This window comes from Roseomonas nitratireducens, from assembly GCF_017813355.1.
Lineage (GTDB): Bacteria > Pseudomonadota > Alphaproteobacteria > Acetobacterales > Acetobacteraceae > Neoroseomonas > Neoroseomonas nitratireducens.
Genome location: NZ_JAGIYZ010000007.1, coordinates 1 through 54,512 on the forward strand (window position 1 = coordinate 1; position 54,512 = coordinate 54,512).

55 protein-coding genes and 1 tRNA gene (1 of these 56 running past the window's edge) are annotated in these 54,512 nt (G+C 71.7%); 28 read left to right on the top strand and 28 right to left on the bottom strand.

Annotated features, from left to right (window positions below; all coding sequences use genetic code 11):
* Window positions 1–312: 312 nt before the first annotated feature.
* The 6 genes from J5Y09_RS08695 to J5Y09_RS08720 are packed head-to-tail and all read right to left on the bottom strand — an operon-like array spanning window position 313 to window position 5,703.
* Window positions 313–1,464 (bottom strand): Gfo/Idh/MocA family protein, encoded by a 1,152-nt coding sequence (locus J5Y09_RS08695; RefSeq protein WP_209351366.1) that lies wholly within the window; start codon window positions 1,462–1,464, stop codon window positions 313–315.
* A gap of 19 nt (window positions 1,465–1,483) precedes the next feature.
* Window positions 1,484–2,137, bottom strand: coding sequence for a cysteine hydrolase family protein (locus tag J5Y09_RS08700; protein ID WP_209351367.1), 654 nt, complete (start codon window positions 2,135–2,137; stop codon window positions 1,484–1,486).
* Window positions 2,137–2,970, bottom strand: a complete 834-nt coding sequence (locus tag J5Y09_RS08705) for an ABC transporter ATP-binding protein (RefSeq protein WP_209351368.1) — start codon at window positions 2,968–2,970, stop codon at window positions 2,137–2,139. Before J5Y09_RS08705 ends, J5Y09_RS08700 begins: the two co-directional genes overlap by 1 nt.
* A gap of 2 nt (window positions 2,971–2,972) precedes the next feature.
* Window positions 2,973–4,013, bottom strand: a complete 1,041-nt coding sequence (locus J5Y09_RS08710) for an ABC transporter substrate-binding protein (RefSeq protein ID WP_209351369.1) — start codon at window positions 4,011–4,013, stop codon at window positions 2,973–2,975.
* Between the two features lie 20 nt (window positions 4,014–4,033).
* Complete coding sequence (locus tag J5Y09_RS24300) at window positions 4,034–4,828, bottom strand: ABC transporter permease (RefSeq protein ID WP_209351370.1); 795 nt, start codon at window positions 4,826–4,828, stop codon at window positions 4,034–4,036.
* A complete protein-coding gene (locus tag J5Y09_RS08720) occupies window positions 4,825–5,703 on the bottom strand; it encodes an amidohydrolase family protein (protein WP_209351371.1) in 879 nt (292 codons plus the stop codon). Before J5Y09_RS08720 ends, J5Y09_RS24300 begins: the two co-directional genes overlap by 4 nt.
* Before the next feature lie 157 nt (window positions 5,704–5,860).
* Here J5Y09_RS08720 and J5Y09_RS08725 point away from each other — a divergent pair, with 157 nt between their 5' ends.
* The 4 genes from J5Y09_RS08725 to J5Y09_RS08740 are packed head-to-tail and all read left to right on the top strand — an operon-like array spanning window position 5,861 to window position 9,832.
* Window positions 5,861–6,637 carry an SDR family NAD(P)-dependent oxidoreductase gene (locus J5Y09_RS08725; protein ID WP_342451440.1) on the top strand — a complete coding sequence of 259 codons (777 nt, stop codon included), beginning with the start codon at window positions 5,861–5,863 and terminating at the stop codon, window positions 6,635–6,637.
* Complete coding sequence (locus J5Y09_RS08730; protein ID WP_245216972.1) at window positions 6,630–7,379, top strand: SDR family NAD(P)-dependent oxidoreductase; 750 nt, start codon at window positions 6,630–6,632, stop codon at window positions 7,377–7,379. The genes J5Y09_RS08725 and J5Y09_RS08730 overlap by 8 nt, the downstream gene beginning before the upstream one ends.
* Window positions 7,380–7,396: 17 nt before the next feature.
* Window positions 7,397–8,215 carry a polysaccharide deacetylase family protein gene (locus J5Y09_RS08735; RefSeq protein WP_209351373.1) on the top strand — a complete coding sequence of 273 codons (819 nt, stop codon included), beginning with the start codon at window positions 7,397–7,399 and terminating at the stop codon, window positions 8,213–8,215.
* Window positions 8,216–8,236: 21 nt separating this feature from the next.
* Window positions 8,237–9,832, top strand: coding sequence for an ABC transporter substrate-binding protein (locus tag J5Y09_RS08740; protein WP_209351374.1), 1,596 nt, complete (start codon window positions 8,237–8,239; stop codon window positions 9,830–9,832).
* Between the two features lie 330 nt (window positions 9,833–10,162).
* Here the strand turns inward: J5Y09_RS08740 and J5Y09_RS08745 are convergent, their stop codons facing one another.
* Together J5Y09_RS08745 and J5Y09_RS08750 are read right to left on the bottom strand one after the other, a co-directional pair.
* Window positions 10,163–10,549, bottom strand: a complete 387-nt coding sequence (locus J5Y09_RS08745) for a carboxymuconolactone decarboxylase family protein (protein ID WP_209351375.1) — start codon at window positions 10,547–10,549, stop codon at window positions 10,163–10,165.
* Between the two features lie 88 nt (window positions 10,550–10,637).
* The gene (locus J5Y09_RS08750) at window positions 10,638–11,666 is read right to left on the bottom strand and encodes a TRAP transporter substrate-binding protein (RefSeq protein WP_209351376.1); all 1,029 of its coding nucleotides are present in this window, start codon (window positions 11,664–11,666) and stop codon (window positions 10,638–10,640) included.
* 77 nt (window positions 11,667–11,743) lie between these two features.
* On the opposite strand from J5Y09_RS08750, the gene J5Y09_RS08755 reads away from it, so the two are divergent.
* Window positions 11,744–12,784 (top strand): uroporphyrinogen decarboxylase family protein, encoded by a 1,041-nt coding sequence (locus J5Y09_RS08755; protein WP_209351377.1) that lies wholly within the window; start codon window positions 11,744–11,746, stop codon window positions 12,782–12,784.
* Entirely contained in the window at window positions 12,784–13,641 is an 858-nt protein-coding gene (locus J5Y09_RS08760) for an amidohydrolase family protein (RefSeq protein WP_209351378.1), read from the top strand. Before J5Y09_RS08755 ends, J5Y09_RS08760 begins: the two co-directional genes overlap by 1 nt.
* On the opposite strand, the gene J5Y09_RS08765 is transcribed toward J5Y09_RS08760, so the two are convergent.
* The 5 genes from J5Y09_RS08765 to J5Y09_RS08785 all read right to left on the bottom strand — a co-directional run bounded on the left by J5Y09_RS08765 (window position 13,642) and on the right by J5Y09_RS08785 (window position 18,081).
* Window positions 13,642–14,922, bottom strand: a complete 1,281-nt coding sequence (locus J5Y09_RS08765) for a TRAP transporter large permease (protein WP_209351379.1) — start codon at window positions 14,920–14,922, stop codon at window positions 13,642–13,644.
* Window positions 14,919–15,395, bottom strand: coding sequence for a TRAP transporter small permease (locus J5Y09_RS08770; protein WP_209351380.1), 477 nt, complete (start codon window positions 15,393–15,395; stop codon window positions 14,919–14,921). Before J5Y09_RS08770 ends, J5Y09_RS08765 begins: the two co-directional genes overlap by 4 nt.
* Window positions 15,392–16,387, bottom strand: a complete 996-nt coding sequence (locus tag J5Y09_RS08775) for a TRAP transporter substrate-binding protein (RefSeq protein WP_209351381.1) — start codon at window positions 16,385–16,387, stop codon at window positions 15,392–15,394. Before J5Y09_RS08775 ends, J5Y09_RS08770 begins: the two co-directional genes overlap by 4 nt.
* Window positions 16,388–16,468: 81 nt before the next feature.
* Entirely contained in the window at window positions 16,469–17,191 is a 723-nt protein-coding gene (locus J5Y09_RS08780; protein WP_209351382.1) for a maleate cis-trans isomerase family protein, read from the bottom strand.
* Window positions 17,188–18,081 carry an ABC transporter substrate-binding protein gene (locus J5Y09_RS08785; RefSeq protein WP_209351383.1) on the bottom strand — a complete coding sequence of 298 codons (894 nt, stop codon included), beginning with the start codon at window positions 18,079–18,081 and terminating at the stop codon, window positions 17,188–17,190. The genes J5Y09_RS08780 and J5Y09_RS08785 overlap by 4 nt, the downstream gene beginning before the upstream one ends.
* A gap of 93 nt (window positions 18,082–18,174) precedes the next feature.
* Between J5Y09_RS08785 and J5Y09_RS08790 the strand changes: the two genes are divergently transcribed.
* Window positions 18,175–19,341 (top strand): acyl-CoA dehydrogenase family protein, encoded by a 1,167-nt coding sequence (locus tag J5Y09_RS08790; protein ID WP_209351384.1) that lies wholly within the window; start codon window positions 18,175–18,177, stop codon window positions 19,339–19,341.
* Between the two features lie 12 nt (window positions 19,342–19,353).
* Window positions 19,354–19,755, top strand: coding sequence for a DUF2237 family protein (locus J5Y09_RS08795; RefSeq protein ID WP_209351385.1), 402 nt, complete (start codon window positions 19,354–19,356; stop codon window positions 19,753–19,755).
* 28 nt (window positions 19,756–19,783) lie between these two features.
* Here the strand turns inward: J5Y09_RS08795 and J5Y09_RS08800 are convergent, their stop codons facing one another.
* Entirely contained in the window at window positions 19,784–20,419 is a 636-nt protein-coding gene (locus J5Y09_RS08800; protein WP_209351386.1) for a fumarate hydratase C-terminal domain-containing protein, read from the bottom strand.
* Window positions 20,416–21,285, bottom strand: coding sequence for a fumarate hydratase (locus tag J5Y09_RS08805; protein WP_209351387.1), 870 nt, complete (start codon window positions 21,283–21,285; stop codon window positions 20,416–20,418). Before J5Y09_RS08805 ends, J5Y09_RS08800 begins: the two co-directional genes overlap by 4 nt.
* Before the next feature lie 133 nt (window positions 21,286–21,418).
* Here J5Y09_RS08805 and J5Y09_RS08810 point away from each other — a divergent pair, with 133 nt between their 5' ends.
* From J5Y09_RS08810 to J5Y09_RS08850, 9 genes are all read left to right on the top strand, one after another.
* Window positions 21,419–22,042 (top strand): glutathione S-transferase family protein, encoded by a 624-nt coding sequence (locus J5Y09_RS08810; RefSeq protein WP_342451441.1) that lies wholly within the window; start codon window positions 21,419–21,421, stop codon window positions 22,040–22,042.
* A gap of 2 nt (window positions 22,043–22,044) precedes the next feature.
* Complete coding sequence (locus tag J5Y09_RS08815) at window positions 22,045–23,253, top strand: CaiB/BaiF CoA transferase family protein (protein WP_209351388.1); 1,209 nt, start codon at window positions 22,045–22,047, stop codon at window positions 23,251–23,253.
* Window positions 23,253–23,852: a carboxymuconolactone decarboxylase family protein gene (locus J5Y09_RS08820; protein WP_209351389.1), complete on the top strand. Its 600-nt coding sequence runs from the start codon at window positions 23,253–23,255 to the stop codon at window positions 23,850–23,852. Before J5Y09_RS08815 ends, J5Y09_RS08820 begins: the two co-directional genes overlap by 1 nt.
* Window positions 23,853–23,917: 65 nt before the next feature.
* Entirely contained in the window at window positions 23,918–24,886 is a 969-nt protein-coding gene (locus tag J5Y09_RS08825) for a Bug family tripartite tricarboxylate transporter substrate binding protein (RefSeq protein ID WP_209351390.1), read from the top strand.
* Window positions 24,887–24,891: 5 nt separating this feature from the next.
* Window positions 24,892–25,857, top strand: a complete 966-nt coding sequence (locus J5Y09_RS08830; RefSeq protein WP_209351391.1) for a Bug family tripartite tricarboxylate transporter substrate binding protein — start codon at window positions 24,892–24,894, stop codon at window positions 25,855–25,857.
* A complete protein-coding gene (locus J5Y09_RS08835; protein WP_209351392.1) occupies window positions 25,854–26,816 on the top strand; it encodes a Bug family tripartite tricarboxylate transporter substrate binding protein in 963 nt (320 codons plus the stop codon). The genes J5Y09_RS08830 and J5Y09_RS08835 overlap by 4 nt, the downstream gene beginning before the upstream one ends.
* Window positions 26,813–27,592, top strand: a complete 780-nt coding sequence (locus J5Y09_RS08840; protein ID WP_209351393.1) for an enoyl-CoA hydratase/isomerase family protein — start codon at window positions 26,813–26,815, stop codon at window positions 27,590–27,592. Before J5Y09_RS08835 ends, J5Y09_RS08840 begins: the two co-directional genes overlap by 4 nt.
* 7 nt (window positions 27,593–27,599) lie before the next feature.
* Window positions 27,600–28,526, top strand: a complete 927-nt coding sequence (locus tag J5Y09_RS08845; RefSeq protein ID WP_209351394.1) for an NAD(P)-dependent oxidoreductase — start codon at window positions 27,600–27,602, stop codon at window positions 28,524–28,526.
* Between the two features lie 10 nt (window positions 28,527–28,536).
* A complete protein-coding gene (locus J5Y09_RS08850; RefSeq protein ID WP_209351395.1) occupies window positions 28,537–29,304 on the top strand; it encodes a GntR family transcriptional regulator in 768 nt (255 codons plus the stop codon).
* 40 nt (window positions 29,305–29,344) lie between these two features.
* Here the strand turns inward: J5Y09_RS08850 and J5Y09_RS08855 are convergent, their stop codons facing one another.
* Complete coding sequence (locus J5Y09_RS08855; protein ID WP_209351396.1) at window positions 29,345–30,157, bottom strand: alpha/beta fold hydrolase; 813 nt, start codon at window positions 30,155–30,157, stop codon at window positions 29,345–29,347.
* Between the two features lie 212 nt (window positions 30,158–30,369).
* Between J5Y09_RS08855 and J5Y09_RS08860 the strand changes: the two genes are divergently transcribed.
* Complete coding sequence (locus J5Y09_RS08860; RefSeq protein ID WP_209351397.1) at window positions 30,370–31,086, top strand: dioxygenase family protein; 717 nt, start codon at window positions 30,370–30,372, stop codon at window positions 31,084–31,086.
* Window positions 31,083–31,706, top strand: coding sequence for a protocatechuate 3,4-dioxygenase subunit alpha (gene pcaG, locus J5Y09_RS08865; protein ID WP_209351398.1), 624 nt, complete (start codon window positions 31,083–31,085; stop codon window positions 31,704–31,706). The genes J5Y09_RS08860 and pcaG overlap by 4 nt, the downstream gene beginning before the upstream one ends.
* Before the next feature lie 75 nt (window positions 31,707–31,781).
* Here pcaG and J5Y09_RS08870 read toward each other — a convergent pair whose 3' ends face one another.
* On the bottom strand, window positions 31,782–33,221 hold the full coding sequence (locus J5Y09_RS08870; RefSeq protein WP_209351399.1) for an amidase: 1,440 nt from the start codon (window positions 33,219–33,221) through the stop codon (window positions 31,782–31,784).
* Between the two features lie 82 nt (window positions 33,222–33,303).
* Here J5Y09_RS08870 and J5Y09_RS08875 point away from each other — a divergent pair, with 82 nt between their 5' ends.
* The gene (locus J5Y09_RS08875; RefSeq protein ID WP_209351400.1) at window positions 33,304–34,536 is read left to right on the top strand and encodes an aminotransferase class III-fold pyridoxal phosphate-dependent enzyme; all 1,233 of its coding nucleotides are present in this window, start codon (window positions 33,304–33,306) and stop codon (window positions 34,534–34,536) included.
* Between the two features lie 4 nt (window positions 34,537–34,540).
* Here the strand turns inward: J5Y09_RS08875 and J5Y09_RS08880 are convergent, their stop codons facing one another.
* The 5 genes from J5Y09_RS08880 to J5Y09_RS08900 all read right to left on the bottom strand — a co-directional run bounded on the left by J5Y09_RS08880 (window position 34,541) and on the right by J5Y09_RS08900 (window position 42,841).
* Window positions 34,541–36,829, bottom strand: coding sequence for a penicillin acylase family protein (locus J5Y09_RS08880; protein WP_209351401.1), 2,289 nt, complete (start codon window positions 36,827–36,829; stop codon window positions 34,541–34,543).
* Entirely contained in the window at window positions 36,826–38,403 is a 1,578-nt protein-coding gene (locus J5Y09_RS08885; protein WP_209351402.1) for an ABC transporter substrate-binding protein, read from the bottom strand. The genes J5Y09_RS08880 and J5Y09_RS08885 overlap by 4 nt, the downstream gene beginning before the upstream one ends.
* A gap of 116 nt (window positions 38,404–38,519) precedes the next feature.
* Window positions 38,520–39,701, bottom strand: a complete 1,182-nt coding sequence (gene prpF, locus J5Y09_RS08890) for a 2-methylaconitate cis-trans isomerase PrpF (protein ID WP_209351403.1) — start codon at window positions 39,699–39,701, stop codon at window positions 38,520–38,522.
* 78 nt (window positions 39,702–39,779) lie between these two features.
* The gene (gene acnD, locus J5Y09_RS08895) at window positions 39,780–42,392 is read right to left on the bottom strand and encodes a Fe/S-dependent 2-methylisocitrate dehydratase AcnD (protein ID WP_209351404.1); all 2,613 of its coding nucleotides are present in this window, start codon (window positions 42,390–42,392) and stop codon (window positions 39,780–39,782) included.
* Between the two features lie 372 nt (window positions 42,393–42,764).
* A tRNA-Arg gene (locus J5Y09_RS08900) sits at window positions 42,765–42,841 on the bottom strand.
* Between the two features lie 111 nt (window positions 42,842–42,952).
* On the opposite strand from J5Y09_RS08900, the gene J5Y09_RS08905 reads away from it, so the two are divergent.
* Both J5Y09_RS08905 and J5Y09_RS08910 read left to right on the top strand, forming a co-directional pair.
* Window positions 42,953–43,483 carry a GNAT family N-acetyltransferase gene (locus J5Y09_RS08905; protein WP_209351405.1) on the top strand — a complete coding sequence of 177 codons (531 nt, stop codon included), beginning with the start codon at window positions 42,953–42,955 and terminating at the stop codon, window positions 43,481–43,483.
* Window positions 43,484–43,514: 31 nt separating this feature from the next.
* Window positions 43,515–45,221 carry a cation:proton antiporter gene (locus J5Y09_RS08910; protein WP_209351406.1) on the top strand — a complete coding sequence of 569 codons (1,707 nt, stop codon included), beginning with the start codon at window positions 43,515–43,517 and terminating at the stop codon, window positions 45,219–45,221.
* Window positions 45,222–45,304: 83 nt separating this feature from the next.
* Here the strand turns inward: J5Y09_RS08910 and J5Y09_RS08915 are convergent, their stop codons facing one another.
* The 4 genes from J5Y09_RS08915 to J5Y09_RS08930 are packed head-to-tail and all read right to left on the bottom strand — an operon-like array spanning window position 45,305 to window position 46,981.
* Complete coding sequence (locus J5Y09_RS08915) at window positions 45,305–45,685, bottom strand: rhodanese-like domain-containing protein (RefSeq protein ID WP_209351407.1); 381 nt, start codon at window positions 45,683–45,685, stop codon at window positions 45,305–45,307.
* Window positions 45,686–45,718: 33 nt separating this feature from the next.
* Complete coding sequence (locus J5Y09_RS08920) at window positions 45,719–46,111, bottom strand: MAPEG family protein (protein WP_209351408.1); 393 nt, start codon at window positions 46,109–46,111, stop codon at window positions 45,719–45,721.
* Entirely contained in the window at window positions 46,111–46,578 is a 468-nt protein-coding gene (locus J5Y09_RS08925; RefSeq protein ID WP_209351409.1) for a YbaK/EbsC family protein, read from the bottom strand. Before J5Y09_RS08925 ends, J5Y09_RS08920 begins: the two co-directional genes overlap by 1 nt.
* Before the next feature lie 10 nt (window positions 46,579–46,588).
* A complete protein-coding gene (locus J5Y09_RS08930) occupies window positions 46,589–46,981 on the bottom strand; it encodes an MAPEG family protein (RefSeq protein WP_209351410.1) in 393 nt (130 codons plus the stop codon).
* Window positions 46,982–47,019: 38 nt separating this feature from the next.
* Here J5Y09_RS08930 and hemW point away from each other — a divergent pair, with 38 nt between their 5' ends.
* Entirely contained in the window at window positions 47,020–48,183 is a 1,164-nt protein-coding gene (gene hemW, locus J5Y09_RS08935; RefSeq protein WP_209351411.1) for a radical SAM family heme chaperone HemW, read from the top strand.
* A 111-nt stretch (window positions 48,184–48,294) separates the two neighbouring features.
* Here hemW and J5Y09_RS08940 read toward each other — a convergent pair whose 3' ends face one another.
* A complete protein-coding gene (locus J5Y09_RS08940) occupies window positions 48,295–48,948 on the bottom strand; it encodes a hypothetical protein (protein WP_209351412.1) in 654 nt (217 codons plus the stop codon).
* 421 nt (window positions 48,949–49,369) lie between these two features.
* Here J5Y09_RS08940 and J5Y09_RS08945 point away from each other — a divergent pair, with 421 nt between their 5' ends.
* Genes J5Y09_RS08945 through J5Y09_RS08955 form a run of 3 tightly spaced genes read left to right on the top strand, consistent with a single transcriptional unit; the run spans window position 49,370 to window position 51,770 of the window.
* A complete protein-coding gene (locus J5Y09_RS08945) occupies window positions 49,370–50,221 on the top strand; it encodes a SirB1 family protein (protein WP_209351413.1) in 852 nt (283 codons plus the stop codon).
* A gap of 53 nt (window positions 50,222–50,274) precedes the next feature.
* On the top strand, window positions 50,275–51,048 hold the full coding sequence (locus J5Y09_RS08950) for a (Fe-S)-binding protein (protein ID WP_209351414.1): 774 nt from the start codon (window positions 50,275–50,277) through the stop codon (window positions 51,046–51,048).
* Entirely contained in the window at window positions 51,045–51,770 is a 726-nt protein-coding gene (locus J5Y09_RS08955; protein WP_209351415.1) for a 2OG-Fe dioxygenase family protein, read from the top strand. The genes J5Y09_RS08950 and J5Y09_RS08955 overlap by 4 nt, the downstream gene beginning before the upstream one ends.
* 24 nt (window positions 51,771–51,794) lie before the next feature.
* Here J5Y09_RS08955 and J5Y09_RS08960 read toward each other — a convergent pair whose 3' ends face one another.
* Window positions 51,795–52,307 (bottom strand): fasciclin domain-containing protein, encoded by a 513-nt coding sequence (locus J5Y09_RS08960; RefSeq protein ID WP_209351416.1) that lies wholly within the window; start codon window positions 52,305–52,307, stop codon window positions 51,795–51,797.
* Window positions 52,308–52,470: 163 nt separating this feature from the next.
* On the opposite strand from J5Y09_RS08960, the gene J5Y09_RS08965 reads away from it, so the two are divergent.
* Both J5Y09_RS08965 and J5Y09_RS08970 read left to right on the top strand, forming a co-directional pair.
* On the top strand, window positions 52,471–53,895 hold the full coding sequence (locus J5Y09_RS08965) for a LutB/LldF family L-lactate oxidation iron-sulfur protein (protein WP_209351417.1): 1,425 nt from the start codon (window positions 52,471–52,473) through the stop codon (window positions 53,893–53,895).
* A 3-nt stretch (window positions 53,896–53,898) separates the two neighbouring features.
* A protein-coding gene (locus J5Y09_RS08970) for a LutC/YkgG family protein (RefSeq protein ID WP_209351418.1) crosses the window boundary here: on the top strand, window positions 53,899–54,512 show its 5' portion. It continues 82 nt past the right edge of the window; 614 of the gene's 696 nt are visible here — the first part of the coding sequence; it begins with the start codon at window positions 53,899–53,901; its stop codon lies beyond the right edge, outside the window.

A 54,512-nucleotide genomic window follows, 5' to 3' on the forward strand; every position in this document is an offset into this window, starting at 1 on the left:
CAGCGGCGCCATCCGCTCCCACGCCGTGTCGCTCAGCACCAAACGATCCAAGACGCCCAAGGCCAGCTCCCCAAAGGCAGCCTTGAATCACGTCACGCCGCCTTCGGGAATCCCAAGAGTCCATACGACCTAAGGCAGCCGCCTGACCGCAGCCCAGCTCCACGGGCCTACTCCAGCCAGAGAGCCGCTCGCGAGCCGCCCGAATGCCACGCCGCATCGTCTCGGCGCTGCCTGTTGGACCAACAAGGCGAGAGAGACAGCGGGCAGGGCGCATGTCATTCGCGCGGGCGATATCCGGTCCGACCGGGCGCATCATCCGCCAAGATCGGGAAGGTCGATCCACCGGCGCTCGCGGTGGCTGGCATGGCACGCCTCGATCAGCTGCAGGCCCTTCGCGGCCTCGATCAGGCTGGCGCGGTTCGGGCCGTCTTCCGCGACATGGCGCAGGAAGGCTTCCCAGGCCATGCGATAGGAGTTCTTCAGCGGCAGCAGGTCCGGCACCGGCGCCCACTGCGCGTAGAGATCCTGGGCCGCCGGTACGTCCACGTTCCACACCGGCTTCGGCGTGGTCGAAAGCGGCTGCACGACGCAGCGATGCAGCCCCGCCACCGCGCTGCCCAGCGTGCCTTCGGCGGTGATGGTGAGGAGGTCGTCGCGCCGCACGCGGTTCGCCCAGGAGGCGTTGATCTCGGCCACCACGCCGTCCTCGAGCTCGAGCAGCGCGCGCGCCTCGTCCTCGACGTCCACCGTATAGGGCCTGCCGCGCTCGTCGCGCCGGTGCGGCTGCGCCGTGCGGATGTGGCAGGTGACCGAGGTCGGGCGTCCGAACAACCCTTCCATGATGTAGCGCCAGTGCGGAAACATATCGAGCACGAGCCCGCCGCCATCGGCCAGGCGGTAGTTCCAGGATGAGCGCTGCGCCGGCACCTGCTCGCCGTCGAAGACCCACCAGCCGAAATCGATGCGCACCGAGAGCAGGCGACCGAAGAAGCCCTGGTCCTTCAGCAGCCTCAGCTTGGCGAGACCGGGCAGGAACAGCTTGTCCTGGACCACGGCGTGCTTGACGCCCGCGGCCTCGGCGGCGCGCCGGAGGTCGAGCACCTCCTCGAGCGTGGGCGCGACCGGCTTCTCCAGGTAGATGTGCTTGCCCGCCGCGATCGCGCGGCGCGCGAGGGCGGGGCGCGTGGCCGTGTAGGCGCTGTCGAAGAAGATCTCGTCCTGCGGGTCGGCGAGCGCGGCGTCCAGGTCGGTCGTCCAGCGCTCGATGCCCGTCGTCGCCGCCAGCGCCTGGAGCTTCTCGACGTTGCGCCCGACCAGGATGGGATCGGGCATCAGCCGGTCGCCGTTCGACAGCGGCAACCCGCCCTCCCGGCGGATCGCCAGGATGGAGTTCACCAGATGCTGGTTGGTCCCGATCCGGCCGGTGACCCCGTGCATGACGATGCCGATGCGGCGGTGGGCCATGGAATTCCTCTCCCTGAAGTCAGCGCGCGCAGGCGGCGATGATGTCGTCCGATGGCACGAGCCAGCCGAGCGCTGCCTCGATGAGCGTCAATGCCGCGCTGTGGTAGCCGGGCCCGTTCATGCTGGCGCAGGCATCGGGCACCAGGATGACGCGGAGGTCGCGGTTGAAGGCCTCGAAGCAGGTGCACAGGACGCAGTTGTTCGTGTTGACGCCGCCGATGACCAGCGTGTCGACATCGAGGTTCTTCAGCAGCAGCTCGAGGTCCGTGTTGTGGAAGGGGCTGTAGCGGTGCTTGAACACGGTGTGCTCGCCCGGCCGCGGCGCGAGCTGGGGCACCACCTCCGTCACCGGCGAACCTTCCACGGCGAGCGTCTTGCGCGGCTTCGACAAGCCGGGGATCGGGTTGGCGTGCTGCGCCATCCAGAAGGGGTTGCGGTTGTCGATCACCTCCCCGGTCGCCGGGTTCCAGCGGTGGTGGGTGCGCACGAAGATCACCGGGCGGCCCGCGGCGGCCCAGGCGTCGCGAAGCTTCACCGCCGTCGCGATGATGCGGTCGGCATCTTCCTTCGCCACCAGCAGATGGCCGATGGAATGGTCGAGGTGGCTGCGGTTCATGTCGACCAGCAGCAGGGCCGCGCGGTCGAGCAGCGCGGGGGTCAGGTCAGGTCGCATCAGGCGGCGAGCATCCGGTAGAGATCGCGGTTCAGCGCCGCGACGAGGTGGGCGAATTCGTCGGTCAGGCGCATCTCCGGCGTGCGCGGGCGGGGCAGCGGGACCTGCAGGATGCGCGCGATCCGTCCCGGCCGCGGCGTCATCAGCACCACGGCGTCCGAGAGGAAGACCGCCTCGGCGAGGGAATGGGTCACAAACAGCACCGTCTTGCCGAACTGCGACCAGATGCGCATCAGCTCGATCCCCATGCGGTCGCGGGTGATCTCGTCCAGCGCCGCGAAGGGTTCGTCCATCAGCAGCACCGTCGGGTCGAGTGCCAGCGCGCGCGCCAGCGCCGCGCGCGACTGCATGCCGCCCGAAAGCTGCGAAGGATACTTGCGCCCGAAGCCATCGAGCCCGACGAGCCGCAGCAGCGCGGGCACGTCCGGCGCGGCCGCGGCGACACCGCGATCCGCGACCAGGCGGTGCAGCAGGCGGACATTGTCCTCGATGCGCAGCCACGGCATCAGGTTGGGCTGCTGGAACACCATCCCGATGCGGCCCTGGCGGCGCAGGTCGGAGGCCGGGACGCCGCCGATGGAAATGCCGCCCGCGCTGGGCTGCAGGAGGTCGGCGACGCATTTCAGCAGCGTCGACTTGCCGCAGCCCGACGGGCCGACCAGGGAGACGAAGGCGCCCTCCGGCACGCGCAGCGCGATGTCCGACAGCGCCGTGACCGGCTCCGCGCCCTGCGGTCCGTAGGTGACGCCGACGCCCTCGACCGAGATGAAGGCGGGCGTGTGCTCCGCCCCCGGAGGGCCGGCGAAGCCGGATGCGGGGGCGGTGGCGTCCATGGTCAGGATGCGGGGCGGCCGTGAACCAGGGCGGAGAGCTGCTTCGCTTCCTCGATCCGGTCCACGAACTGGTGTGTGTAGAGCTCGCGCGCCGTCGGCTTGCGCTGCAGGTCGCCGCCTTCGGCAAGGTACTCCACCGAGGACGCCCACTTCGCTTCGTCGAAGCGGCCGAAGCGTTCGGCGAAGTCGGGGCTGCGGTACATCTCGTAGATGATGCGCAGCTTGCGCACCTCGAGCGCATGGGACCGGTCCGGCGCCACCTCTACGACGTAGTTCATCGCCGTGTCCATGTTCGCATGCGTCCAGATCAGCGACTTCATCGTCGCGCGGACGAAGCGCTCCGTCAGGTCGCCGCGGCCGGCCTCGCGCTCGTTCGCAACGATGGAGGTGCCGCAGAACTTCACGCCGAAATCCTTGAGCGCCATGACGTTGCAGGGGAAGCCGCGTTCTTCCAGCGTCAGCGGCTGGCCGTAGGAGAAGCCGAAGCCGGCATCCGCCTGGCCGGCGGCGACCATCTGCACCTCGGCGCCGCGGCTCACCGTCAGGAAGGTGATGTCGTTGCGCGTCAGCCCGCCCGATTGCAGCAGCGGGTCGAGCAGCCCCTTCACCTGGCTCTGGAACCAGGTGATCCGCTTGCCGCGCAGGTGCTCGGGCCGGGAGATGTTCGTCGTCCGCAGCGCGAAGACGGAAAAGGGCGTGTCCGGCTGGTCGGCCATCACGGCCACCACCGGCAGGCCCGCGGCGCGCGACTTGATGTAGCCGTCCGCATTCGCCACCAGGAACTGCTCGCGCCCCGCGGCGATGAAGACCTCGTTCTGCTGGCCCGCGGCGGCCGGGCGGATCTCGAGGTTGATGCCCTCGGCGCGATAGATGTTCTGGCGCAGCCCCGCATAGTACTGCGCGTGCATGCCCCATGGCGTGAAGTTCAGCCGCAGGATCGCATCCTGCAGGCGACCCTGCGCGCGGGCGGGGCGCAGCCCCTCCGGCACCGCGGCGGCCAGGGCGCCCAGCGCCACGAAGGTCCGTCGTCCAAGCGTCGCCATGCTTCGTCTCCCTGTGGTTGTCAGGCCTGGGCGCGCGTCGCGCCATCTTCCGCGCGCTGCCAGGACAGCGCACGCTCCATGGCACCCATCGCTCCGAAGAAGCTCATGCCGATCACCGCGAGCAGGATGATCGCGGCGAAGGACCTCGCCGTGTTGAAGTTGAAGCTGCCCGAGAGAACGAGGTAGCCGATGCCGTCCGTCGCCGCGAGCCATTCGGCGACGATGGCGCCGAGCACCGCCAGCGTCGTCGCGATGCGCAGCCCGGCGAAGATGTAGGGCACCGCATAGGGCAGCCGCAGCCGGAAGAAGGTCTGCCGGCTCGTCGCATCCACGCTGGCGAAGACATCGAGCAGCCCGCGGTCGACCTGCTTGAAGCCGGCCATGGTGTTGATCACCACCGGGAAGAACGCGATCGAGGCCACCACCAGGACCTTCGAGCCCGCTCCCGCGCCGACCCACAGCAGGATCAGCGGCGCGATCGCGATCTTCGGCACCGACTGGCTCGCGACGAAGAGCGGCATGATCATGCGCTCGACCAGCGGCCAGCGGATCATCGCCATGCTCGCCGCCAGCGCGAAGGTCACCGCCGCGGCATAGCCGGCGAGGATGCCCCACACGGTCTGCACCGCATGGCCGAAGATCAGGCGCCAGTCCTTGATGAATTCCGCCGCCACGTCGCTCGGTGCCGGCAGCAGGAAACGCGGGATGTCGAACCCCCGTACGCCGGCCTCCCACAGCACCAGCAGCGCGGCGAGCGTCAGCGCCGCCGCCCCCGGCCCGGCGGCCCAGCGGAGGAGCGGCGCCGCCGGGTTCACGTCGCAAGCCCCGCCGCGGCCAGCAGCGCCGCCGGATCCTGCAGGCTCATGTCGAAGGGGCTGTCCGTGCCGAACAGGATGCGATCCGGGCCGACCATGCGCGCGAGGAAGGCCAGGGGCTCCGGCTCGAACACCACCGTGTCGTAGAGGAAGCGCCGCGCGGCGAGCGAAGGTCGCTCCGGCGCGCGGCCATGCTCCGCCGCCTCCCAGGCGCGGTCCATGCGGCCGAGCAGGAAGGGCAGCGCGCCGCCGCCATGCGCCAGCATCAGGCGCAGCGCGGGATGCCGCTGGAGGGTGCCGTCCTCGATCAGCCGCGCGGCGGCGACCGCGGTCTCGAACGGATTGCCGAGCGGGTTGCCGAGCCGCCTATCGTCGAGGCGCGCGCGGTCGCGCACCTGCCAGGGATGCAGCATCACGAGCCCGCCGCCCTCGGCGAGCGCGGCCCAGAGCTCGTCGGGGATGGCCTTGTCGAGGTCCGTGCCGGCGACATGGCTGCCGATCGCGATGTCGCGGATGCCATGGCGATCGGCGCAGCGGCGCAGTTCCGCCAGCGCGGCGGCAGGGTCGCCGAGCGGCAGCACCGCCATCGCGGACAGCCGCGTTCCCGCGACCAGCCCGGCCAGCCAGTCGTTCAGCCCGGCGATCCGCGCCGCCTGCTCGGCAGGGGGCAGCTCGTACAGGTAGAGGATCGGCGGCACCGAGACGATGCGCCGCTCGATACCCTGCGCATCCATCTGCGCGTGATGGCCGGCGACGTCGAACAGCAGTGCCGGCGGGTCCTTGGGGAAGGGCATGAAGCGCCGCGCCATCGCTTCCGCCAGCGCGTCGCGAGGCGCGACATGCCCGTGATGATCGACGAGGGCACCCAGCTTCATTTTTCCACCCATGGGGCGATGCTAGCGGTGCGACGACGACCGTCAATGTGCACCGCGCGCGGTTTGACACCCGCGGGGGGCGTGCATAGCGTTCCTTGGCGGTTCGGCGTGCAGACATTCGCGCACATGCCCGATCCGCGCGCTTCGGCGACAGGAGGTGGCTCTGACGACCACCGCAGATGCGGCCCGGTTCGGCGGGCGCGTGGGCCTCGTGACCGGCGCGGGGTCGGGCCTCGGTCGCGACGTGGCGCTGCGCCTCGCGCGGGAAGGCGCGAGGCTCGTGCTGCTGGATCGGAACGCCGAGGCGCTGGCCGCCGTCGCCCGGGACTGCCCGGGCGCTGAGTCCGTTGTCGGCGACGTCGCGGTCGCGGCGGATGTTGCCCGCGCGGCCGCCGCGCTCGATAGGCTCGGCCCCGCGCGGCTGCTGGTGACCGCCGCCGGCATCCTGGGCCCCACCGTTCCGCTGCCGGAGGTGAGCGAGGCCGAATGGGACCGGCTGTTCGCCATCAACGTGAAGGGCACCTGGCTGGCGCTGAAGCACGTGGTGCCGCGCATGGAAGCGGCGGGCGGCGGGGCGATCGTCACCTTCGCCTCCGGCGCCGGGCTCGTCGGCAATCCGGTCTTCCCCGCCTATTCCGCCAGCAAGGGCGCGGTGGTGATGATGACGCGCAGCCTGGTGGCGGGCCACACGGCGAAGGGCATCCGGGCGAACATCGTCTGCCCCGGCCCGATCGAGACGCCGATGCTGCGCGACAGTTTTGCGCAGGCCGGCGATGGCGCGGCGGCGCGTGAGGACTACACCCGCGCCCGCAACCCGATGGGCCGCTTCGGGACCCCTGCGGAGGTGGCCGAGACGGTGCTGTTCCTGCTGAGCGACGCCGCGTCCTACGTGAATGGCGTTGCGATGCCGGTCGATGGAGGACGGCTTGCCTGACCTCGCGGAGCGCGCGGCGATCGTCACCGGCGCCGCGCGTGGCATCGGGGAAGCGGTGGCCGCGCGGATGCTGCGCGACGGCGCCCGCGTCCTGCTCGCGGATCGCGATGAGGAGGTGCTGCGGACGGCGGCCCGCCTGGGTGGCGAGGCGCTGGTTCTGGACGTCGCCGGGCCCGGCGCGGGGACAAGGCTGGCGCGGGCCGCGCTCGACGCCTTCGGTCGCATCGACATCCTGGTCAACAATGCCGGCATCGGCGGATCGAAGCCGCTGGCGGAATCCGATGACTCGCTGATCGCGCGCTTCATCGAGGTGAACCTGTCCGCCGTCCTGCGCGTGACGCGGGATATCCTGCCGCATCTGGCGCGGCCGGGCGGACGCATCGTCAATGTCAGCTCGGTCTTCGGCATCGCCGGGCATCCCGGCACGACGGCCTATGCGGTCGCCAAGGGCGGCATCGCGCAGTTCACACGCCAGCTCGCGGGCGAGGTCGCGCCGGACGGCATCACGGTGAACGCCGTAGCACCCGGCGTGATCGAGACGGCGATGACGGAAGGCCACCTGCGCAACGCCTATTATCGCCGCGCCGTGCTGGACCCGACGCCGCTGCGCCGCGCCGGAAGGCCGGAGGAGGTCGCGGCCGTCGTCGCTTTCCTCGCCTCGGAGGATGCTTCCTACGTCGCGGGCCAGGTGATCGCGGTGGATGGCGGCTGGCTCGCGGCGCGACACCCCCCGCGCGAATGACGCAAGGAGAACCGGGCATGGACATGAGCGTGAAGTGGCCGAACGGCGCCCGCATCGCGGTGACGCTGACCTTCGACTTCGACGCGGAGACGCTGTGGCTGTCCCGCGACCCCGCCAACGCGCAGCGCCCGGGCACGCTCAGCCAGGGGACCTACGGCGCGCGGGTGGGCGTGCCCAAGATCCTCGAGACGCTGCACGACGCCGGCGTGCCCGCTACCTTCTTCATCCCCGGCTGGACGGTGGAGAACCACGCCGACCGCGCGGAGATGGTCCTGAAGGCCGGGCACGAGATCGGCCATCACAGCCACACGCATGCCTGGATCGACCCCGCCTTCCCGGAGCAGGAGGTCGAGGAGATGGAACGCGGCCTCGCCGCCCTGAAGCGCGTGCTCGGCGTGGTGCCGAAGGGCTATCGGTCGCCCGCGGGGGAGACGAGCGACAACACCGTCCGCCTGCTGGCGAAGCATGGCTTCCTCTACGACAGCTCGATGATGGCGGACATCAACCCCTATCGCATCGCCGGACCGGACGGCGCCTCCATCATCGAACTGCCCTGGCACTGGAGCCTGGACGACGCGCCCTTCCTGCTGTTCTCGATCAAGACGCCGCGGCCGATCTTCACGAACAGCCACATCCGAGAGGTGTGGCAGGACGAGTTCCGCGAGATCCATCGCTGGGGCGGGTACTACAACCTCGTGATGCATCCCCAGTTCTCCGGCCGCCCGAGCCGCATCGCGCTGCTGCGCGAGATGATCGCCTTCATGCGCGGCTTCGAGGGCGTCTGGTTCGCCACCTGCAGCCAGGTCGCCGAGGCCTGGGCATCCACGCAGTCCTGAACCCCCGATAGGAGAAGGCAGATGATGTTCACGCGCAGACAGGGTCTCGCCGCCGCGGGTGTCTCGCTGGCGATGCCACGCCTGGCCATCGCGCAGGGGCGCGAGCGCCCCTTCCGCTTCGTGGTGAATGTCGGGTTGCAGAACCTCGACCCGATCTCCGGCCCGTCCTTCGTGACGCGCAACTTCGCCTACCTGGTCTTCGACACGCTGGTGTCGATGGACGGCCAGGGGCGCTACCGGCCGCAGATGCTGCAGGGGTGGGAGGTGAGCGCGGACAAGCTCACCTGGACATTCCGCCTGCGCCCTGGCCTCGCCTTCCACGACGGGTCGCCGGTGACGTCGGAGGATGCGGTCGCCTCGCTGCGCCGCTGGGGTGCGCGGGATTCCATCGGCCGGCGGCTGCTGGCGGCCACGGCGGACCTCAGTACGGCCGGCACGGACAGCTTCGTGCTGAAGCTGTCGCGCCCCTATGGCGGCGTGATCGAGGCGCTGGGCAAGCCATCGGTCCACGTTCCCTTCATCATGCCCGCCCGCATCGCCTCCGCCACACCGCCGACGCAGCAGGTGCGCGAGATCATGGGCTCGGGCCCCTTCGTCTTCCTGCGCGAGGAGTGGGTGCCGGGCGAGCGCACCTTCTTCCGTCGGAACGAACGCTACGTGCCGCGCGACGAGCCGGCCGACGGGCTCGCCGGCGGCAAGGTCGCGAAGGTCGAACGCGTCGAGATGATCACCATGCCCGACATCGCGCTGCGTGCGACGTCGCTCCAGCAGGGCGAGGTGGACTACCTGGAATACGCGCCGATCGACAACCTGCCGCGCATGCGGACCAACCGGAACATCGTCATCTCCCAGGCCAGCGGCCAGGCGGAGATGATGTACGCCGTCAGCATCAACCACCACCAACCGCCCTTCGACAACGTGCTGGTGCGGCGTGCGCTCCAGCAATGCCTCGACCGGGCGGAGATCCTGGCTGGCGCAGGCTTCGCGGAGGTGGGGCGGCCGGATTGCGCGGCGATGTTCATGTGCGGCACCGCGCTCGGCAGCGACCGCGGCAGCGAGGCGATCGCGCGACCCAGCATCGACCGCGCCAAGGAATTGCTGCGCGAGGCCGGCTACAACAACGAGCGCGTCGTGCTGATGCATCCGGTCGATTCCGCGCTGCTCAATCCCTTCGGCCTGATGCTGATCGACCGGATGCGCCGCGCCGGGTTCAATCTCGACATCCAGGCCTCGGACTGGTCGTCGATCGCGCAGCGCTGGGTGCAGCGCCAGCCGCTCGACCGCGGTGGCTGGTCGGTGGTGCCCGTCGTCTACACCGGCTTCGACATGGCGGATCCGCTGTCGAATCTCGGCGTCGGCTTCAACTGCACCGGCAACCAGCCCTGGGGATATTGCGAGGCGTCGATGACGCCCTTGATCGAGCGCTTCGAGGCGGAGAGCGATCCGGCGCGGCGCCGCGAGCTGGCGGCGGAACTCAACCGCGTGGCGATCGACCGCGCGACCTTCCCGATTGCCGGGCAGTTCCGTGCGCCCGCGGCGTGGCGTGCGGAGCTGCGGGGCGTGATCGATTTCGGCTTCCCGATCATCTGGAACATCGAGCGCGGCGGGCGAGGTTAGCGGAGCGCGGCAGGCGGGCGTCGGTCGATCGGACAGCCGGCGCCCCCCAGGCCGGTCACCAGTCTTCACCACGTCTAGGGCGTGACCGCTCGATGGATCCGCACATCATCGGGTCTGCGCGCCGCGGGATGGACTTCGTCCCGCTGCGGCGCGCGCGGTGGGCGTGGCCCCCGCGATTCGAAGGGGCCGGATGTAGGGACGCCTCACAATTCGACTCGCCGACGACAAGGACGACGATCGCGCGGCCGTCCACCTTGGTGGTGCGAAATGCGTTCACCCCACAGCCGGCCTGCGCGCGACCGGGGTATCGGGCCCCGACCACGCATGCGCTCAGCGCGCCGCGAACTCCGGCTCCTCGAACACTTCCTTCGCGACCTTGAAGGCTTCGCCCGCCGCCGGCACGCCGCAATAGATGCAGGCCTGGAGGAAGATCTCCTGGATTTCCTGCCGCGTCACGCCGTTGGTCAGCGCGCCGCGCACATGGATCTTCAACTCGTTCGGCTTGCCGAGCGCGACCAGCATGCCGAGATTGACCATGCTCCGCGCCTTCCGGTCGAGCCCCGGTCGACCCCAGACCTCCCCCCAGCAGTAGCGCAGCGCGAGTTCCTGGAAGGGCAGGTCGAATTCGGTCGCGTTCGTCATCGCGGCATCGTGCCGCGCCTGTCCGATCACCTCGGCGCGCAGTCGCTTGCCGGTCTCAAGGAGGTCGTCGCTCATCCTGGATGCATCCTTCGCCTGGCCCTGGGGGCGCCCCGGGATGCGGGGCGCCCGCCCTTCTAGCAGGGCGCGACCTGCGCGCCGCGCCTCAGCGCGGCAGCGCCGCGCGATAGGCGTCCAGCACCTGCTGGCCCTCGGGGCCCGCGCGCTGCACCCATTCCTGGGTCTGCCGGGCACCGACCTCCCGCAGCTGCGCCATGAAGGCGGCGGAGGGCTCGCGCACCTGCATGCCGCGGCTGCGCAGCCGTTCCACCATCTCGCCTTCCGCGGCACGGGCGAATTCGAGCCCGCGCGTCGCCGCCCGGCCGGCGGCCTCGGTCAGCGCGGTCCGCGTCGCCTCGTCCAGCGCGCGGAAGGCGCGGGCGTTAACCAGCACGAGGTTGCGCGCGCGCATGCCGCCCACATCGGTGAAGTAGCGGGCATAGTCCCAGGCGCTGGTATCCACGCCGGTCTGCGCGGAGGTGAACATCGCCGCGATCACGCCCGTGGCGAAGGCCTGCGGAATCTCGGCCACCTGCACGGTCACCGGCACGGCGCCGAGCAGTTCCGCCATGCGCTGCGTCAGCACGTTGTAGGTTCGGAAGCGCAGGCCGCGCAGATCCTCCGCCGTGCGGACCTCGGCGCGCGTGTAGAAGGCCTGGCTCGGCCAGGGCACCATGTAGAGCGGCAGCACGCCCTGCCGGTCCAGCCTTGCGCGGATGAAGGGTTGCGAGACGCGGTCGAGCGCGGCCGTCGCCTCCCAGGTGTCGGCGAGGAAGGGCACGCTGTCGAGCTCGAAGAACGGATCCTCGTTGCCGTGCACGGACAGCAGCACCTCGCCCAGCTGGATCTGCCCGGTCTGCACGCCGCGCTTGATGTTGGGCATGGTCAGCAGCGAGGCCGCGGGATGCAGCTGGATCTGCAGCCGCCCGGATGTCGCCTGCTGCACGTCCTCGATGAAGGCGCGGATATTGCGCGTATGGAAGTTGCCCTCGGCATACGCCGTCGCCATGGTCCAGCGGGTCTGGGCCTCGGCCGTGCCGAAGCCGATGGCCAGCATGGCGGCGGCCAGCGCCGTCCTTCGCAGCATCATGGAATCCTCCCTGGCGATCTCGCTGTCGCGCCGCCAGCATCGCATGGCGGTGCCTCCTGGCAAGGCGGGGTCCCTGGCCATGCCGGCGGCACGCGGCTAGCCTCGCACCTGGAGGAAACGCCATGACTCAGAAGCTGCTGCCGACATCGCTCGTCGGCTCCTATCCCCAGCCCGAGTGGCTGATCGACCGGAAGCGGCTCGCCGGGCGCTTTCCGCCGCGCGTGCGGGCGCGCGAATTGTGGCGTGTGGCGCCGGACGCGCTCGAACAGGCGCAGGAGGATGCGACGCTGCTCGCCATCCGCGCGCAGGAGAAGGCGGGGCTCGACATCATCACCGACGGGGAGATGCGGCGGGAATCCTATTCCAACCGCTTCGCCACGGCGCTCGATGGCGTCGACATCGACAATCCCGGCATGGCGCTCGACCGCAGTGGGCATCCGAACCCGGTGCCGCGCGTGGTGGGCCGCATCAGCCGCCGCCACGCTGTCGAGACGCAGGACGTCGCCTTCCTGCGCGCCAACACCGACCGGATGATCAAGATCACGGTGCCCGGCCCCTTCACCATGGCGCAGCAGGCGCAGAACGACTTCTACGCGGATGAGGCGGAGATGGCGATGGACTACGCCGTCGCGGTGAACGCGGAGATCCGCGACCTGTTCGCCGCCGGCGCCGACATCGTCCAGATCGACGAGCCCTACATGCAGGCACGGCCCGAGAAGGCGCGGCAATACGGCCTCGCCGCCGTGAACCGGGCGCTCGAGGGCATCACCGGAACCACGGCGCTGCACATCTGCTTCGGCTACGCCGCCATCATCCATGCGCGGCCGACCGGCTATTCCTTCCTGCCCGAACTCTGCAACTGCCGCGTCCGGCAGATCTCGATCGAGACGGCGCAGTCCAACCTCGATACCTCCGTGCTGAAACAGCTGCCGGACCAGACGATCATCCTCGGCGTGATCGACCTCGCCGACATGAAGGTCGAGAGCGCGGAGACGGTCGCGGCGCGCATCCGGCGCGCGCTGCCGCATGTCGACCCGGCGCGCGTCATCGTCGCACCCGATTGCGGCATGAAGTACCTGCCGCGCGAGGTCGCGGACGGAAAGATGCGCGCCATGGTCGAAGGTGCCGCGATCGTGCGGCGCGAACTGGCGGGGGCCGCGTGATGAAACCCTGCCTTCCCCCGCTCGACGTCGTCCCGAACCCGTCCTGGAAGGCGCCGCCGCTGTCCTGCGACTGCCATTTCCACATCTTCGGGCCCTATGACCGCTTCCCGCTCGACGCTGGGCGGCACTACGACCCGCAGGCGGCGTTGATCCCGGCCTATCTCCGCATGGCCGAAGCCCTTGGCATCGGGCGGATGGTGATCGTGCAGCCATCGGTCTACGGCACGGACAATTCCTGCTCGCTCGATGCCGCGGCGCGGTTCGGGCTGGATCGGGCCCGCGTCGTCGCGGTGGTGGACGACAGCTTCGACGAGGCGGCGCTGCGCGACCTGCACGCGAAGGGCACGCGCGGCGTGCGCTTCAACGCCGTGTCGGGCAACGGCACGCCGCTCGACCAGCTGGAGGCGCTGGCGCGCCGCATCGCGCCGCTCGGCTGGCATCTGCAATTGTATGCGGAAGGACACCAGTTGCCGGACCTGGCGCCACGGCTCGCCGCCCTGCCGGTGCCGGTGGTGGTGGACCACATGGGCGGCGTGCGCACGGCCGACGGCGTGAACGATGCCGGCTTCCAGGCGCTGCTGCGCATCCTGGACAGCGGGCGCGCCTGGGTGAAGCTGTGCGGCTACCGCATCTCCTCCTCCGGCCCGCCCTTCCGCGATGTGGCGCCCTTCGCGCGCGCGCTGCTCGATGCCGCGCCTGATCGCTGTGTGTGGGGGACGGACTGGCCGCACCCGTCGCTGTCCGCCTGGATGCCGGAGGACGGTGCGCTGCTCGACCTGCTCGGCGAATGGGCCCCGTCGGCGGCCGAGCGCCGGCGCGTGCTGGTCGACAACCCCGCCGCGCTCTACGGCTTCTGATCAGCGCGCGGCAGGCTGGAACATCAGCGCGAAGCCGGGGATGTAGGTGGTGAGGAACAGCACCACCAGCATCCAGGCGATCTGCGGCCAGATCGCCCGGCTGATGCGCGCGAGCGACAGCCCGCTGATTGCCATGCCGATGAACAGGCAGTAGCCGATCGGCGGCGCCGCCATGCCGATCGACACGTTCGTCACGATGATGGCGCCGAAATGGATCGGGTCCACGCCGAAGCGGTTGGCGATGGCGATCAGCATGGGGCCGAGGATCACCATGATGGCGATCTCGTCCATCACGGCGGCCAGCAGGAAGAAGGCGATGTTGAGCGCGGCGAGGGCGAGCCACTTCTCGCTGACCGTCGAGGCGAGCCAGCCGGCGAACTGCGTCGCGATCTGCTCCTGCGCCACCAGGATGCCGAAGCCCGTCGAGACCGCGATGATGGCGGTGACGATCGCGCTGGTGCGCATGGCGTTGACGAAGATGCCGGGCAGCGCGCGCAGCGTCAGCTGGCGTTCGATCAGCAGCCCCACCAGCAGCGCATAGACGCAGGAGATCGCTGCCGCCTCCGTCGGCGTGAAGATGCCGCCGTAGATGCCGCCCAGCACGACGAGCGGGGAGGCGAGCGCCCAGCGCCCGCGCGCGAAGGCCGCCCCGGCTTCGCGCAGCGTCGCGCGTGGCAGCATCGGCACGTCGTTGCGCTTCGCATGCCCCCAGCAGATGACGAGCAGCCCTGCGGCGAGCACGAGGCCGGGCACGATGCCGGACAGGAACAGCCGCCCGATCGACTGTTCGGCCACGATCCCCCAGATGACGAAGGCGATCGAGGGCGGGATCAGCGGCCCGAGCACGCCGGCGCTCACCGCGATCGAGGCCGCGAAGCCTTTATCGTAGCCCGCCTTCGCCATCGCCGGGATCATGATGGCGCCGATCGCCGCCGTGGTCGCCGGCGCCGAGCCCGAGATGGCCGAGAAGATCAGCGCCGCCAGCACCGTCACCATCGCAAGCCCGCCGCGCAGGTGCCGCACCAGCGTGGAAGCGAAATCGACCAGGCGCTGCGACAGCCCGCCTGCCGACATCAATTCCCCCGCCAGCATGAACAGCGGGATGGCGAGCAGGCTGAACTGCTGCGACCCGCTGACGACCGATTGCGCGAGGAAGGCCGGCTCGATGTCCGCCGCGATCAGCGCTCCGGTGATGGCGAGCGCGATGGCGATGGCGAAGGGAACGCCGAGGACCACCAGCAGGCCGAAGCCCGCGGTGAGGAACCAGCCGATCTCGCTCATGCCGGCACGCCGCCGGGCCGGAGGGCGCGTTCCAGGCCGAACAGCGCCATCAGCGCCCCGCAGATGATCGCGAGCGCATTGAGGATCTCGGTCGGATAACCCATGGCGGCCGAGACGGATCCGCCCGTGATGTCGAGGAAGCGCCACCCCGACCAGGCCAGGAAGGCGCCGAGCGCGGCCGTCACGGCATCCAGCGCGCGCTCGGCGACGATCCGCCCGCCGCGAGGCAGCCGGTCCGGCAGCAGCGTCAGGCGCACATGGAAGCCCTCATGCACGCCGAGGGCGAGGCCGCCGAGCACGCTCCAGGAGAACAGCAGCACCGCCATCTCCTCGCTCCAGGAGGAGGCCGAGCCGACGACGTAGCGCATCACCACCTGGTAGGCGATGCAGCCCACCATGCCGGCGGCCGTCAGCGCGATGGACAGCCGCGTCGCCGCCGCTGCGGCCTGCGCGGCGGCGGCGAGCGTCCTCACTGCACCGCGGCGAGCGCGTCGCGCACGATGTCGGCGCCGATCTGGCCGCGGAAGCTCTCGTACATGGGCAGCACGCCGCGGCGGAAGGCGGCCTTGTCCGGCACCTCATTGATCTGCATGCCCTGCCGGCGGAGGCTTTCGAGGAATCCGGTATTGGCCGCGGCGTTCGCCGTGCGCTGCGCGCGCGTCGCCTCGGCGGCAGCTTCCTGCACCGGGCCGCGCAGGTCGGCGGGCAGGCGGTCGAAGGTGCGCTTGGCCATCAGCAGGCCGATCATCGAATAGATGTGGCCGGTCAGCGACAGGTACTTCGTCACCTCGAAATACTTGTTCTGGTCGATGATGCCGAGCGGGATCTCGAGCCCATCCACAGCGCCCTGCTGCACGGCGGTGAAGGTCTCGCCCCAGGCCATCGGCACCGCGTTGCCGCCGAGGCTGCGGAACATCTCGATGTAGATCGGGCTCTGCAGCACGCGAAACTTGATGCCGCGCAGGTCTTCCGGCCGCACGATGGGCCGGACATTGTTGATCATGTGGCGGAAGCCGCCCTCCATGTAGCCAAGCGGCACGACGCCGCGCGCCTCGAGCCGTTGGCGCAGCGCCGCGCCGACCTGGCCGTCGAGCACGCGATGGCCCTGCTCCTCGCTGGAGAACAGGAAGGGCATGTCGTTGACCTGGAAAGCGGGTTCGACCTGCGCGATCACCGCGTTGGTGATGACACCCATATCCACCGTGCCGAGCCGCATCCCGTCCAGCATCGGCCGCTCGTCGCCCAGCGCGCGATTGGGGAAGAGCTGCACGTCGACGCGTTCGCCGACGCGCCGTTCCAGACCCTGCTTGAACAGTCGCGCGCCGCTGGCATAGGGGTCCTGCGCGCCGTCGCCGCTGGTCCAGCCGATGCGCAGCACGGTGCGGCCCTGCCCGTGCAGCAGGGCGGGCGCGGATGCGATGGCGAAAGCTGCGGCGCCGAGGGCGCGGCGGGTGAGCTTCGGCATGGACTGTCTCCTCCGGTTGCCCGATGCGTGCCGGGCCGTTGCGCGCGATGATAGGGGAGCGGCGCGCCGCGGCAAGGCGGCTCAGCCCATCGCCATGAGGCGGCCGAAGCCGGGCACGGCATCGGCGATGCCGCAGCGCCGCAGCGCATGCCAGGCCATCACTTGGTTGCTGGTGATAACCGGCAGGCCGAGTTCGGCCTCGAGCGCCGCGATCAGCGGCGCGGACCGGATCGCGGTGCAGGAGACGAAGCAGGCCTCGGCGCCGCCCGTCGCGGCATCGCGGACGGCGGTGGCGATGCGCTCCGGCGGGATCAGCGCCATCTCGGCATTCGTGTTCACGCCCATCATGGCGCCGCCGACCGTCTCGATGCCGTGCGCGGCCAGGAAGGCGACCTCCCGCTCATGCACCGGCGCGATGTAGGGCGTGACGAGCAGCACGCGGCGCGCGCGCAGCGCGGCCAACGCGGCGAGGATCGCCTCCGCCGTGCCGGTCGCAGGCAGGCCGGTCGCCGCCCCGATGCGGGCCGTGATGCCCCCGGCCATCTCCGGCGCGAAGGTCGAGACGGCGGTGCAGTGGAAGGCGATCAGCGCCGGCCGCGCATCGGCCAGCAGCCGTGCCGCCGCCTCCAGCCCATCGATCATGCGAAGGAGCTCGGGCTCCGAACTGCCCCGCAGCTCGAGCCGCGTGACATGCGCCGCGACGCCCGGCGGCATCATGGCGTGCAGTTCCGCCTCGCAGACCTGGTTGCCCGACGGCACCATCAGCCCGATGCGGGCCCGGTCGCCATAGTCGATGGCGGTCACAGCGAGGCCCGCGCCTCGGCCAGCCAGCTGCGGTCGATGTAGTCCTCTGCGCGGGTCCGTGCGCGGCTCGGCAGGTCGCGGATCAGCGCGCTGGTCTCGATCAGGTTCTGCACGCCGGCGGCGCTTGCTTCCCCGTCGCGGGGGAAGATCTCCGCCTGCACGTACTCCTCCCAGGCGCGGTCGGCGTAGCGGGGCTCGATGCCGCTTTCCTTCACCGCGACCTCGCGCGTCAGGTCGCGGTCGGTGAAGAAACGTTCATGCGCGCGGAGGAAACCGCGCAGGAAGCGCAGCACAAGGTCCCGGTGCGAGGCGGCCCAGCCGGCATCGACGTCGAGGCTGGTGAACTGGAAGTCCTGCCGCGGTTCGGCCAGCGAGACGAAGCCCTGGTCGAGCGCGATGTGGTTCAGCGGCGCGCCCTGCAGCCCGGCATCGATCCCGCCGGAGCGCAGCAGCTCCCACCGCGCGAGGATCGGCCCGCAGGGGATGATCTCGTAGTCGTCGGGATGGTGCAGCCCGTGCGCGGCGAGCATCTTCATCACCAGGGAGGAAGACCCGGCGCGCAGCGAGGAGACGCCGATCCGCTTGCCGCGCAACCCCTCGATGCCCTCGATCCCCGGTCGTGCGACCAGCGAGAAGGGCAGCCGGTTCACGTTGCCGCCGATGATGACCTGCCGGCCACCGGTCTCGGCATCGAGGATGACGTGCTCCGTCACGCCATAGGCGAGCTGCGCCCGTCCGTCCCGGACGCGGTCGTTCACCTCCTCGATCCCCTCGATATGGTCGATCGTGAGGTCGATTCCCTCGGCCGCGAACAGGCCCGCATGCAGGCCGAGCCAGGCGGGCATGTTGAAATAGTTCCGCGAGACGACGGCGAGCGTCAGCTTGTCCATGGCGTTCCTCCGCCCGGCACCCTGCGCGGGCGGCGTGCGCTTGCCAAGGGCCGGCGCGGGCACGATCCTCCGGCGCCTTGACGGGAGGGATGCATGGATTTCGGCCTGACGCCCGAGCAGGAGGCGATCGTTGAGGGCGTCACCGCCATCGCGCGGCGCTTCGGCGACGAGTACTGGCGCGCCTGCGACGACGAGGCGCGATTCCCGCGCGAGTTCCACGGCGCGATGGCGCAGGCGGGCTTCCTCGGCATCACCATGCCGGAAGCGCATGGCGGCGCCGGCCTCGGCGTGACCGAGGCGGCGCTGATGATGGCGGCCGTCGCCCGCCATGGCGGCGGCATGGCCGCGGCCTCCGCGCTGCACATCAACATGTTCGGCCCGCACCCGATCGTCGTGCACGGCACGCCGGAGCAGCAGGCGCGCTGGATCCCGCCACTCGTCGCCGGCACCGACCAGGCATGCTTCGGCTTCACCGAGCCGAATGCCGGACTCGACACCACGAGCATCACGACCTTCGCCACGAAGGTGCCGGGTGGCTACCGCGTGAATGGGCGGAAGATCTGGACATCGACCGCCCAGGTCGCGAACAAGGTCATGCTGCTGACGCGCACGACGCGGAAGGAGGATGCGCGGCGCCCATCCGACGGCATCACGCTGTTCTACACCGACCTCGACCGCAGCCGCGTCGAGGTGAAGCGGATCCCCAAGATGGGCCGCGCCGCGGTCGATTCGAACATGGTCTTCATCGACGACCTGTTCGTGCCGGAGGAGGATCGCATCGGCGAGGAAGGCCGCGGCTTCCGCTACGTGCTCGACAGCCTGAACCCCGAGCGCATCCTGATCGCGGCCGAGGCGATCGCGATCGGGCAGGACGCGCTCGAGCGCGCGGCGCGCTACGCGCGGGACCGCAGCGTCTTCGGCCGGCCGATCGGCCAGAACCAGGCGATCCAGCATCCGCTCGCGGAATGCTGGGCGGCGCTCGAGGCCGCCTGGATGATGACGATGAAGGCGGCCTGGCTCTACGACAGTGGCCGGCCCTGCGGGGCGGAGGCGAATGCCGCGAAGCTGCTCGGCGGCCGCGCGGGCCACCAGGCCTGCCTGCAGGCGATGATGACCCATGGTGGCATGGGCTATGCCAAGGAATACGTCGTCGAGCGCCTGCTGCGGGAGGTGATGATCACGCGCCTCGCCCCCGTGTCGGAGCAGCTGATCCTGTCCTTCATCGCCGAGCGCGTTCTCGGCCAGCCGAAATCCTACTGAGAGGTGCCGCCGATGGCCGACCTGCATGACCGTGGCGGCGGCCGCCCGCAGGCGCGCAACGTGCTCGGCGGCGCGTTGCTGCCCTGTTCCGTCGCGCCGCTGACAGGCTTCTACCGAGACGGATGCTGCAACACCGGCCCGGGCGATGTCGGCCTGCACGTGGTCTGCGCGGAGGTGACGGAGGAGTTCCTCGCCTTCAGCCGCGCCGCGGGCAACGACCTTTCCACGCCACGCCCCGAATACGGCTTCGCTGGGCTGAAGCCCGGCGACCGCTGGTGCCTCTGCGCCGCGCGGTGGGAGGAAGCGCGCCGCGCCGGCGTCGCGCCCCCGGTGCTGCTGGAGGCGACGCATGAGGCGGCGCTGCAGGTCAGCGAGCGGGCGCATCTGCTTGCCCATGCGCTGGATGCCGATTGAGGGAAATGGCGGAGCCTGGCGGGTCGGCTCATCCGCCTTTCGCGTCCTGACGACTGGCCGCCAGCGTCGCGAGGATGCCTTCCATCCGATCCCGCGCCTGCGCCTGGAGCGTCTCGAACAGGCTGTTGCCATGAGCGTCGATGCCGACGGTCACCGGCCCGAGGCCTTCCACCGCAAGCCGCACGAGGCGGTAATGCGCGACGAGGTCCGGATACGCCACCTCGCGCACCGCCCGGATCGCGGCCGAATGCAGCGGCGCGCCGCCGCCGAGGAACGACAGGTAGACGCAGCCCACCTCACGCATCGCCGCCGCGCAGGCGGTGTCGAGGCCGCCCTTGCCGCCGACCGCGGTCAGGCCGAAATGGCGGATCAGCCGCGGCATCAGCGGGTTGAAGCGCGTGCTGGTGGTCGGGTTCATGTACAGGATCTCGAGCCCGCCAGCCGGCATTTCCTGCGAGTAGGAGCCGAGGTGGAACAGCGAGCCGCCGGCCAGCGCGATCGGCGGGTCCCGGCCTTCCTCCGCGCAGGCGACCAGCCGCTGGATGGTCGGCAGGCCGGCGGTGATGACGATCTCCCCTTCGAGCAGCACCATGTCGCCGGCGCGCAGGCTGCGCGCATCCTCGCGCGACATCGGCATGCGCAGGGTGCGGAACGCGTCGCTCATTCGAAGCGCTCCACGCTGCCATCCGCATGCAGCCGGGCGCGCGTGCGGCGATTGATCCAGCAGTTGAAGCAGACCGCGACCGGCGTGTAGCCATGGCCCGAAGCGTAGTCGACATGCACCGCCAGCGCGGTCGTGTCGCCGCCCGTGCCCATCGGCCCGAAGCCCGTCGCGTTCACCGCGCGCAGCAGGCGCTCCTCCATCGCCGCCAGCACCGGTTCGGGATTCGTGGTGCCGATGGCGCGCATCGTCGCCTTGCTCGCGATGCGCGCCGCGACGTCGAACGACCCGCCGATGCCCACGCCGATGATCACCGGTGGGCAATGCTGCGACCCCGCCTGCATCACCACCTTCATGACATAGGCCTCGATCTCGGCGAGGGAGGGGAAGGAGAAGGTCTCCAGCGCCGCCCAGCGGCCCGAGCCGAGCGCCTTGGGCTGGCACAGGATCTCGACCCAGTCGGCGCCGCCTGCGACGTCCCAGGTCACGAGCGGCATGTCGCGGCCCTTGTAGCCGCGCTCATTGGTCAGCGGGTTGGTCACATGCTTCAGCAAGGGCGGGCTGATGGTCGCCACCAGCTCGTCGAAGCCGTCGCTGATGGCGGCCTTGATGTCGCCCTCGAGCCGCGCCGCGGTGCCGATCGTCACGTGATAGACCGGCACGCCGGCATCCGAGCAGACATAGCGCTGCTCCGCCTCGGCCTTGCGCGCGGAACCGAGCATCATCTGCAGGACCTTGCGCGCGCCGTCATGCGTCTCGGTCGCGAGCGCACGGGCGAGGCCATCGAGCGTGTCGGCGGGCACGGCGCGCAGCGACCAGTCGTAGAGCTGCGCGGAGAGGGATTTCACGGCCTGGTAGGTGATCGGCATCCTGGACCCGCTTCCTTCGACCGCGACCGGCGCTCCCATGGCGGGGCGAATGGGGCTGGACGCCGGTCGCCGATCGGGTTTAAGCCATATAACTGACCTTTTTGCCTAAACTCAAGGGAGGCGCCGTCATGGCGTGTTCGCGGCGATGATGAAGCTGCACTGGTCCCCGCGCTCACCCTTCGTGCGCAAGGTCATGGTCGCGGCGCACGAACTCGGCCTCGCCGACCGCATCCGGACGGTGCGCACGGTCGTCGCCATGATCAAGCCCGCGCGGGAACTGCTGCCGGAGAACCCGCTCGGCAAGATCCCGACCCTGGTGCTGGAGGACGGCACCATCCTCTACGACAGCCTGGTGATCATCGAGTATCTCGACAGCCTCGCCGGCGGCGGGCGGCTGATCCCGTCCTCCGGCATGGCGCGCTTCACAGAACTGCGCCGCCATGCGCTGGCTAACGGTTTCCTCGACATGCTCATCCTCTGGCGCAACGAACGCGATAAGCCGCAGCCGCTGCCCGCGCTTCTGGACGCCTTCGCGCTCAAGACCGACGCCGTCCTCGCCGCGCTCGAGGCCGAGATCGGGGCGATCGCGCAGGGCCCGACCGGGATCGCGCAGATCACTCTCGCGATCGCCGGGGATTACATGGACTTCCGCTTCCCCGACCTCGGCTGGCGGGCGCGCTGCCCCAGGCTCGATGCCTGGCAGCGCGAATTCGCCGACCGCGCCTCGATGCGGGCCAACGCGATCGTCGACGCCTGACCATGGCGGGGCCGCTGTCGCATCTGCGCGTGCTCGACCTCGGCCGCATCATGGCCGCGCCCTGGGCGACGCAGATCCTCGCCGACCTCGGCGCCGACGTGATCAAGATCGAGCGCCCGGGCGCGGGCGATGACACGCGCGCCTGGGGCCCGCCCTTCCTCGCGGCCGAGGACGGCACGCCGACGCGGGAGGCCGGGTACTTCCTCTCGGTCAACCGCGGCAAGCGTTCCGTCACGATCGACATCGCGAAGCCCGAAGGCCAGGCGATGCTGCGCGACCTCGCGCGGCGCTGCGACGTGGTGGTGGAGAACTTCAAGGCCGGCGCCCTGGCGAAGTACGGTCTCGATGCGGTCAGCCTGCGCGCGCTCAAGCCCTCGCTCATCTGCTGCTCCGTCACCGGCTTCGGGCAGGACGGGCCGCGGCGCGACCAGGCGGCCTACGACTTCATGATCCAGGCCATGGGCGGGCTGATGAGCCTGACTGGCGAGCGCGACGGCGCGCCGCAGAAGGTTGGCGTGCCCATCGTGGACCTGATGACCGGGATGTACGCCGCCGTCGCGATCCTCGCCGCCGTTGCCAACCGCGAACGGACCGGCCAGGGGGAGACGATCGACCTCGCCATGCTCGACGTGCAGGCGGCCTTCCTCGCCAACCAGGCGATGAACTGGCTTGTCGGCGGCAAGGTGCCGCACCGCGCCGGCAACCGTCACCCGAACATCCAGCCGCAGGATGTCTTCCCCGCGCGGGACGGACATGTCGTCCTCGCCGTCGGCAATGACGGCCAGTTCGCGAAGCTGTGCGAGGCGATCGGCCGGCCAGCCTGGGCCGCCGATCCGCGCTTCATCCGCAATGCCGACCGCGTGCGCAACGAGGCGGAGCTGACGCCGCTGCTGGCCGAGCGTTTCCGTGACTTCACGCGCGCCGAGCTCACCGCGCTGCTGGACGAGGCGGGCGTGCCCTGCGGGCCCATCAACACCGTGCCGGACGTCTTCGCCGATCCGCAGCTGCGGCACCGGGAAATGCTGCGGCACCTGCCGCATCCGCTGGCCGGCACGGTGCCGCAGGTGGTCAGCCCGATCCGCATGCGGGATGCGCCGCTGTCCTTCGACCGCGGACCGCCGACGCTCGGCCAGCACACGGCGGAAGTGCTCGCCGAACTCGGCATCGATGATGACGAGCGCAATACGCTGGCCGCGAAGGGAGTGATCTGATGGCGCCGCGCATTCCCCTTCCCGGGCGCGAGGAGCTGGACGCCGCCCAGCGCGAGGTCTGGGACCGCGTCGTCGCCGGGCCGCGCGGGACCGTCATCGGCCCGCTGCGCGCCGCCATCCACAATCCGGAACTCGCCGCCCGGTGGTCGGCGATGGGCGAGGCGCTGCGCTTCGGAACCTCGCTGCCCAAGCGCCTGTCGGAACTCGCGATCTGCGTCACCGGTCGGCGCTGGAGCAGCCAGGTGGAATGGTGGGTGCACGCCCGCACCGCCGCCGAGGCCGGCATCGCCCCCGCGATCCTCGAGGCCATCCGCGACGGCCGTCCGCCCGTCTTCGCCGATGCGCAGGAGGCCCTGGTCTACGACTTCGCGCGCGAATTGCAGCAGGGCGGCCGCGTGCCGGATGCGGCCTACGCCGCGGCGCGCGACGCCTTCGGCGTGAAGGGCGTGGTCGAGCTGACCGCGCTGATCGGCTACTACACCATGGTGTCGATGACGCTGAACGCGCACGGGATCCCGCTGCCCGACGGCGAGGTGGATCCGCTGGAGCCGCCCGCCACGGGCCTGTTCGAGCTGCCGCCCGCGGCGCGCATCGCCTGACGACCGGGGGACCCGGCAATGCAGGCCGGGCTCCATGCACGATACGACGCAGGGAGGACAAGGACATGATCAGACGCAGGACGGCGCTTGCCGGGCTGATGCTGCCGGCGCTCGCGGGCCGCGCGCGGGCGCAGGGGTTCCCGGACCAGCCGGTGCGGATGATCGTGCCCTTCGCCGCCGGCGGGCCCGCCGACATCATCGCCCGCGTCGTCGGCCGCGTGATGGGCGAGCGGCTCGGCAGGCCGGTGGTGGTGGAATCCCGCCCCGGCGCGGGCGGGACCATCGGCGTGGACGCCGTCGCCAAGGCCCGGCCGGACGGCCACACGCTGGTGATGGCCAGCAGCGGCGCCATCGTGATCCTGCCGCATATGCGCGCGAACATGCCCTACGACCCGTTGCGCGACCTGGCGCCGGTCAGCCAGGTGCTCGGCGTGCCGCAGATCGTCTCGGTCGCGCCCGGCCTCGGCGTCCGCTCGCTGCAGGAGTTGGTCGCGATGGCGCGCGCGCGGCCCGGCCAGCTCGCCTTCGGCTCGGCCGGCATCGGTTCCTCGCTGCACATGGCGGGGGAGCTGCTGAAGCTGCGCACCGGCATCGACATCACCCACGTGCCCTATCCGGGCGCCGCACCCGCGGTGACCGACCTGCTGGCGGGGCGCATCCAGATCCTGCTCGCCGACGTGCCGGCGCTGCTCGGCCAGGTGCGGGCGGGCGCGCTGCCGGCCTTGGCCGTGACGGCGGAACAGCGCATCGCCCTGCTGCCCGAGGTGCCGACGGCGATCGAGGCCGGCGTTCCCGGCCTGGTCAGCGAGACCTGGTACGGCGTGCTGGGCCCGGCCGGCATCCCGGCCGACCGGATCGCCACGCTGAACGCCGCCGTGCGCGCGGCGACCGAGGAGGGCGAGGCGCGCCGGGTGCTGGCGGACCAGGGCGGGCGCATCGTCGGCAGCTCGCCCGAGGCCTTCGCCGCCTTCATCCGCCAGACCCACGGCGCCTGGGGCGAGGTGGTCCGCGCCACCGGTGCGCGACTCGAATAGCGGCGATGCGCCGGCGTTTCCTGCTCTCCGCCGCCGTCCTGCTGCGTGCCGCGCCGGCCCGCGCGCAGCCGGCCTGGGCGCCGACGCGGCCCGTGCGCATCGTCGTGCCGCTGGCGCCGGGCGGCACGGCGGACACGATCGCGCGGCTGATCGCCGATCCGCTCGGCGCGCAGCTGGGCCAGCCGGTGATCGTCGAGAACCGGCCCGGCGGCACCAATACGGTCGGCGCGGTGCAGGTCGCGCGCGCGCCGGCCGATGGGCACACGCTGCTCTACGCGCCGCCGCCGGTGCAGATCCTGAACCCGCTGATGATGCGCAGCATGCCCTATGACGCGCTGGCGGATTTCGCCCCTGTCGTCGCGCTGATGCGCGCGCCGAAGCTGCTCGTGGTGCGGCCGGACTTTCCCGCGGCCGATGTGGCGGAATTCATCGCCGTCGCGCGCGCCCGGCCGGGCGGCGTGACCTATGCCAGCTCCGGCATCGGTTCCTCCGCGCATCTCGCCGGTGCGATGCTGGCGCAGATGGCGGGGATCGAGATGCTGCACGTGCCCTATCGCGGCACCGCGCCGGGCGTGCAGGACCTGATGGCCGGCCGCGTCGACATGACGCTCGACACCGCCGCCGCGCTGCTGCCGCTGGTGCGGGAGGGGCGTATCAGGGCACTCGCGGTCAGCACGCGCGACCCGGCCGAGGCGGCACCCGGCCTGCCGCCCATCGCGCGCACCCTGCCCGGCTTCCACGACGCCTCCTTCAACTACCTGCTCGCCCCGGCGCGCACGCCGCCGGAGTCCATCGCCGCGCTGAACGCGGCGACGAACCGCGTGCTGGCCGATCCCACCATCCGCGCGCGCTACGCGGGGCTTGGCGCCGAGCCGGTCGGCGGCACCTCGGAGGACCTGGCCGCGATGGTGCGGGAGGAGATCGAGCGCTGGCGCGGCGTCATCGTCGCGCAGAGGATCACCATCGAATGAAGACGCATCGCCGATCCATCCTCGCCGCCGCGCTCGCCCTGCCGGCGCCCGCCCTGGCGCAGGGCTTCCCGAGCCGGCCGATCCGCCTGGTCTGCCCCTTCGCCGCCGGCGGCTCGGCCGATGCCAGTGCGCGGCAACTCGCCGAGCCGCTCTCTGCCGCCCTCGGCCAGCCCGTGGTGGTGGAAAACCGGCCGGGCGGTGGCGCCACGCTCGGCGCGCAGCTCGTCGCGCGCGCGGCGCCGGATGGCCACACGCTGCTCTACGGCACGCCGGGGCCGCAGAGCGTGAACCCGCACCTGATGCGCAGCGTGCCGTACGATCCGGTGCGGGATTTCGCGCCGGTCTCCGGCTACAAGCGCGCGCCGAACCTGCTCGCGGTCCATCCATCCCTGCCGGCGCAGGACCTTGCGCAGCTGATCGCGCTGGCGAAGGCGCGGCCGGGGACCTTGACCTTCGCCTCCTCGGGCGTCGGCTCCTCCTCCCACCTCGCGGGGGAGATGCTGAAGTTCCTGGGCGGCGTGGACATCACCCATGTGCCCTATCGCGGCACCGGGCCGGCGATGACGGACCTGCTGTCGGGAACCGTGGCCATGGCGCTCGACACGCTGTCCATCCTGCTGCCGCCCGCGCGCGCTGGATCGCTGCGCGCGCTCGGCGTCACCACGCCGCAGCGCTCGCGCCTGGTGCCGGAGCTGCCCGCGCTGGCCGAGACCCTGCCGGGCTTCGACGCCGCACCCTTCAACTACATCGCCGCGACCGGCGGCACGCCGCCCGCGATCGTCGCCCGCCTGAACCAGGCGATCGTGGGCATCCTGAACGAGCCGGCCTATCGTGCGCGCATGGAAGCGCTCGGCGAGGAGGCCACGCCCTCCTCGCCCGAGGAGCTGGCGGAGACGATCGCGCGCGAGAGCGCGCGGTGGAAGCAGGTGATCGAGGCAGCGGGGATACGGGTGGAATGAGCGAGACCTACGAGACTCTGAAGCTGGAGGTCGCCGACCTTGTCGCGACCGTCACGCTGGACCGCCCGCCGGTCAACGCGCAGAACCGCGCGATGAAGGAGGAGCTGATCGCGGTCTTCGACGCGCTGCACGACCGCGAGGATGTGCGCGCGGTGGTGCTGACCGGCGCCGGCCGTGCCTTCTGCGCCGGCGCCGACCTCAAGGAACGGCCGAACATCGCCGGCGTCCCGGGCGCCTATCCGCGGCACAACCGCCTTACGCGCGCGTCCTTCGACTGCATCATGGAGTGCGGCAAGCCGGTGATCGCGGCGGTGAACGGGCTCGCGATCGGCGCGGGCGCTGTGCTCGCGCTCTGCGCCGACATCATCCTGGTGGCGGAGGACGCCTACCTGTCGATGACCGAGGTGGATGTCGGCCTCGCCGGCGGCGTGAAGCATGTACGCCGCCACTTCGGCGAATCCGACGCGCGGCTGATGATCTACACGGCGCGCCGCGTCCCTGGGCCGGAACTGCTGCGGATGAACGTCGCCTCCGCCTGCCTGCCGCGCGATGCGCTGCTGGCCGAGGCGCAGCGGATCGGGGCCGAGATCGCCGGCAAGGTGCCGCTCGCCGTGCAGGCCGCCAAGCGCAGCTTCCAGGTGACCGAGTACATGCCGCTGCACGAGGGCTACGTCTTCGAGCAGTCCCAGACCGCCGCGCTGTCGCGCACCGAGGACACGCAGGAAGCGTGGCGCGCCTTCGCCGAGAAGCGCAAGCCGGTCTTCAAGGGGAGGTAGGCGCGCGATGCGCGAGCCCGTGCTGCTGCTCTGCCCCGTTCCCGCGGACCTGCGTGCCGCGCTTGCGGAGCGCTACGACCTGGCGGAACTCCAGCCGGCGGAACAGCCGCGCCCCGGCTTCCGGATTGCCGTGACCACCGCCATGCACGGCGCGACCGCGGCGCTGCTCGACCGGCTGCCGGATCTCAGGCTGCTCTCCAGCCAGGGCACGGGGCTCGAGCGCATCGACCTCGCCGCCGCGGCGCGGCGCGGCGTCGCCGTGGCCTATACACCCGGCGTGATGACCGAGGATGTCGCGGACGCGGCGATCGGCCTGATGTACGGCGCCGCGCGGCTGGTCGCCGAGGCCGACCGCTTCGTCCGCGCCGGGCGCTGGGGGAAGGAGCGGATGCGCCTGGGCATCGGCCTGCACGGCAAGATGGCGGGCATCGTCGGCATGGGGCGCATCGGCCAGGCCATTGCGCGCCGCTGCGCCGGCCTGGGCATGCGTGTCGCGTGGACCGGGCCGCGCGCGAAGCCGGACCTGCCCTGGCCACGCCTCGGCAGCCTCATCGAACTCGCCGAGGCGGCGGACGTGCTCATCCTGGCGCTGGCCGCCGGGCCGGAGACCGACAGGATGGTGGATGCGCGGGTGCTGCGCGCCCTCGGGCCGCGCGGCGTGCTGGTCAACATCGCCCGCGGGTCCATGGTGGACGAGCCGGCGCTGATCGCCGCGCTGCAGGACGGCACCATCGCCGGCGCGGGGCTCGATGTCTTCGCGACGGAGCCGGCGCTCGATCCGCGCTTCCTCGATCTCGGCAATGTCGTGCTGGCGCCGCACAGCGCCTCCCTCACGCACGAGACTCGCGCGGCGCTGATCGCGCGCATGCTGTCGGACATCGAGGCATTCCGCGACGGGCGCGATTTCCTGGACGCCGCCGCGGGCGCCGGCTAACGGTCGCGCCATGCCCTCGGCCACGAAGTCCGCCCGACCCGCCGCGCCGGCCATTGACCTCAACCGCAGCGCGGTCTCGCGCTACATCCAGCTCGCCACCCTTTTCCGTCGCCGCATCGAGCAGGGGACCTGGCGCAATGGCGACCAGATCCCGACGGTGGACGAACTTGCCGCCGAATGCGGCGTGGCCCGCGCGACCATCCGCCAGGCGCTCGACCAGCTGGAAGCCGAGGGGCTGATCGAGCGGTTCCGCGCGAAGGGCACCTTCGTGCGCACGGCACCGGCCGCGAACCGTCTCTGGTGCGAGGTGGAGACCGACTGGACGGGCCTGCTGCGGTCCCGCGAGGGGGCCGAGATCGAGGTGCTCGGCGAGACGCCGGGTGTCACGGAAACGCCCGCGCCGCCGGTCGAGATGGGCACCAAGGCGCCGCGCTACACCCATATCCGCCGCCGGCACTGGCGCGATGGCCAGCCCTTCCTGGTGGCCGATCTGTACCTCGACGAACGGCTCCGGTCGAAGGTCACGGCCGAGGACCTCCGCGGCAAGACCGCGCTGAAGCTGGCGGCCAGCATTCCAGGCGTGCGCATCAGCGATGCGCGGCAGACGCTGACGATCGGCACCGCCGACATCGAGACGGCGACGGCGCTGCAATTGCCGCTGAACGCGCCGATCGCGCATGTGCGCCGCGCCGCGGTGGACCAGCGCGGCGTGCTCATCCTCGTCGCGGACGGCATCTATCGCGGCGACGTGGTGCGGATCGACATCAAGCTGCGCTGAAGGCGAAGCCGCGTCGCGCCCCCTTGCCGCGCTCCGGCCCTCAGCCCCAGAGGTCGCGGGCGAAGGCGATGAGCGCCGCCGCCACCGCCGCGGGCTGTTCGGGCAGCAGGGCGTGGCCGGCGCGCGCGACCACCGCGCACCGAGCCAGCGGACCGAGCAGCGCCTGCACTTCCGCCTCGGAAGGCGGCGGCGCGATCGCATCCTCCTCGGCCGCAAGGTAGAGCAGCGGCTTCGCCTCCGCCGCCCGCAGCCAGGCGCGGTCCTGCGTCGCCGTGCGGGCGGCGCGCTGCGCGCGCGCGACCTCGGGATGCCAGCCCGCAAGCCAGACGCTCGCATCGTGGCCGGGCGCGAAATAGGCGCGCTGCAGGTGGCGCAGCCGTTCCGCGTCGGGCAGCGCGGAGTCGAAGCTCGAGGTGATCGCGCGGCTGATCTCCGGCGTGACCTCCGTGCCCGTCACGGCGGCCAGCATGGCGATGCCGCGCACGAGGTCGGGGCGATCATGGCCGAGCATCCGCGCGACCCAATTGCCGGCGGCATGACCCGCGACGAGGGCCGGGCCGCCGGCGAAGCGCTCCATCGCCACGGCCACGTCCGCGGCCATGTCGTGCAGCGTGGCACCCGGCGTCAGCGGCGCGGAGCGTCCGATCCCGCGCGGCTCCGGCCGGATCAGCCGCAGGCCTGCCGCGACCAGCGTCGGCGCGATCGCGTCGTAATCCTCCTGGCCGCGGCCGAGCGAGGGGATCAGGACGATCGGATGGCCGTCGCCGGCAACCTCGACCTCGAGCGGGCCGCCGGGGAGGTCCAGCAGATATGTGCTGGCGCCGTGGCCGGCGGTCTGCGCTGCGTCTGCCATGCGGTGTCCTCGCGGTTCGCCGGGGTGGGGAGTGGTGCACGCCCGGCGGCTATCCTGAAAGAGCGAATAGGCCAGATCATTGACATTTTTCGCATGCCTTGGCCACTCTCCCAGGCAAGAAGGCGGGACCGGCTTCACCCCGGACGAATGAGTCCCCGGCGCCGCATCATCCGTTCACCATGGATGGCGGGCCTTTCCGAAGGGAGGACAGGATGAGTTCCACGGATGCGCCGGATCGCTTCGATCCCTGGCCGCCGGGCATCGAGCCCGATGTACCGATCCACGGCTACCCCAACACCTGGACCTTCACGCCCGCGCAGCCGCTGCTGCGCCGGCCCGTGACGCGCACCGAGGCGACCGGCCCGCTCGAGTTGCAGCGCAAGCTGCCCTGCGGCGATGCGAATCTCGCGCAGCCCGCGCCCGGCCGCATCGCCATTGGCCAACTGATGCACATCTCGGGCCGCATCCTGGACGAGGACGGGCGGCCGGTGCGCGGCGCGATCGTCGAGCTCTGGCAGGCCAATGCGGCCGGGCGCTACTTCCACCCGATCGACCAGCGGGCCGCGCCGCTCGATCCGAACTTCGTCGGCAATGGGCGCGTGCGGACGGATGAGGAGGGCCGCTACGCCTTCTTCACCATCAAGCCCGGCGCCTATCCCGTGCCGGTGAAGGACACCTGGTGGCGTCCGCCGCACCTGCATTTCTCGGTGCTCGGCCCGTCCTCGCTCTCGCGGCTCGTCACCCAGATGTATTTCAGCGGCGATCCGCTGAACGCGCTCGACCGCATCCTGAACTCGATCCCGGATGCTGCCGCGCGGGACCGCCTCATCGCGCGTGACCTGCCGCCGGCGGAGGTGGGCGACCAATGGCTGGGCTACACCCACGACATCGTGCTGCGCGGCCGCGACGCGACGCCGGTGACGCCATGACCGGCGCTTCCGCCCCCGGCGCGCCGCTGCCGCCGACCTCGCAGCACACGATCGGTCCCTTCTTCCCCCGCACCTTCTTCCAGCCGGGCGACAACGACCTGACCATCGTCGCCCACGGCGCGGCCCCGACGCGGCGGGGCGAGGTGATCCTGCTGCGCGGCACGGTCACGCGGGCCGAAGGACTCCCTTGCGTCAACCAGATCCTCGAGGCCTGGCAGGCGGATGCCGGCGGTCGCTTCAACCATCCGCTCGACCCGGAGCGGCACCTGGCGGATCCTGATTTCCTCGGCTGGGGGCGGGCCTGGACCGATGCGGAGGGGCAGTACGAATTCCGCACCGTCCTGCCGGGCGGATATGCCGAGGCCGGAGGTCACCGGGCGCCGCACATGAACATCACGGTGATGGGCGCGGGGCTGATGCGCCGCGCGCTGACCACGGTGTTCTTTCCCGACTTCGCCGCCGAGAACGCGGTCGATCCGGTCCTGACCATCGTGGCGCCGTCGCAGCGTGCGAGGCTTCTCGCGGTGCCGGACGGCATGGCGGATGGCGTGCGCGTCTTCCGCTTCGACATCCGCCTGCGCGGCGATGCGGAGGAGGAGACGCCCTTCTTCGAGGATTGAACGCTTCGAGCGCGACGGTCCGGGAGAAGCGCGAACCGTACAGTTGGCACGCGACGCCCCCGCTGCCCTGCGCCTCTAGAGGGTCTTGGGTCTGTGCTGCGACCAGGGCCTGGCCCGTTCCAGCAGCGCGCCGAGCCGCAGCACATCCGCCTCCGCGCCCCAGCGCCCGACGACCTGCACGGCCGTGGGCAAGCCATCGGCGCCGAAGCCGGAGGGCAAGGACACCGCGGGGTGGCCCGTCAGGTTGAAGGGGTATTGCGGCGAGGTCCAACCTTGCCGCGTGATGCCGCAGGGCACGCCGTCCACCATGACGTCGTCATTCGCCGCGTCGAACACCGCCGGCAGCGCGGTGCGCGTCATCGTCGGCATCACCAGCAGGTCGTACCGATCGAACAGCGCCTGCACCGCGCGGAACAGCCGCGTGCGGGCGAATTGTGCGTTGCGGAAGTCGGCCAGCGTGAACTGCGCACCGCGTTCCATGAAGGCGAGCGTCACCGGGTCCATGCGGTCCCGCCATTCCGGCAGGAAGGGCGCGCAGAAGACGGCGAAGTTGGCCTGGTACAGCACGCGGCCTTCGTACTCGATCCAGTCGATCGCCTCGTCCACCTCCTCGACCTCGGCGCCCATCTCCGCCCACGCATCAAGCGCGCCGCGCGTGTTCGTCGCGACATCCACCGCGACCCGCGGATTGGCGCAGCGCGGCACATGCCCGATCCGAAGTCCCGACAGGTCCTCGCCCAGCAGCACTGGCGAGACAGGACGCGCCGCCGACGTCCCCCCCAGGCTCCAGGGGTCCTGCCCGGCCGGCCCCGCCAGCACGGCGTGCATCAACGCTGCATCCGTGACGCTACGCGCAAGCGGCCCGGCATAGGTGTTGTTGCCGAAGGCGTCGCGCGCGGCGTCCGCCGGCACCGCGCCCAGCGTCGGCTTCAGCCCGACCACGCCGCAGCAGGCCGCCGGCCCGCGGATCGACCCTGCGCCATCGGTGCCCAGTCCGAGCGGCGCAAGCCCCGCCGCGACCGCCGCGGCGGCGCCGCCCGACGACCCGCCGGAGGTGCGCTCCAGGTTCCACGGATTGCGCGTGATGCCGAAGGCCGGCCCGTCGGTCAGCCCCTTGACGCCGAATTCCGGCGTCGTGGTCTTGCCGATGATGATCGCGCCGGCCGCCCGCAGCCTCGCGACGAGCACGTCGTCCTTCGTGGCCGGCTTCGCCTGCGCATGGATCGCCGAACCATGCGTCGTGGGCATCCCCGCGACATCCACCAAATCCTTGATGTGGATCGGCACGCCGTGCAGCGGGCCGAGCGGTGCGCCTTCCATCACCGCGCGCTCGGCCTGCGCCGCGTCGCGGCGCGCCGCTTCCTCCGCCACCGTGACGAAGCAGTTCAGCCGCGGCTGCGCGCGCGCGACTTCCGCCAGCACCGCATCGACATACTCGACCGGGGAGAGGCGGCGGCTTCGGATCAGCGCGGCGGCGCGCGTGGCGGACATGAACAGCAGGTCGTCGGTGGCCATGGGTTCCTCCGGTGCGCCGGCGCGGCGTGGCGCCGGCGCGCGCGCGCCATTACAACGCAGCATTCAGACAGCGAGACCCGCCATGCCGCAAGACCGCGCCAACAGCATCGACGCCGCGCTGCGCGGGCGCGCCCGTCGCGTCATTCCCGGCGGGCTCTGGGGGCATCTGAACGCGGCGAACCTGCCTGAGGGCTACCCGCAATTCTTCGCCTCCGGCGAGGGCTGCCGGCTGCGCGACGCAGATGGCAGGGAGTTCGTCGACCTGATGTGCGCCTGGGGCCCGATGGTGGTCGGCTATCGCCACCCGGCGGTCGAGGAAGCGGCGCGTCGCCAGGCCGAACGCGGCGACGCGATGAACGGCCCCGCCCCGGTGCTCGTGGAACTCGCCGAGACGCTGGTCGAGATGATCCCGCACGCCGATTGGTGCCTGTTCGAGAAGAACGGCACCGATGCGACCACGGCCTGCGTGACCATCGCGCGCGCCGGCACGGGGCGGCGCAAGGTGCTGGTCGCGCGCGGGTCTTATCATGGCGCGGCGCCGTGGTGCACGCCTTCGTTGGCTGGCGTCACAGCGGAGGATCGCGCGCATATCCTACACTTCGACTACAACGACGCGGCGTCGCTCCAGGCGGCGGCCGAGGACGCGAAGGGCGACCTGGCCGCGGTGATCGTCACCGCCTTTCGCCACGACATGGGGCGCGACCTGGAACTGCCCGACCCGGACTTCGCCCGCACCGCGCGCGAGATCTGCAACGCGACCGGCGCGGCGCTGATCCTGGACGACGTGCGGGCCGGCTTCCGGCTGCATCTCGGCGGCTCCTGGGAGACGATCGGGGTACGCCCCGATCTCGCCGCCTACAGCAAGGCGATCGCCAACGGCCACGCGTTGTCAGCGGTGACCGGCGGGGATGCGTTCCGCGACGCGGCGATGCGCATCTACACGACGGGATCCTTCTGGTGCGCGGCGGTGCCGATGGCCGCGGCGATGGCGACGCTGGCCGAGCTGCGGCGCGTCGACGGCCCCGCGCATATGCGCGCGATGGGCGATCGCCTGCGCCTGGGCCTCGATGCGCTGGCGGCGCGGCACGGCATCGGCATCCGCCAGAGCGGCCCGCCGCAGATGCCGCTGCTGCTGTTCGAAGGCGACAGTGATTGGCAACGCGGCGCCGCCTTCTGTGCCGCGGCGCTGCGCGCGGGCGCGTATTTCCACCCCCGGCACAACATGTTCCTGTCCTGCGCGCACGCGCCGTCCGACATCGACCTTGCGCTGCAGGCGGCGGATGAAGGCTTCGCCGCCGTGGCACGCATGGGCTGACGCGTCAGCCCGGCTCCAGCGGCTGCCGCGCGCTGGCGGAGGCCGCGATGCCTTCCCAGCCGTAGCGCATCGGCGTCAGCCGCGCCTCGGCCCAGGCCGCGTGCTGGTCGGCATAGTGCGGACTGCCCGGATGGCCGGAGGCCCCGTGGAAGACGGTCCAGCGCGAATTCTCCCAGGCGCCGACATCGAACACGTAGCGCGCGAGTGCGCCATAGGTCGCGCGCGGTCCGCCCGAGGGCAGCAGCCCGTTGGCGAAGACAGTGTCGCCATCGCCGCCGATCGCCTGCGCAGGCGGGTCGAGCAGCGGCGCGACATCCGGGAACAGTGCGCCGAGCGGATGGGCGAAGCGCGGCCGGTGCGCCTCCCCCCAAGGCTGCGCCGCGATGGGATCGACCGCGGCGACCTTCAGCGCCGCCTGCAACGCCTGCGCCCAACTCCAGCCGCCGAGCAGCGTGGCGTCATCGGCGCGCAGCAGCGTCGGCAGCGTCCACCACAGCTGGTTCAGCGGCACGACCCCGGGCGGGACCGCGAGCAGCGGATCGCCCGCGAGCCTGCCAAGACCGCTGCGCTCGGCCAGGATGCGCGTCAGCGCGAGACGCGAGGCGAAATAGCCGCTGGCCGCGAGGCTGTCCGCGGCCATGCGACCATCCCAGCCGAGCAGCCTTTCGCGCAGTGCCGCCGCCGCCGCATCGTCCGGCGCTGGCAGCGCGGTCAGGCGATCGCGCAGCAGCAGCGCATTGGCCGAGAGCGTGTCGCCATGGATCGCCTCGGCCGCCATGCCGGGCTGCGCGAGCAGGCTGCCGATCCGCCGCGCGCGGGTGGGCGGATGGCAGTCGGTGCAGAGGTAGTCCGCCCCGCCATCGGCGACGACGCGGTTGTTCGCCGTGACGATCGCGCCGTCCGCCGGGTCGATCTGCCGTGGCATGGCCTCGAAGGGGATCCAGCCCTGCCATTCATGCGCACCAGTCCAACCGGGCACTGGCAGCCATCCATTCGCGCGTGGCCGCCGCGGCACCATGGCGCGCAACAGGTGGCCGATCCGTCCCGCCGTATCCGCAGCGACCAGGTTATGGTCGATCAGGCCCCAGCCGCGCGTCGCCTCGAACAGCGCCGGTACGCCATCCGCCCGCAGCATGCGCGGCAGGCAGTCGAAGGAAAGGTCGGTCTCGGCGAATTGCACGGAGCGCAGCGCGATCGCGGTGCCGGAGGCCGGATCGCCGACGACCACCGGGCCGTGCGCCGTCTCGATCACCTCGATCTCGCGCGCCTTGTCGCCGCGCACGGCGATGGTCTCGCGCCGGCGGCGTACCGGCAGCCAGGCGTCGCGGAACAGGTGGTGCGAGGCATCGGCATCGAAGCGTTCGACGAACAGGTCGTGGATGTCGACGAAGGCGTGCGTCACGCACCAGGCGACGCGCCCGTTGTGCGCGAAATGGGGAAAGCCCGGCACGCCGGGCACGGTCAGCCCGACCACGTCGAAGGCCTCGCAGGCGATGTGCCCCTGCGCGTACATGTTCGGGATCTCGAAGAGGCGATGCGGATCGCCGGCGAGCAGCGGCCGGCCCGTCGCGCTGCGCGCGGCCGACAGCGCCCAGTTGTTGCTGCCGCCACCTGTCGCATCGGGCGCCGCGCGGTCGAGCAGCGCGGCGACCGCGGGCGCAAGGTCGCCCAGCGTCGCGGTCCAGCGCGCCGCCTCGACGCCGGGCGGGATGCACAGCAGGTCGATACCGCCATCCTCGTAGCGCAGCTTCGCCGCCTGCTCGGTGCCCAGCGCCGGCAGCGCCGCGGCGCGCCACAGCTTGAACCAGACCGAGCCCATCAGCAGGCCGAGCCGGCGCATCACCGCGATCGGGTGCCAGGCTTCCCAGCGCAGGGGCGCAGCGCCGAGCAACGCATGCTCCGCCGATGGCGGCGCGCCGGAGCCGAGGAAGGCGTTCACCCCCGCGACATAGGCCTGCAGCATTCCCCGCGCCTCGTCGCCGAGGGCGGCGTAGTCCCGCCGGCAGGTCGCCTCCATGCCGAGCCGCCGGCACAGCGCGTCCATCTCGGCGGCCGGCGCGCCGAGCCATTCCGCGCTGCGCCCGAGCGCGCGGCGCAGGTTGAGCTCCATCTGGAACAGCCGGTCCTGCGCATGCACGAAGCCTTGCGCCACGAAGGCGTCATGCTGGCTGCGCGCCCGGATGTGCGGGATGCCCTCGGGGTCGCGGAATACGTTAACGGCTTCGGACAGGCCGGCGACGCGCAGCGCGCCGGTCAGGGGCGGCAGCGCCGCGCGCAGCGTCTCGGGCGTCATCCGGCGAGGTCCACCTCCCAGAACATCGGGTAGGAGGATTGGATCATGTTGTTCAGGTTCGTGCGGTAGCCGGCGGGAATGGTGAACTGCCCCCACATCACCGCGGGCGTGAGGTCATAGGCGATGGTCTGGATCTCGGCGGCGACGCGCGCGCGCGCGGCGTCGTCCTCGGCGCGCGCGAAGGATTGCAGCAGGGCGGGAATGCGGTCGTCGCAGGACCAGCCGGGGAAGTCGGCACAAGTCGACGCCACGTAGAAATGCGTGAGCGGGGAGAACATGTCCGTGCCGTTCGAATAGACCGAGAACATCGACCAGCCGTCGCGCCGCACGCGCCGCGCCAGCACGGTGCCCCAGTCCATCACCTGCTGGTCGACGGTGAAGCCGGCCGCCTTCATGTTCTGCACCAGCACCATCGACGCGGTCTGGCTGATCGACCCGGCCACCTCCATGGCGATCACCGGTTCGCCGCGATAGCCGGCGGCCCGCAGTTCCGCGCGCGCGCCCTCGATGTCGACCCGCGCGCCGGCGGCGCCCGCCGTGCTGGAATACGGCGCGTCGCACATCCAGAAGGACGGGCATTGCGGCGCGCGGAAGCGTTCAGGCACGCCGATCGCGGTCAGCACCGCCTGCTGGTCCGCGAGCTTCCAAAGCACGCGGCGGATCGCCGGGTTGTCGAAGGGCGCGACCGCGTGGTTGAGCCGGAAATTGCCCTGGAACTGGTGCAGCCCGCCCAGGCCGAGCAGCCGCACGCCCCGCGCGCGCTCGAGCCGTGGCAGCAGGTCGAAGGGCAGGTACTGCATGTAGTGGATCTCGCCCTGCATCAGGGCCGCCGCGCCGGTCACCTGGTCGGGCATGACGCGCAGGTTCAGCTGGTCGATCTTCACGCGCTTGCCGCCCGCCAGGAAATCCGGCGGCTCGGCGCGCGGCACGTATTCGGCGAAGCGTTCCAGCACCATGACGTTGCCCGGGCGCCAGAGATCCGCGCGGAAGCGGAAGGGGCCGGATCCGACGATCTCGGTGACGCGCTGCGTGTTTGGCACGCGCGCCAGGCGCTCGGGCATCATCACCGGAAGCGGCGCGTTGGGCTTTCCCAGCACCTGCAGCAGCAGCGGGAAGGGTTCCTTCAGCACCAGCGTGAAGGTCCGCGCGTCGGTCGCTTCCAGCGACGCGGTCGCGGCCTGCAGCATCCGCCCGAGCGGATCGCGCGGCGCCCAGCGGTTCAGCGACAGGACGCACTCCGCCGCCGTGACCGGCGCGCCATCGTGCCACTTCAACCCGTCGCGCAGGCGGAAGCGCCAGGTGAGCCGGTCGGCCGAACTCTCCCACGCCTCGACCATCTGCGGCCGGATCTGGCCGCGATCGTCCATGGCGAAGAGCGTGTCGAAGACATGCGTCGCGAAGGTGCGCGTGATGGCGGCGGTGATCACATGCGGGTCGAGGATGACGACCTCGGATTCCAGCACGACATCCAGGGCCCGCGCGGCGCGCGCTTCCGGCGGGCGGATGATGCCCGAGGCGGCGAGCGCGGCCCCGCCTGCCAGGATGCTTCTGCGGCCCGTCGTTGCGTGCGCCATCACCGCTTCCTCCGCCCTTGTCGGGCGAAGCCTAGCAGCCTGCCGATGGCGCGCCAGCCCGGCGACGGGCGGTCCGCCGGCCGCCGGGCGTCTGGCCCGTCCGCGTCCGGCGGGCGCTACCCGGCGAAGGGAACGTGCACGCGTCCCTGCATCAGCACGCGCGCGCTGCGGCTCATGATGGCCTTGGTCACCTTCCACTGGCCGTCCACCTCCAGCGCCTGGGAACCGACGCGCAGCGTGCCGGAAGGGTGGCCGAAGCAGACGGATTCGCGCGCGCCGCCGCCGGCCGCGAGGTTGACCAGCGTGCCCGGTATGGCGGCGGCCGTCGCGATGGCGACGGAGGCCGTTCCCATCATGGCGTGGTGCAGCTTGCCCATCGACATCGCCCGCACCAGCAAGTCGACATCGCCGACGCCGATCCGCTTGCCGCTGGAGGCCACATAGGCCTTGGGCCGCGACACCCAGGCGACCTTGGGCGTATGCTGGCGCTGCGCGGCATCGGCGATCGACTTGATCAGGCCCATGCGCAGCGCGCCGTGCGCGCGGATCGTCTCCAGGCGCGCCAGCGTCGCGGCATCGCCGTTGACGTCGTCCTGCAGCTCGGCGCCGTGGAAGCCGAGTGCATCGGCCTCCAGGAAGATGGTCGGTATGCCCGAATTGATCATCGTCGCGCGGAAGGTGCCCACGCCCGGCACCTCCAGCGCATCCACCAGATTGCCGGTGGGGAACATCGCCCCACCCTCGCCTTCCTCGGCCGGATCCATGAATTCGAGCCGGACCTCGGCCGCCGGGAAGGTCACGCCGTCGAGCTCGAAATCGCCGGTTTCCTGCACCTCGCCGGCGGTCATCGGGACGTGGGAGATGATGGTCTTGCCGATATTGGCCTGCCAGATACGGACGACGGCGACGCCGTCGCGAGGCACGCGGGCAGGATCGATCAGGCCGTTGCTGATCGCGAAGGGACCGACCGCGGCGGACAGGTTGCCGCAATTGCCCGACCAGTCGACGAAGGCCTTGTCGATCGAGACCTGGCCGAACAGGTAGTCCACGTCATGGTCCGGCCGCGTGCTGCGGCTCAGGATCACGGTCTTGCTGGTGCTGGAGGTGGCCGCGCCCATGCCGTCAGTCTGCTTGCCGTAGGGATCCGGGCTGCCGATCACGCGCATCAGCAGCCGGTCGCGCGGCGCGCCAGGGACGCGCGCCACGTCCGGCAGGTCGTCCAGCACGAAGAAGACGCCCTTGCTGGTGCCGCCGCGCATGTAGGTGGCGGGAATCCTGATCTGCGGTGGGTGTGCCATGCTGGCTTCCTGCGCGATGCCGTGGTCGGAGGATGCCGCGCGCCCGCCTTTGTCGAGGCGGCAGGCGCGCGGGAAGGGTCAGACGACCTGTCGGCCGCCCTGCGGGGCCTCGGCCTCGAGGAAGTCCTGCGCGAAGCGCTGCAGCACGCCGCCCGCCTCGTAGATCGAGACTTCCTCCGCCGTGTCCAGCCGGCAGGTCACGGGGGTTTCCATGGTGGTGCCGTCGCGGCGGTGGATCGTCAGCGTCAGGTCTGCGCCGGGCGTGCGGGCGCCGATGACGTCGTAGGTCTCGGTGCCGTCCAGGCCCAGCGTCAGCCTGGTGGTGCCGGGCTTGAACTCCAGCGGCAGCACGCCCATCCCGATCAGGTTGGTGCGATGGATGCGTTCGAAGCCTTCCGCGACGATGGCCTCGACACCCGCGAGGCGCACGCCCTTCGCCGCCCAGTCGCGCGAGGATCCCTGCCCGTAATCCGCCCCCGCCACGATGATGAGCGGCTGCTTGCGCGCCATGTAGGTCTCGATGGCCTCCCACATGCGCATGGTCTGGCCTTCCGGTTCCACGCGCGCCAGGGAACCCTTGCGCGGCGTGCCATCGGCGTTGCGCGCCATCTCGTTGACCAGCGTGGGATTGGCGAAGGTGGCGCGCAGCGCGGTCAGGTGGTCGCCCCGGTGGGTGGCGTAGGAATTGAAGTCCTCCTCCGGCAGGCCCATCCGCGCCAGGTACTCGCCCGCCGCGCTGTCGGGCAGGATGGCGTTCGATGGCGACAGGTGGTCGGTGGTGATGTTGTCGCCCAGCAGCGCGAGCGGACGCATGCCGCGCAGGGTGCGCTCGCCGGCCAGCGCGCCTTCCCAATAGGGCGGGCGGCGGATGTAGGTGCTCTGCGGGCGCCAGTCGTAAAGCGGCTCGACCTTCCTGCGCGCGCCTCGGTTGCCGAACATCGGCGCATAGACCTTGCGGAACTGCTCGGGCTTCACCGCGCTGGCGACGACGGCGTCGATCTCCTCGTCGGTCGGCCAGATGTCCTTCAGGCGGATCTCCTTGCCGTCGGCATCCACGCCCAGCACGTCCCGCTCGATGTCGAAGCGGATGGTGCCGGCGATCGCATAGGCCACCACGAGCGGCGGGGAAGCGAGGAAGGCCTGCTTCGCGTAGGGATGGATGCGCCCGTCGAAGTTCCGGTTCCCCGACAGCACGGCGGTCGCGTAGAGGTCGCGGTCGATGATCTCCTGCTGGATGCGCGGGTCGAGCGCGCCGGACATGCCGTTGCAGGTGGTGCAGGCGAAGGCGACCAGGCCGAAGCCGAGCGCCTCCAGGTGCGGCGTGAGGCCGGCCTCGTCCAGGTACAGCGCCACCGTCTTGGACCCGGGCGCGAGCGACGACTTCACCCAGGGCTTGCGCTTCAGCCCGGCGCGATGGGCGTTGCGCGCCAGCAGGCCGGCGGCGATCACGTTGCGGGGGTTGGAGGTGTTCGTGCAGCTCGTGATGGCCGCGATGATGACCGCGCCATCGGGCATCAGCCCGGCTTCCTGCGTCACCGGCCCCGCGATGCCGCGTGCCGCGAGGTCCGCGACCGGCAGGCGGCGATGCGGGTTGGACGGCCCCGCGAGGGTCCGCACCACGGTGGACAGGTCGAAGCGCAGCACGCGCTCGTACTGCACCTTCGCCAGGTCGTCCGACCACAGGCCGGCGACCTTCGCATACGTTTCCACCAGCCTGACCTGCGCGTCCTCGCGCCCGGTCAGGCGCAGGTAGTCGATGGTCTGCCGGTCGATCGAGAACATCGCGGCGGTGGCACCGTATTCTGGCGCCATGTTGGAGATGGTGGCGCGGTCGCCGAGCGTCAGGCTCGACGCGCCCGGGCCGTAGAATTCCAGCCAGGCGCCGACCACCCGTTCCTTGCGCAGGAACTCGGTCAGCGTCAGCACGATGTCCGTCGCGGTGATCCCCGCGGCCGCCTTGCCCGTCAGCTCCACGCCCACGATGTCGGGCAGGCGCATCCACGACGCCCGGCCGAGCATGACGTTCTCGGCCTCGAGCCCGCCCACGCCGATGGCGATGACGCCCAGTGCGTCGACATGCGGCGTGTGGCTGTCCGTGCCGACCAGCGTGTCGGGGAAGGCCACGCCGTCCTGCGTGCAGATGACCGGCGACATCCGCTCCAGGTTGATCTGGTGCATGATGCCGTTGCCGGGGGGGACGATCTCCATGTTCTCGAAGGCGTGGCGCGTCCACTCGATGAAATGGAAGCGGTCCTCGTTGCGGCGGTCCTCGATGGCGCGGTTCTTCGCGAAGGCGTCCTTCTCGAAGCCGGCATGCTCCACGGCCAGGGAGTGGTCCACGATGAGTTGCACCGGCACGACCGGGTTCACCTTGGACGGGTCGCCGCCCTTCTGGGCGATCGCGTCGCGCAGGCCAGCGAGGTCGACCAGCGCGGTCTGGCCGAGGATGTCGTGGCAGACGACGCGGGCCGGATACCAGGGAAAGTCGATCTCGCGCTTGCGCTCGATCAGCTGCGTCAGGGCGGCCGTCAGCAGTGCCGGGTCGCAGCGCCGGACCAGGTTCTCCGCCAGGACGCGCACGGTGTAGGGCAGGCCGTCATAGGCACCCGGCGTGATCGCCTCGATTGCCGCGCGCGCGTCGAAGAAGGTCAGCTCCGTGCCGGGCAGGGGCTTGCGGTATCGCGTGTTCATGGCTCGCTCCGTGCCGGGGTCTTCGCGGAGGACTGACACCCAAAGATCCATCCGGCAGCATCAGTGTGTTGCTGGATCGGCGATCTGGCCAGCCCGCCGCGAGGACGGTGCGGGCGCCGCAGGATGTGGCCGTTTCCGGCGTGGTTCGCCGGCGGCACCCGCGGGAACGGCTACTGGATGCGGTGCCCCTGCGCAAGCCGGATCGCCGGTGCCGGGGAGGCGCGACAGGCGCGGAACGGAGCCGCGATGGGCTGTCCGTCGGGCGCTCGGTCGCGCCGGGATCCGATGAGGGTCGCGATGCGAGGCGGCCACGCATCCGTTGCCCAGCGCGAGGTCGCGCATCGGGGCTGGCAAGGCAGGCATCTGGAGAACTGGCGGACCCGAAAGGATTCGAACCTTCGACCTCTGCCTTCGGAGGGCAGCGCTCTATCCAGCTGAGCTACGGGTCCAATGCCCGCAGCCATAGCCCAGCCGCCCCGGCGAAGGAAGCCCCGCGCGCCGCGACCAGCCCGGGGGTCATCCGGCTTCCCGCCCCGCGTCGCCCCGGCCACCCTTCCGGCATGCCAGCGCCGACCATCCGCCCCGTCCGGGACGACGACATCCCCGCCATCGCCGCCATCTACGGCCATTGGGTGGCCCATGGCCTCGCCAGCTTCGAATACGCGCCACCCGGCGCCGAGGAGATGGCGCGCCGCCGCGACGCCGTGCTCGCCGCCGGCTACCCCTATCTGGTCGCCGAACGGGACGGCGCCGTGCGCGGCTACGCCTATGCCTCGGCCTACCGGACGCGGCCCGGCTACCGCTACGCCGTCGAGAACTCCGTCTATGTCGCGCCCGGCGAGGGCGGCGCCGGCCTGGGCCTCGCGCTGCTCGAGGCGCTGGTCGAACGCTGCGCCGCCCAGGGCTTCCGCCTGATGGTCGCCGTCATCGGCGATACCGCGAACGAGCCCTCCATCCGCCTGCATGCCAGGGCCGGCTTCGCCCACGCCGGGCTGCTGCCGGCCATCGGCTGGAAGCACGGCCGATGGGTGGACAGCGTGCTGATGACGCGCCCGCTCGGCCCCGGCGCCGCCTCTCCGCCCGCGGGCTGACGGCAGGCGCAATCCCTGTATCCTGCCGGGGATGAGCCACGCCCCGCCGCTCGTCGCGACGCTCGTGGTCGCGCTCGCGCTCGCCTTCGCCTTCGGCTTCGTGGCGCGCCTGCTGCGGCTGCCGCCGTTGCTGGGCTACATCGCCGCCGGCATCGCGGTGGGTCCCTATACGCCGGGCTTCGTCGCCGATGGCGCCGTCACCTCCGGCCTCGCCGAGATCGGTGTCGCGCTGCTGCTGTTCGCCGTCGGGCTGCATTTCCGCGCCCGGGACCTGCTGGCGGTCTGGCGCGTCGCCCTGCCCGGCGCGGTCGCGCAGATCGCGGCCGGCACGCTGCTCGGCGCCGCGGTCGGCGCGGCGCTGCTGGGGCTCGACGCGGCGGGGGCGGCGGTCTTCGGCCTCGCCCTCGCCATCTCCTCCACCGCCGTCGCGACGCGCGCGCTCGAGGAGAAGGGCCGGCTGTCCGGCGAGGCGGGCCGCATCGCGCTGGGCTGGCTGGTCGTGCAGGACCTGGTTGTGGTGCTCGCCCTCGTGCTGCTGCCCGCGCTGGCCACCCCGCAGGCGGATCTCGGCGCGGCGGTCGGGCAGACCGCGCTGGAACTGGCGGCGTTCCTCGCCGCCATGGCGCTCGGCGGGCGGGTGATCCTGCCGCGGCTGCTCGGCGTCGTGGCCGCGACAGGCTCGCGCGAATTGTTCACCCTCGCCGTCATCGTCGTCGCGCTCGGCACGGCCTTCGGCGCCTCGGCGCTGTTCGGCGTCTCGCCCGCGCTGGGCGCCTTCTTCGCCGGGGTGCTGCTGGGCGAAAGCCCGCTCGGCCACCAGGCGGCGGCCGAGACGGCGCCGCTGCAGCGCGTCTTCGTCGCGATCTTCTTCGTCTCGGTCGGCATGCTGGTGGACCCCGGCGCGATGCTCGCCGCCCCCGGCACCTCGATCGCGACGCTGGTCGCGGTGCTGCTCGGCACCGGGGGGGCGATCCTTGGCCTGCTGCTGGCGCTGCGCGTGCCGGTGCCGGCGGCGGCCTCGGTCGCCGGGGCCATGGCGCAGATCGGCGAATTCTCCTTGCTGCTGGCGCAACTCGCCATCGGCGCGGGGCTGCTGCCGGATGCCGCGCGCGGCCCGCTGCTGGCCGCGGCGACGCTGTCCATCCTCGGCACGCCGCTGATGCAGTGGCTGGCCGACCGCGCGGCGGTGCGGATCGAGGGCACGCGCCGCATGCGCGCCTGGCTTGCGCGGCGCGGTCGGGCGCGCCTGTCGCATCCGCCCGCGCAGGGGCTGGAAGGCCACGCGATCCTGGTCGGGCATGGGCGCGTCGGCCGGGTCGTCGCCACGGCGCTGCGCCGGCACGGCCAGCCCTATGTGGTGGTCGAGGCCGACCACGGCGTCGCCGAGGCGCTCCGCGCCGAGGGCGTCCCGGTCGTGTGGGGCGATGCGGCGCGGCCCGAGGTGCTGAAGGCCGCGCGCCCCGAATCCGCGAGGCTCATCGTGCTCGCCATGCCGGATGCCGCGGGCTGCCGGCGCGTGCTCGAGATGGCGTGCCGCGCCAATCCCGGCATCATCGCCGCCGCGCGCGCCCATGACGAGGAGGAGGCGAGCTTCCTGGAACGCGAGCAGGCCATCGGTCTCGTCGTCATGGGCGAACGGGAGATCGCCCTCGGCATGGCGGATTTCGCCATGACGCGCCTCGGCGTGCCGGCGGCCGAGGCGCTCGCGACGGTGGAGGCGCTGCGCGCCGGGCGTTGATCCCGACCGCAGCAAGGTTGACGGCCGGCAGCAGTGGGCCTGCTTGGCGCGTGAGCCCCGCGCGCCGGGTCTGACGCCCCGGATCAGGTCTTCTCGACCGCGCCCCCGGCGTCGAGCCAGGCCTTGAAGCCGCCGAGGTTGCGGACGTTCTCGTAGCCCATGTCCTTGAGCGTCTTGAGCACGAGCGCCGAGCGCCCGCCCGACGCGCAATAGGCGACGATGGTCTTGGCCCGGTCGAAATTTGCGTCATGCAGCGGGGAGGCAGGGTCGGCGCGGAATTCCACCAGCCCGCGCGGGATCGTCAGCGCGCCCGGCACCTTGCCCGACGCCGCGACCTCGTTCGGTTCGCGCACGTCGAGGAACACGACGTCGGCACGGCCGGCCAGGCCCTTGGCCTCCTCGGCGGAGATGCGCGGCACGGCGGCCTCGGCGGCGGCGAGCATCTGCTGGACGGTGAGGGTCATGGCGCTTCCTTCCTGGCCTGTGGGCCGGGCAGGCTAACGCCAACCGATCGTCCCCGCCACGAGGCAGGCGAGGGCGCCCCAGCCGATCGCCCCGAAGGTCGCCATCATGCCGAAGATGCGGAAGCGGAAATCTTCCGGCACCCGCATGAGGCCGCTGCCATGCGCGATGCGCCCCGCCAGCAGCAGCGCCCCCGGCGGATGCAGCGCCCAGCCCGGCGCGCCGGCGGCTTCCGCCAGCGCCATCAGCAGCAGCGCGAAGGGCACGTATTCGGCGAAATTCGCCTGCGCGCGGACCGCGCGTTCCAGCGCCGCGTCGCCGCCCGTGCCGATCGGCACCTGCGCGCGCCGGCGCTGCCCGATCACCCGCGCGGACAGCCACAGGCAGACCGGGGCCAGCAGGGCCGCCCAGAGCGCCGTCGCCCACATCACTCCCGCACCTCGGCGACCGCGGCGCCGGTCATGCGCAGCAGTTCCGAGGGCGTGGTGCGGAAGACGTGCATGGGCGAACCCGCCGCCGCCCAGACCGCGTCGAGCGCCATGAGGTCCGCATCCAGCAGCAGGATCGGCGGCGCGAGGTGCCCGAGCGGGGAGACGCCGCCGATCGCGAAGCCCGTCGCGTCCCGCACCCAGGCGCCGTCCGCGCGCTTCACCGCCTGGCCGATCGCCGCCGCGACCTTGCCCATGTCCACCCGGTTGGCGCCGGAGGCGATGACCAGCGCCGCGCGGGCGCCGGCGCGGAAGACGATGGATTTCGCGATCTGCGCCACGTCGCAGCCGACCGCGGCGGCGGCATCCGCCGCGCTGCGCGTGCCTTCGGGGAAGGCCGTGATGGTGTCCGGATGTCCCGCCGCCAGCAGCGCGGCGCGGACGCGCTCGACCGAGGATCCGCTCATGGCCGGGCCGCTACCACAGCCCGAGCCCGCCGCCGAGGGCGAGCGCCAGTGCCGCGAACAGCCCCAACAGCGTCAGCAGCATGCCCGCCGCGCGCAGCGGCCGGATGTCGGGTTCGGGCGACATGCCGGCGGCGTGCAGCGCGCGGCCCGCCAGCATGGCGATGCCTGCCGCGTGCAGCGCCCAGGGTGCCGCGCCGCAGAGTTCGGCGGCGAGCAGCGTGACGAGGAAGACCGGGACGTATTCGGCGCAATTCGCATGGACCCGGACGGCCCGTTCCAGCAGCGGGTCGCCGCCGGTGCCGATCGTCACCCGGGCGCGGTAGCGCGCGGCGAAGACGCGGAAGGTCAGCGCGAGGTAGAGCGCCAGCAACAACGCGGCATGGAGCGCGGTGACGCGCGGCATGGGACACCCCCTTCGACAGGCGGGCCCGGCCGCGCCATATGCGCCCCGTGACCGAACCCCTCGCCCTCTACATCCACTGGCCGTTCTGCGCTGCCAAGTGTCCCTATTGCGACTTCAACTCGCATGTCCGGGACCGGGTGGACGAGGCCCGCTTCCGCGACGCGCTGCGCCGCGAGCTGGCCTTCGAGGCGGCGCGCGCCGGCCGCCGGCCGCTCGCCAGTATCTTCTTCGGCGGCGGCACGCCCTCCCTCATGGCGCCGGAGACGGTCGCCGCGCTGATCGAGGATGCGCGCGCGCTGTTCGAAGCCGCGCCGGACATCGAGATCACGCTCGAGGCCAATCCCACCAGCGTGGAGATCGGCCGCCTCGCCGCCTTCCGCGACGCGGGCGTGAACCGCGCGAGCCTCGGCGTGCAGTCGCTGGACGAAGCCGCGCTGCGCTTCCTCGGCCGGAAGCACGACGCCGCGCAGGCCATCGCCGCGCTGGAGGCCGCGCGCGCCATCTTCCCGCGCCTGTCCTTCGACCTGATCTACGCGCGCCCCGGGCAGGACGAGGCGTCGTGGCGGGCGGAACTGCGGCGCGCCCTGGCGCTCGCCGCCGACCATCTCTCGCTCTACCAGCTCACCATCGAGCCGGGGACGCAGTTCGCGACGCTGCACGCCCGCGGCGACTTCGCCCTGCCCGAGGGCGACGACGCGGCGCGGCTGTACTTCGCCACGGCCGAGGAAGCCGCGCGTTTCGGCCTGCTGCCCTATGAGGTGAGCAACTACGCCAAGCCGGGCGCGGAAAGCCGGCACAACCTCGCCTATTGGCGCTACGGCGACTATCTCGGCATCGGCCCTGGCGCGCATCAGCGCATGCTGGCCGATGGCCGCATGGTCGCGCTGCGCCGCCATCGCGCGCCGGAGGAATGGGCCGCGCGGGTCGAGCGCGACGGCCACGGCACGGCGGGGGAGGAGGTCCTCGCCCCCGCCGAGCGGGCGCGCGAAGCGCTGCTGATGGGGCTGCGCCTGGCCGAGGGCGTCGATCCGGCGCGGATCGCGGCACGCGCGGGCATCCCCTTCGCCCAGGCGATCGACCCGGCGATGCTCGCCGCGCTGCTGGAGGAGGATTACCTCGCCTGGACGGCATCCGGCCGGCTGCGGGCGACGGAGGAGGGCATCGTCAGGCTCGACGCCCTGCTGCCCGTCCTGCTGCGGTGAAGCCGGCCGAGGCCAACCGCGGGAAGGATGGCGCCTCCCGCGATTGATCCCGGCGGCCGGAGCCCCCGTGCGGCCCACCTCGCGCAAGGGCCGCCCCCTGCGCGAACGCGATCAGCGCCGACCGCGCGCCGCGGTGGCGATGGTCGCCGCGGCCTTCTGCCGATCGAGCGCCGCGAGGTCCTGCTGCATGTAGCCGCGCAGCGTGTCGGCGCTGTCGATCATCGCGTCGCGCGACCGCTCGGCGCGGGCGATCTGCGGCTCCCACCCGGCGCGGATGGCGGCGGCGCGGGCGTTGAAGAAGGCATCGCGTTCCGCGGCCGAGGCGAAGGCGGCCGGGGGGAGCGCGACCGTCGCGTCGAAGAAGCGGCGCACGCGGCCGGTCTGGATGTCTTCCCGGTTGTTGTTGGTGCCCACCGGGCCGGTCGGCTGGTGGTGATGCACGCCGAAGTCGCGCAGCGGCCGCAGCGTGACGGCCGTGTCCATCCGTCCCGGGGCGGAGCAGCGCACCTCGACCGGGTCGTTGCCGCGGGCGAGGGTGACCTGGGCCGGCGTCGTCACCTGCGTCACGGCCGCCCCGCCGCGCGTGACCGCGCAGCGCGCGCCGGCCGGGTCGGAGGCGAGCGCGATGCTGCCGCTCCATGCCTGCGGGCGGGGCTCGTTCTGCAGCGCGGCGTTGTCGGCGCGGACGTGGTAGGTGCCGCAGCCCGAAAGGGCGAGGGCGCCGATGAGCGCGCAGGCGAGGCGCGCGCGGGAATCAGGAATCACGGATGGTCTCCTCGGAGCGCGCGGGGTGTCTCGTTTGTCGCGGCGCATCCCGAAAAGAAGAATGCCGCCGAGGTCGATAATTGTCACGTTTTCAGAATGAGACTGCCGGGAACGTGATCGATGCCGTGCAGGGTGCCTTCACCCTTCACCCGTGCGACGCGGTCGTCTTCGCCGATGCCCCCGCCACAGCCGCCCCCTGCGCGCGTCTTCTGCCGGGCAGGGGGCGGGGGCGACGCCACCGCGGCCGGCCCGGACGCGATCCCGCCGGCAGGCGCGGGGCGGGCGAGCGGGAGGTCCGCGGCCCCGGCGAGGTCGGATGCCACCGCGGCCAAGCGGCTGCGCCCGTCGCTGCGGATCCGAAACCTCAGTCTTGCCGCACGGCCGCCTTGATGCGCGCCGCGCGGCCCGCGACACTCGGCCCATGCCGCTGACCGCCCAGGATGAAGCCCGCGCCGCGCTCGACGCGGCAGGGCGCCTACCCGATGCCGAACTCGACATCGGCGCCGTCGCCTTGCAACTCGCGCGCATCGACGCGCCGGAGGCCGATTGGCGCGAAGCCGCGGCGAGCCTGACCGCCATCGCCCGTGCTGCCGTCGAGGCCGCGGCCGCGGACCCCGAGGCCGACGCCGGCGACCCCGCCCGCCGGCGGGACGCGCTGGCGGGCGTCCTGCACGGCGGCTTCGGCCTGGCCGGCGATTCCGAGACCTATGACGACCCGGCGAACGCCAACCTGATCCACGTGCTGGAACGCCGCCGCGGCCTGCCGGTCGCGCTCGGCATCCTGTGGCTGCACGCGGCGGAAGCGGCCGGCTGGGCCGCGCATGGCGTGGATTTCCCGGGCCATTTCCTGATCGCGCTGGAAGCCCCGCGCGGCCAGGTGCTGGTGGATGTCTTCGCCGGCGGCACGGCGCTGGAGGCGCCGGCGCTGCGCGCCCTGCTCAAGCGCGTGGAGGGGGAGGCGGCGGAACTCCGCCCCGGCCTGCTGCGCCCCATGGCGAAGCGGGAGGTGCTGCTGCGCCTGCAGAACAACATCAAGCTGCGGCGCCTGCGCGCCGGCACGCTGGACAGCGCCCTGGACTGCGCGGAGGACATGCTCCGCCTCGCGCCGGACCACGCGCCGCTCTGGCGGGAAGCGGGGCTGATGAACCAGCGGCTCGACCGCATCGGCGCCGCGCTCGCCTGCCTCGACCGGTTCCTGGAACTGGTGCCCGACGGCGACGCAGCACAGCGGATGCGCGCGCTCGCCACCGAACTGCGCCAGCGGCTGAACTGATCTTCCCCGCGCGGGACTGTCCGCGCGGGCGGGGCGCACCTATCATCCAGGGCATGTCCACGCCCCGGCCGCGCGTCGCGCTCTTCGTCACCTGCCTCGTCGATCTCTATCGCCCGTCGGTCGGCTTCGCCGCGCTGCGCCTGCTGGAACAGGCGGGCTGCGAGGTCGAGGTGCCGCACACGCAGACCTGCTGCGGCCAGCCCGCCTTCAACACGGGCGACCGCGCCACGGCGCGCGACCTCGCCCGCGCCGTCGTCGACGCCTTCCAGGGCTACGACCACGTCGTCGCCCCGTCGGGGTCCTGCGCGGGCATGATCGCGCATCACTTCCCCAGCCTGTTCGACGACGATCCCGGCTATCGCGCCAAGGCCGAGTCGCTGGCCGGGCGGACGCACGAGCTCGTCTCCTTCCTTGTGGACGTGATGGGCATGGAGCGCGTCGCGGCGTCCTATGGCGACCGCGTCACCTACCACGATTCCTGCTCGGGCCTGCGGGAGATGGGCGTGAAGGCCCAGCCGCGCCAGCTGCTCGGCAGCGTCCAGGGGCTGACCCTGGCGGAGCTGGCGGACCCCGAGATCTGCTGCGGCTTCGGCGGCACCTTCTGCGTGAAGTACCCGGAGATCTCGACGCGCATGGTCACCGACAAGTGCCGCGACATCGCCGCGACCGGCGCGGGCACGCTGCTCGCGGGCGACCTCGGTTGCCTGCTGAACATGGCCGGGCGGCTGAAGCGCGAGGGGAGCGCGGTGAAGGTCCGCCACGTGGCCGAGGTGCTCGCCGGCATGGCGGCCGAGGTGCCGCCGATCGGCGAGGGGAAGGGCCCATGACTGCGCCCGCGGGCCCGCTCGCCGACCTCGCCGCGCGCGGCTTCGCCCGCATCCCCGGCGCGCAGATGGCCACGCTGATGGGGCAGGGCGAGCGCCCCGATGCGCTGGCCCCCTTCTTCGCATCGTGGAACCGGCTGGAGACGGATGCCTTCATGGCCGATGGCGGGCGCTACCGGCGCCGGCGCATCGCCAATTTCGCCGCCGAGCCCGGCGTGCCGGGCCATCGCCGCGGTGCGCACCGGCCGCATTTCCAGGCGGTGGCCCACAACACGCTGAATGGCGGCGTCGATCGGTGGTTCGCGCCGATGGAGGACGCGGTCGCCGCCTCGGCCCCCATGGTCGCGCTGCTCGGCCTGGGCCGGTCGATGGCCGAGGCGCTGCACGGCGCGCATCCCTGGTTCGTCGAGGCGCACCAATTCCGCATCGAGGCCGCGGCCGGCACCCCCGGCTTCCCGACGCCCGAGGGCGTGCACCATGACGGCGTCGATTGCGTGCTGATCGCGATGATCGCGCGCACCAACCTGGCGGGTGGGGAGACGGTGATCGAGGACGATGCGGGGGCGCGCCTCGCGCAGTTCGTCCTGAGCGATCCGCTCGACACGGCGGTGCTGGACGATCCGCGCGTGAGGCACGGTGTCACGCCGGTCGCGCCGGCAGATCCGGGCCTGCCGTCCTGCCGCGACGTGCTGGTGCTCACCTGGAAGCGCGGCGCGCCGCCCTGATCAGGACGGCGCCCGCGGATGGCGTCAGGCCGCGGTCGGGATCAGCACGCCGCCGATGACGTGGACGATGCCGTTGCTGCACAGCAGGTTCGGCCGGATGACGCTGGCCGAGGCGCCCGAGGGGGCGCCGCCAGCGCGGGCCGCCTGGATGCGCGGTTCGGCCGCGGTGCCGCCGACCACGCGGATGTCGATGCCCGAGAGCATGCGCACCCGGCCGCCGCGGGCCTGGATGTCCGGCAGGCGCAGCCGGCCGCCGGCGATCAGGTTGCGCAGCGCCGCCGCCCCGCCGTTGCGGAATTCGGCCGAGGCCGCGGCCCAGCCGAGATTGGTCGGCGCGAAGACCGTGAAGGGCCCGGCGCCGGCAAGCTCCTGGTCGAGCCCGGAGCGGCGGAGCGCGGAGCGGAACTCGGAGACGTCCGGCTGCGTGCCGAGCACGTCCATGATCGGGAAGCGGCCATCGATCGTGACCGCGGTCTCGCAGGCGGAGAGCAGCAGGGCACCGCCACCGGCGGCGAAAAGGGAACGACGCGTGATCACCGGCGCTTCTCCTTGCAAAGGCGCGAATCGGGCCCCGGAAGGGGTGCGCGGCCTTTTCGCCCCCCGGGCGGCATAGGGCAAGCCCCGCGCGGGGCCGCCCTGTCCCGCGGCCGGGATCGCGCTACATTCACCCCGGCAGACGACATCTTCCGAGGTCGCAACATTGGTCCAGATCACCTCCCCCGCCTTCAGGCGGAACGCGGCACGCGCGCTCGGCGATGCCGGCCTGCAGAAGGCGCTCGGCAAGGCCAAGGGCGCCTTCCTCCAGCGCCGGGCCGAGGCCGTGGCGCGGCTGCCGGAATTCGAGCAGCTGCGCGACATCGGGCGGGACATCAAGAACCACACCCTGGCAAACCTCGACGTCTATCTCGAGATCTTCGCCGCCAATGTCGAACGCGCCGGCGGCAAGGTGCACTGGTGCGCGACGGCGGAGGATGCGCGCGCGGCGGTGCTCGAGATCTGCCGCAAGGCGGGCGCGCGGACCGTCACCAAGGGCAAGTCGATGATCTCGGAGGAGATCGCGGTCAACGACCACCTGGAGAAGCACGGCATCGTGCCGGTCGAGACCGACCTCGGCGAATACATCATCCAGCTGCGGGGCGAGCACCCGTCCCACATCATCGCCCCCGCCTTCCACCTGAACCGGGAGGATTGGGAGGCCGATTTCCGGCGCCTGCACACCGACCTGGACCCCGACCGCGTCTTCCATGAGCGCCGGGACATCCTGGCCGAGGCGCGCACCAAGCTGCGCGAACGCTTCCTTGCCGCCGACGTGGGCATCACCGGCGCGAACTTCCTGATCGCCGAGACGGGCAGCAGCGTCATCGTCACGAACGAGGGCAATGGCGACCTGACGCAGACGCTGCCGCGCGTGCACATCGCGCTCGCCAGCATCGAGAAGGTGGTTCCGACGCTCGAGGATGCGACGTCGCTGCTGCGCCTCCTCGCACGGTCGGCCACCGGACAGGATTTTTCCGTCTACACCACCTTCAGCACGGGCGCGCGCCGGCCGGCCGACCTCGACGGGCCGGAGGAATACCATGTCGTGCTGATCGACAATGGCCGGTCGAACATGATCGGCTCCGAGTTCCAGGAGATGCTGCGCTGCATCCGCTGCGCCGCCTGCATGAACCACTGTCCCGTCTACGGCGTGACCGGCGGGCATGCCTATGGCTGGGTCTATCCCGGGCCGATGGGCAGCGTGCTGACGCCGTCGCTCGTCGGCGTGGACAAGGCGGGGCACTTGCCCAACGCCTCCACCTTCTGCGGCAAGTGCGAGAGCGTCTGCCCGGTGAAGATCCCGCTGCCGAAGCTGATGCGCCACTGGCGGGAGAGGGAGTTCGAGCGTCACCTGACGCCGGCCGCCGTGCGCAGCAACCTCGCCATCTGGGCGTGGTTCGCCAGGCGGCCGGGGATGTACCGCGCGGCGACGCGGCTCGCGGTCGGCGCGCTGTCGCTGCTCGCGCGCGGGCGCGGCGCCTTCTCCTCCCTGCCCCTGGCGGGCGGCTGGACGGCGGGGCGCGATCTGCCGGCACCGGAGGGCGGCACCTTCATGGCGCGCTACGCCAAGATGAAGCGGCGGGGCTGACGGATGAGCAAGGAGCAGATCCTCTCGGCCATCCGCCGCGGCCTGAAGCGTGGCCCGCTGCCGGCCGACCAGCGCGCGATGATCGAGGGGCGCCTCGCGACGCATCCGCGCCACCTGATCCCCGCGCGGTCGCGCGTGCCGCGGCCGGAGCAGGTGGCGCTGTTCGTGCGCAACGTGGAGAAGGAGTTCGGCTCCGTCGCGCGGCTGCCCGGCCTGCGCGACGTGCCTGGCGCGATCGCCGACTACCTCGCGCAGCAGAACCTCCCCTCCCGCTTCGTCCTGGCCCCGCATGAGGAGCTGACCGGCCTCGACTGGTCTGCCAAGCCGATGCTGGAGTTCGAGGCGCGACGCGCGCAGGGCAGCGACGCCGTGTCCGTCCAGCACGGCTTCGCCGGCATCGCGGAGACGGGCACGCTCATGCTGCCCTCCGACCCGCGCCGGCCGACCACGCTCAACATCCTCGCCGAGACGGAGATCGTGGTGCTGCGCGCCTCCCGCATCGTCGGGGCCTATGAGGAAGCCTGGGACCTGCTGCGGGACGGCCGCCCGGAAGGCTTCATGCCGCGTAACGTCATGCTGGTGACCGGCCCGTCGCGCAGCGCGGATATCGAGCAGAC

Coding starts and splice junctions, on each gene's coding strand:
- J5Y09_RS08695 (WP_209351366.1), bottom strand. CDS start 1,464: ATGGCCCACCGCCGCATCGGCATCGTCATGCACGGGGTCACCGGCCGG.
- J5Y09_RS08700 (WP_209351367.1), bottom strand. CDS start 2,137: ATGCGACCTGACCTGACCCCCGCGCTGCTCGACCGCGCGGCCCTGCTG.
- J5Y09_RS08705 (WP_209351368.1), bottom strand. CDS start 2,970: ATGGACGCCACCGCCCCCGCATCCGGCTTCGCCGGCCCTCCGGGGGCG.
- J5Y09_RS08710 (WP_209351369.1), bottom strand. CDS start 4,013: ATGGCGACGCTTGGACGACGGACCTTCGTGGCGCTGGGCGCCCTGGCC.
- J5Y09_RS08720 (WP_209351371.1), bottom strand. CDS start 5,703: ATGAAGCTGGGTGCCCTCGTCGATCATCACGGGCATGTCGCGCCTCGC.
- J5Y09_RS08735 (WP_209351373.1), top strand. CDS start 7,397: ATGGACATGAGCGTGAAGTGGCCGAACGGCGCCCGCATCGCGGTGACG.
- J5Y09_RS08740 (WP_209351374.1), top strand. CDS start 8,237: ATGATGTTCACGCGCAGACAGGGTCTCGCCGCCGCGGGTGTCTCGCTG.
- J5Y09_RS08745 (WP_209351375.1), bottom strand. CDS start 10,549: ATGAGCGACGACCTCCTTGAGACCGGCAAGCGACTGCGCGCCGAGGTG.
- J5Y09_RS08750 (WP_209351376.1), bottom strand. CDS start 11,666: ATGCGATGCTGGCGGCGCGACAGCGAGATCGCCAGGGAGGATTCCATG.
- J5Y09_RS08755 (WP_209351377.1), top strand. CDS start 11,744: ATGACTCAGAAGCTGCTGCCGACATCGCTCGTCGGCTCCTATCCCCAG.
- J5Y09_RS08760 (WP_209351378.1), top strand. CDS start 12,784: ATGAAACCCTGCCTTCCCCCGCTCGACGTCGTCCCGAACCCGTCCTGG.
- J5Y09_RS08765 (WP_209351379.1), bottom strand. CDS start 14,922: ATGAGCGAGATCGGCTGGTTCCTCACCGCGGGCTTCGGCCTGCTGGTG.
- J5Y09_RS08775 (WP_209351381.1), bottom strand. CDS start 16,387: ATGCCGAAGCTCACCCGCCGCGCCCTCGGCGCCGCAGCTTTCGCCATC.
- J5Y09_RS08785 (WP_209351383.1), bottom strand. CDS start 18,081: ATGGACAAGCTGACGCTCGCCGTCGTCTCGCGGAACTATTTCAACATG.
- J5Y09_RS08790 (WP_209351384.1), top strand. CDS start 18,175: ATGGATTTCGGCCTGACGCCCGAGCAGGAGGCGATCGTTGAGGGCGTC.
- J5Y09_RS08795 (WP_209351385.1), top strand. CDS start 19,354: ATGGCCGACCTGCATGACCGTGGCGGCGGCCGCCCGCAGGCGCGCAAC.
- J5Y09_RS08800 (WP_209351386.1), bottom strand. CDS start 20,419: ATGAGCGACGCGTTCCGCACCCTGCGCATGCCGATGTCGCGCGAGGAT.
- J5Y09_RS08805 (WP_209351387.1), bottom strand. CDS start 21,285: ATGCCGATCACCTACCAGGCCGTGAAATCCCTCTCCGCGCAGCTCTAC.
- J5Y09_RS08815 (WP_209351388.1), top strand. CDS start 22,045: ATGGCGGGGCCGCTGTCGCATCTGCGCGTGCTCGACCTCGGCCGCATC.
- J5Y09_RS08820 (WP_209351389.1), top strand. CDS start 23,253: ATGGCGCCGCGCATTCCCCTTCCCGGGCGCGAGGAGCTGGACGCCGCC.
- J5Y09_RS08825 (WP_209351390.1), top strand. CDS start 23,918: ATGATCAGACGCAGGACGGCGCTTGCCGGGCTGATGCTGCCGGCGCTC.
- J5Y09_RS08830 (WP_209351391.1), top strand. CDS start 24,892: ATGCGCCGGCGTTTCCTGCTCTCCGCCGCCGTCCTGCTGCGTGCCGCG.
- J5Y09_RS08835 (WP_209351392.1), top strand. CDS start 25,854: ATGAAGACGCATCGCCGATCCATCCTCGCCGCCGCGCTCGCCCTGCCG.
- J5Y09_RS08840 (WP_209351393.1), top strand. CDS start 26,813: ATGAGCGAGACCTACGAGACTCTGAAGCTGGAGGTCGCCGACCTTGTC.
- J5Y09_RS08845 (WP_209351394.1), top strand. CDS start 27,600: ATGCGCGAGCCCGTGCTGCTGCTCTGCCCCGTTCCCGCGGACCTGCGT.
- J5Y09_RS08850 (WP_209351395.1), top strand. CDS start 28,537: ATGCCCTCGGCCACGAAGTCCGCCCGACCCGCCGCGCCGGCCATTGAC.
- J5Y09_RS08855 (WP_209351396.1), bottom strand. CDS start 30,157: ATGGCAGACGCAGCGCAGACCGCCGGCCACGGCGCCAGCACATATCTG.
- J5Y09_RS08860 (WP_209351397.1), top strand. CDS start 30,370: ATGAGTTCCACGGATGCGCCGGATCGCTTCGATCCCTGGCCGCCGGGC.
- pcaG (WP_209351398.1), top strand. CDS start 31,083: ATGACCGGCGCTTCCGCCCCCGGCGCGCCGCTGCCGCCGACCTCGCAG.
- J5Y09_RS08870 (WP_209351399.1), bottom strand. CDS start 33,221: ATGGCCACCGACGACCTGCTGTTCATGTCCGCCACGCGCGCCGCCGCG.
- J5Y09_RS08875 (WP_209351400.1), top strand. CDS start 33,304: ATGCCGCAAGACCGCGCCAACAGCATCGACGCCGCGCTGCGCGGGCGC.
- J5Y09_RS08880 (WP_209351401.1), bottom strand. CDS start 36,829: ATGACGCCCGAGACGCTGCGCGCGGCGCTGCCGCCCCTGACCGGCGCG.
- J5Y09_RS08885 (WP_209351402.1), bottom strand. CDS start 38,403: ATGGCGCACGCAACGACGGGCCGCAGAAGCATCCTGGCAGGCGGGGCC.
- prpF (WP_209351403.1), bottom strand. CDS start 39,701: ATGGCACACCCACCGCAGATCAGGATTCCCGCCACCTACATGCGCGGC.
- acnD (WP_209351404.1), bottom strand. CDS start 42,392: ATGAACACGCGATACCGCAAGCCCCTGCCCGGCACGGAGCTGACCTTC.
- J5Y09_RS08905 (WP_209351405.1), top strand. CDS start 42,953: ATGCCAGCGCCGACCATCCGCCCCGTCCGGGACGACGACATCCCCGCC.
- J5Y09_RS08910 (WP_209351406.1), top strand. CDS start 43,515: ATGAGCCACGCCCCGCCGCTCGTCGCGACGCTCGTGGTCGCGCTCGCG.
- J5Y09_RS08915 (WP_209351407.1), bottom strand. CDS start 45,685: ATGACCCTCACCGTCCAGCAGATGCTCGCCGCCGCCGAGGCCGCCGTG.
- J5Y09_RS08920 (WP_209351408.1), bottom strand. CDS start 46,111: ATGTGGGCGACGGCGCTCTGGGCGGCCCTGCTGGCCCCGGTCTGCCTG.
- J5Y09_RS08925 (WP_209351409.1), bottom strand. CDS start 46,578: ATGAGCGGATCCTCGGTCGAGCGCGTCCGCGCCGCGCTGCTGGCGGCG.
- J5Y09_RS08930 (WP_209351410.1), bottom strand. CDS start 46,981: ATGCCGCGCGTCACCGCGCTCCATGCCGCGTTGTTGCTGGCGCTCTAC.
- hemW (WP_209351411.1), top strand. CDS start 47,020: ATGCGCCCCGTGACCGAACCCCTCGCCCTCTACATCCACTGGCCGTTC.
- J5Y09_RS08945 (WP_209351413.1), top strand. CDS start 49,370: ATGCCGCTGACCGCCCAGGATGAAGCCCGCGCCGCGCTCGACGCGGCA.
- J5Y09_RS08950 (WP_209351414.1), top strand. CDS start 50,275: ATGTCCACGCCCCGGCCGCGCGTCGCGCTCTTCGTCACCTGCCTCGTC.
- J5Y09_RS08955 (WP_209351415.1), top strand. CDS start 51,045: ATGACTGCGCCCGCGGGCCCGCTCGCCGACCTCGCCGCGCGCGGCTTC.